This window comes from Tatumella sp. JGM130, from assembly GCF_018257525.1.
Classification (GTDB): domain Bacteria; phylum Pseudomonadota; class Gammaproteobacteria; order Enterobacterales; family Enterobacteriaceae; genus Tatumella; species Tatumella punctata.
On record NZ_JAERJS010000025.1, the window covers coordinates 1 to 51765 of the forward strand.

A 51765-nucleotide genomic window follows, 5' to 3' on the forward strand; every position below is an offset into this window, starting at 1 on the left:
CAACGCACAGAAATGGAAGCCACAAAAGTACCTCAAAAACACCATCATACACTAATCAATAAGTTGGTAGCATTACCTACCTTCGGGGACAGTATCAGTGATGGTGGTTTTGCCGGGCCTATTACCCGTTTTCTGTCGGGATATGACAGTAAACTGTATAACGAGCTGATCTCAGAGGCTTACACAGGTGAAACTTCACCACCTTATACCCAGGGCGGAACCAATTATGCACAGTCAGGAGCCACAGCCAGCCAGACACCGTTTCTGATTTATAAAACCAGTCAGCAAATTGATATGTATCTGCAAGACAATAATCAGCAGGGAAATCCTGATGGCTTATATATTCTCTGGGTCGGAGCTAATGACCTGTCAGTTGATGTGGAAACCAGCTTACTGAGCTTTAATTTCAGTAAAATATTCAATCAGGGGGAGAACTACCTGCTATCCAGTGCCCCGCAGGATGTCGTCAGCCAGGCCCGACGGCTGCTGGATTCGGGGGCAGGGATGGTGGTAGTACCTAACCTTCCTGATGCCGGAATGAGCCCATGGACGGGGACCGCGTTATTTGGTTTTGCTCAGGCTTTCCTTGGCGGAAATCTGCTGGATCTCCCGCGTCTGTATGCATTACAGGACGCCTATCTACGCTCACTGGGCAGTGTTAATGGCGAAGAAGCACGCCAGGCGGCGGTTACCGCTTCTGTTGAACGGGTACTGGAAAGTTATGGGCTGAATGTGCCGATTGAGATCACCTCTGCCATTTTTCGTACATTCCTTAGCATGGAAAACAAACTGACTGAGCAGTTCAATAATGATGTGGAAAAGGGGCTGAGCGGGTTGCAGGGAAATATTGTTCTTGCTGATGTTAACCGGCTTTTCGCCGAAATCATTGATTCTCCTGCCGCCTATGGTTTCGATAATATTTTAGTCCCGATGTGCCAGATTGGTATCGGAGCTCCTTTCTGTAAAGAAGATACCCCGGGATTTTATAATGATCAGGTATATTTATTTTCAGACTGGTTTCACCCCAGCCCGGTCGCCCATGGGGTGATTGCTGAATATATGATGTCGATTATTGATGCGCCGTTTCAGGTGGCCGGGCTGAATCAGGGGATCAATAATATTCAGTCTGACAGGCGTTTATACCTTGATTCGCAATTACAAAAACAACGGATGATGTCCTCCGATGACAAAGTCAGTATTTTCGGAGGATACAGCGGTAAATACGCAAGGGCTAAAGAAAATACGCTATTGACTGGCGGACACGGGCTTGCCAGTAACGGCCATATCGGTTTTTCCCTGCAACCAGTGAAAGGGTTCAGCCTCGGTGGTATGGTCAGTGCCGGAAATACACATTTTAAATCTTCAGATCTCTTCAAATACCAGTACAACAGCACCACTATGAGCCTGTTTAGTCAGCTGGTGATGGAAAACGGTGTATGGGGTAACCTGGAACTCAGCAGCGGCAGTGCTGATTTTAATAAAATCAGACGCAGTGTTTCGCTGGGGAAAGCGGTCAGAACAGAACAGGCTGCAACCCGCGCCCGCTTCAGCGGGTTAAGTGTTAATCTCGGATTTGATATGGCATTACATCGTAATGTTACCACTGGCCCTCTGCTGGGTTTTAGCTACGATCGTTCGCTGCTCAATGGGTATGCCGAAAAAGGCAATAGCAGTACCTCAATGAAGTTTGGTGATCAGCGACTGAATCGCCGCAATATTACAGCAGGCTGGCGGATAGATACCCGCAACCTGCCGGTAAACCCCTATCTTCACCTCAGCTATCGTAATGAATCTGTGACTGCGCCGGGCAAAATAACCGCCTCGTTAAAAAGTACCGGAACGGAATTTTACCGGCTGACAGAGGGGGGGAAATCACGGCAATGGCGGGAAGTGAAACTGGGGATGTACTCTTCTCTAAGTAAAAATCTGAGTACCTACGCAGCAGTTCAGTTAAGTAACAGCAACGACAGTAATACTGTGGTTAATTATGCCACCGGTCTGAACTATTCATTCTGACCGGCAGCCGACATGCTTTGGGATATGTAAATAAAGACAGATGGCTTGCGGTCAGCCCGCAGGCATCTGTTTATTCACCAGCACCATTAGTATCAGATAAAGAGACATCTCTATGACCAGTGAACGTCAACATATCGATATTATTCAGGTTTATCGGGCTATTGCTGCATTAGCGGTTATTTTCTATCACTACAGCTGGTTTGTTTCACCTTTGGAACAAACCCTGTTACGCCGCGGATATCTGGGGGTAGATATTTTCTTTATGGTCAGCGGTTTTCTGGTATGGATAACCACCAGACAGTTGCAGTCCGGATGGAAAAACAGCTTGAAATATATTATCCGGCGCAGTTTTAGAATATTTCCTGCCTATGCAATCCTGACGTCAGGGTATGCCATTTATTACTGGTTCACCCGCCCGGCGAGCGGATTATTTAACCAGACGATAAAATCATTATTCTTTATTCCGCTGAATGGCGGAGAGTCACCTGCTTACGGCTTTCCGTTGCTGGAAAATGGCTGGACGCTGAATTATGAGTTTTTTTTTACCTGATGGTTGCAGTTATGCTGTTATGTGGCCGTTCTCGTTACCTTTTTCTGGTCATACTTTTTTTATCATTAATGTTACTGGTGCCCCGTGATGCTCTGTTACAGCGTCAGGCCAGTGATCCGCATTTCTATCAGCAATATATCCTTATGATCAGTGATTCAATTAATATTGATTTTCTGGCCGGATTGCTGGCAGCGATGCTTTACAGCAGGATGTCATCTTCTGCAGGCATCGGCTGCTGGCTGCTGATGGCAGGATCTGTGGTTTTCTTTTTATTTGCCGTCGGCGGATTATATGCCCCGTTTGGTGAACGCTGGAATTTACATACCAATGTTATGACACTGCCTTGCTTTATTCTTTTCCTGTCCGGACTTAAATTAAGCAAGATAACATCCCGGCGGGTTCCCGGATGGCTGATGTTTACCGGGAAAATATCTTACTCACTTTATTTGTTACATATGGCCGTTATCTTTACGGTGATTTCTGCCGCGCAGAGATATCTGGGTGAGGACTATTTCGATTCATTTTCAAACCGGTTTAATCTGTTATGGGTAAGCCTGGTGCTGACCTACATATGTTCATGGGTGTTTTATTTATTTGTTGAGATAAAGCTTTCGGTTTTTTTAAGAGACAAATTACTAAAACGTCTCCCTTTGTAACCAGAAACTAATGGAATGGAATAATTATGTACAGTGAAAGAAAGTTACGAAAGAATAAAAAACGGGAAATCCTTCATGCATTAAACGAATTATGCCTGGATGTCTGTCCTGAACCATTGCAGGGGGGGATGTTACCTGAATTACAATACTGGCCGAAAACCCGTCAGGTAGCTGACCGTTGTGATGCCAGTATTTATGTTACCAGGGCGGTATTATTACAGCTGGCTGACGAAGGAAAAGTGATTAAGTCTCCGCAATTATATTTTAACTCGTTACGCTGGTACATTAAAAAGACAAGCCAGTGACCCGTTTCCCCGGCCTGATGGCAGGCCGGGGAAACTACCGGATTATTTGTTATTCGCCAGTGGCGGAGGCAAAGGGTCACTGTCTGCGGCAGGTGCCGGCCGGAGATCACATTGTGCCGGGAGTAATGCTGCAATAATGCCTGCGAGCACCAGTGAGGCTGCCAGCACCACGACGGCCGTATTCTGCCCGTAAAGATACATCATCAATCCTACCAGATAAGGCCCGCAGAACCCGCCGAGGTTACCTAATCCGTTAATGACGCCCCGTGCGCTGCCTGCCGCTTCGGCGGAAGCAATACGCCCCGGAATACTCCAGAACGGGCTGGTGGCTGCTTTAAGAAAAAATCCGCAACAGATCAATGCAATATAAGCCGCGATAATGTTCTGGCGCAATATTACCGACGCCAGCAGTGATGCAGCAAAACAAAACAGAGATATCATTACCCATTGGCGGCGTTTTCCGGTTTTATCGCTGAGGTATGAAATACTGTAGATCCCCAGCAGGGTAGCAATAAAAGGTAATACGGTCAGCATGCCGACATTACCGATACTGGCCCCGGTAAGATTCTTAATAATGGTTGGCAACCACAGGGTATAGCCATAGTCCCCGGTCTGATAGAAAAAGTTCAGTACTACCAGTTTCATCAGACCTTTATTACGGAATACCTCTTTCAGCGGCGCATTGCTGACCGGATTCAGTTTCCGACGCTCGGCCTGTTCCCTGGCGAGCTCGCGTAACAGATATTCTCGTTCAGCCGCAGGTAACCAGCGGGCTTCCCCGGGCCTGTCGCTTATCATAAACCACCAGAAGACCAGAACCACGACAGACAGTAATCCCTCGATAATGAATAACCAGCGCCAGTCCAGTATCGCAATAATAGCCCCTGAAACGGGCGCGGTGACCATACCGCCCAGCGGGGCAAACATCATCACAAATGCATTAGCCCGGCCCAGTTCTTTTTCCGGAAACCAGTTACTGACCATGGTCAGCACCACCGGCAGCATTCCGCCTTCGGAAATACCAAGAATAAAACGCAAAATCAGCAGCTGATAATGGTTAGTCACAAACCCGGTGGCGACGGACACCACAGCCCACGCAATCAGCGAATAAGCAATAAAGCGTTTTCCGCTGCCACGTACAGCAATGTGTCCTCCGGGGACCTGTAAAAAAAGATATCCGATAAAGAAGATGCCACTGACAACGCCGGCCATCTGGCTGGACATGGCCAGGTCAGTTTCCATACCGCCAGGCAGAGCGAAACTGATATTGACCCGATCCATAAACGACATAATGCAGGCAATCAGGATCGGCACAATAACGCGAAACCAGCGGGTGCCGGGGATAGTGTTCTGCATAATAAAACCCCTTTATCATTCTTCAGGACGATGAAAACAGGGTCAGCAAAGTCAGTGCTCTGTGACTGTCTGCAACGCTTATCAGGGGGTATAAAACGCGATTTCAGAAGGATGTTATGGGATCCCGGTCACGTATAATCATGTTAGAAAACCCTGTTACAAGGTTCGTGAGCCAGACGGCGGGATAAGCGGAGTGAAACCGGGAAAGGATCAAAGCGTTTCCCCGCAAGAGAGCTGGTAATGGAGGTCAACATGGGCAGGTGTTTCCTGTCCGGCAATGCTTCTGAGCATAATTTCGGTCACAGTTTTACCGATGGCAAAACGCGGGGTAATAACGCTGGCCAGTTTTAACGGAGTAACCTGACCTATCTCCAGTCCGTGAAAACCGGCAATACTCAGCTGCGCGGGGACCTGAATACCAGCCTGCAAACATTCCTGTAAAACGCCGACGGCCAAATCATCGTTAGTACAGAGTATGCCATCGACCTGCGGGTATTTCTGTCTGGCAACCCCCATCATACCGTTACCGACCGAAACCGATGATATTTTATTCGGGGTGATCTGACCCGGCCGGAGTCCGGCTTGCTGCATGGCTTCGCAATAGCCGGAATAGCGTAATCTGTCTCTGTGATCAGACATCGCCCCGAAATAGATAATCTGTTTTTTACCCCGCGCCAGTAACAGCCGGGTCATATCAAATCCGGCCTGTTGATTATCAAACCCGACACAGATCCTGCCTGGCTGACATTGATTACCCATCACTTCTGCGACCGGGATCCCCGAAGCTTTAAGATATTTTTCGGCACGTAGTGTATGCACCGACTCGGTCAGAATAATGCCTTTAATCTGCATTGCCAGCAGAGCCGCTATCTGTTCTTCTTCGCGTAACGGATCATAGTCGTAACTGACGACAACCGTTTTATACCCCGTATTGCTGATCGCTGCCTCAATTCCCGCCAGCAGGCTGGGAAAAATCTGGTTGTGAAAGGAAGGGATCAGCACCCCGATACGCGCAGTTGCCTGGCCGGATATTTGCGGATTATCTGTATCGGGCTGATAGCCGATTTCGTTAATAACGGCAGCGATTCGCTGTGATGTCTGCGGGGTGACTTTTTCCGGTGTTCGCAGGTAACGGCTGACAGTCATCGGAGTAACCCCGGCCAGAGAGGCTATATCATGCAACGTGATACGCTGGTTTTTCATGCCTGATATCCAAAATATCCTCAAAGGAAATGACCGGTCCGGAGTTACCGGTACAGGTAATAATGGAACAGACTACTGTAAAAACCGCGCAGATGTCACTGATTGTTGTTCTGAAGCCGGAACAAACCGGCTGGCAGCAGCCGGTATTTGCAAAGAGATTATGCCTGCGTCAGGCAGGGACAGCGCATTATGGATTAATCAGGCGGCCGATAGAACGGAAGAAATTACGCTGCCCGCTTCCTTTTTTGATTGCGCCTTCACGATAGAAATAGACTTTTCGCAGGTTACAGTTCAGTAATTCTGCGATGTTTTTGGTATTCAGGTTATAGAGATAGGCGCGTAATAAGGAGACTTGCTCTTTGTTCAGATTCAGGCGATTTTTCAGGATAACACTATAATTTCTTTTACATTTTTCGTTCGTTTCCCGGCAAAGGATACGAATGAAAAAGCTAAAATCGTCGAGGGACAGACGTTTATCCAGTTCAAAATCTGCATTTTTTATACTCATAAACTGATGCAAAACCGAGAGCAGGCAAACTTTACATTCCGGATTCATTTTTTTCATCCGAATAATATCGTTTTCCGGATCGATGACAATCGAACGTGTCGTCAGGGTATCATAAAATATGAAATCAAAGCTGTTGGCTGAAGGGTGATTAAGCAGTTCTTCAACGGATGAAAATTTATGAATAGATATATTATCTGAAATGTAACGGCATATGGATTTAATCGCAATGCAGGTATAATTACAGGTATCTATAATTGCAATGGAACGAATGACTTCCTTGTTATTCATATAGCACCACATTTAATTTATCAGGTTGAATTTAAGTGAGTTTTATATTTTACTTTCCATGGTGAAGGTCACCTGACAGGGCAGCAGGGAAAGGGCATTATTATGCCAGTGAGACTCACTGTATGTTGTGTTAATTGATATTAACTCTTCGGTTGAGAATAATATCGACAGATTATGTCAGTTATTTATGCTCTGTTCCATAGAGCTATTGTCAATTATCAAAAAATAAGAATATTACAGTTTTAGTGAGCAGTTATGAAAATAAACTTTCCGGTTTTTTAAATAGAAGGGGGGACAAATAAACAGTAGTTTCCCCGGGAATATTTGTCATTTTACAGATTCATCTTTGTCATTCTCTGGCCAGAGGGCACAGGTGCATAGGTTCAGGCTCCAACGGATTCCGGCCGGATCTCTCTGCCGGATAAAAAGGCTGACGGTTAAATGTTTAGTGGCAGAGAAGGCCGTAAACCGGAGTCGCGAATAAATCCGACAAAGATCACAGATTACAAATAAAGCCCGATAAAGGTCTGGCAGACTCTTTTACCCTGACAAAGGTCGAAGGTAAAGTTACGCGTAACAGTTCATAAAATGAGGTCATCTGATGAATAATTTATTCGATTTAACCGGTAAGCGTGCTCTGATCACCGGCTCAACTCAGGGGCTGGGGCTGCTGATGGCCCGCGGACTGGGTGAACACGGTGCCTCGGTTATTATTAACGGCCGCGACCCGCAGCGCTGTGAAAAGGCGGTAGCAGATTTACGGGCTGACGGGATCCGGGCCAGTGCCTGTGCTTTTGATGTGACTGATCCTGCTGCTGTGGCGCAAGCTATTGCCACTATTGAAACAGAAACCGGGCCGCTGGATATCCTGGTAAATAATGCCGGAATCCAGCATCGGGCACCTTTTACTGAATTTCCGGTTGAAGAATGGAATCGGATTATTGAAGTTAATCAGAAGTCTGTTTTCATTGTTTCTCAGCAAGTTGCAAGGAAAATGATCGAACGGAAACGCGGTAAAATTATTAATATCTGTTCGATGCAGAGTGAATTAGGCCGTGATAATATTACGCCTTATGCGGCCTCTAAAGGGGCGGTGAAAATGCTGACTAAAGGAATGTGTGTTGAACTCGCCCGGCATAATATTCAGGTCAATGGGATTGCCCCCGGCTATTTTGATTCGGAGATGACGGCAGCGCTGGTCAATGATAAGCAGTTCTCTGACTGGTTGTGTCACCGTACACCCGCAGCGCGCTGGGGTAAACCGGAAGAGCTGAAAGGGGCGGTGGTATTCCTGTCAGCACCTGCTTCTGATTTTGTTAACGGTCATATTTTATTTGTGGATGGCGGAATGCTCGCTTCCGTATAGCGTACTGACCGGGCAGATAATTATTTGGCCTGCCCGGCATGTTATTTGCCCTGTCCCCGCCAGTACACAGGATCCTCTCCGATGAATACACCCCGCCAATTGCCGGTAAAACGGTGGTGGTATTTAATGCCGGTTATTTTTATAACCTACAGTCTGGCCTGTCTTGATCGGGCAAATTACGGATTCGCGGCAGCCTCCGGGATCGAAAGGGACTTAGGTATCAGCCCCGGTACATCTTCTCTGATTGGCGCATTGTTTTTCCTCGGGTATCTTTTTTTTCAGGTGCCGGGGACGATTTACGCTGTCAGGCGCAGTGCCCGAAAACTGGTATTTGCCAGTCTGTTGCTGTGGGGGCTGTGTGCGACAGCCTCCGGGCTGGTGAGTGATATACCGGCGCTGATGATTATCCGGTTTATTCTGGGAGGGGCAGAGGCAGCAGTTATGCCTGCAATGCTGATTTATATCAGCAACTGGTTTACCCGCAGAGAGCGTTCACGGGCGAATACGCTGCTGGTACTGGGTAACCCGGTGACGGTGTTATGGATGTCGATAGTTTCCGGATATCTGATCAATGCTTTTGGCTGGCGACAGATGTTTATTCTGGAGGGAGTTCCGGCACTGGTCTGGGCCGTCGTCTGGTGGCAGATAGTTCGCGACAAACCTGAACAGGTCTGCTGGCTGAATGACGATGAAAAACAGGCATTGAACCGGGCACTGGCCGAAGAGCAGCAACAGATCCAGCCGATGCGCAATCTCTCGCGGGCACTGAGATCGCGTAATGTAGTGATACTTTGTCTGTTGCATGCTTTCTGGAGTATCGGTGTGTATGGTTTTATGATGTGGATGCCTTCCATTCTGCGGATGGTCGCGGTTATTGATATTGTACAGACCGGCTGGCTGTCAGCAGCCCCTTATCTGGCGGCGATTATTACTATGCTGGTGGTTTCCTGGTTATCGGATAAGTCAGGATTACGCCGGCGATTTATCTGGCCATTATTACTGATTGCCTCTGTAACGTTTTTTGGTTCCTGGTGGCTGGGCAGTTATTCTTTCCGGCTATCTTATAGTCTGCTGGTGCTGGCAGCGGCCTGCATGTATGCCCCTTACGGTCCCTTTTTTGCCTTGATCCCCGAGTTATTGCCGAAAAATGTTGCCGGAATATCCATCGGTCTGATCAACTGCTGCGGGGCGGCAGGGGCTTTTCTTGGCGCATGGCTGGTGGGATATCTGAACGGTATCAGCGGCGGGCCGGGAGCATCATATACTTTTATGGCAATCACTTTGCTGGTGGCCGTCGGACTGGTTTTTTTACTGCGGATACCATCAGGCACACTGATACTGGCTGATAATTCGGACTAAACAGGAACAGGAATGAAGAAAAGCAGGATGTCGTTACAGGATATCGCCAGCCTTGCAGGGCTGACGAAAATGACTGTCAGTCGTTATATGCGTGACCCGGAAATGGTCTCAGAACGCAGCAGGCAGGCCATTGATGCTGTGATGCGCCGGCATGACTATATCCCTAACCGCTTACCTGATATTTTATCCGGGGCCCGCAGCCGGACACTCGGGGTTATTATTCCCTCATTCCGTAATCAACTCTTTTCCGATGTGCTGGATGGTATTCAGCAGGTTGCCGCGCAGTATAACTATCAGACCATCATTGCCAGTGATAATTATGATCCGCTGATCGGCCAGCAAAAAATCATTACACTGCTGTCATACCATATTGATGCCCTCATCCTGACCGGCAGGCAGCATACTCAGTCGGCGATAAACAGTATCAGGACATCGGGAGTCCCTGTGGCTGAGTTAATGGAAATCAGTCATGACGCTCTGGATATACAGGTGGGGTTTGATAACCTTCAGGCTGCCAGAGAAATGACCCGTCACCTGATTGCCCGAGGCCGGCGACAGATTGTTTTTCTCGGCGCGATGGATGATCCCCGCGATATTTGCCGCTACCGGGGAGTAGAGATGGAGTTAACGGGGGCCGGGCTGACCGGCAGGCATATTGTGCCGAAAGAAATATCGTCGATGGCTCTCGGCCAGCGAATGTTCCGCAAAATTATGCAGCAGTATCCGCAGACAGACACCATTTTCTGTACCAATGATGATCTGGCTATGGGGGTATTACTGGAATGTCAGGCCCGTCAGATAGCGGTTCCCCGACAGATGGCGGTGGCCGGGTTTCACGGGCTGGATATCGGACAGGCTAACCAGCAAAAACTGGCCAGTGTTATTACACCACGTTTCCGGATGGGCCAGCTGGCGACGGAATTACTGATGGACAGACTGGCGGGTAAGCAGGGCCGTTTAGCGGAACAGACAAGCGGCATTGACCTGGGATACCAGTTATTTTTTGGTGATACAGTATAAATTATCTGCAAGGGCAGCGGCAGAAGATGCCGCTGCCATCATTTTCAGCGGCGTGAACGAACCAGCTGATAGCGGCGGGTAATATATTCGACCGGCGCACTCCAGATATGTACCAACCGGGTAAAGGGGAACAGTAAAAACAGTGTCATCCCCAGTACCAGGTGTACCCGGTAAATCATATCCACACCTTCCAGTAAGGCGGCTGAATTGCCCCTGAAAGTCACAACAGACTGGGCCCAGCCAACCAGTTTCATCATCTCTGAACCATCGGGGTGACGGGCAGAAAACAGGATGGTAATCAGACCGAGGCAGGCCTGAATCAGCAGTAAACTGAGGATCAGAATATCGGCCCGTGTAGAAGTGGCGCGGATCCGCGGATTATACAACCGTCGTTTCAGCAGTAATGCCCCCCCGGCAACGGTCATAATACCGAAAATGCCCCCGGCCATCATGGCTATTTTTTGTTTAGCGGCAATGGATAAAAATGGTTCATATACCCAGTGCGGGGTCAGTAAACCAAACAGGTGACCGAAGAAAATGCCGAGAATGCCGATATGAAACAAGTTTGATGCCAGCGTCATGCCTTTTTTATCCAGCATCTGGCTGGAAGACGCCCGCCAGCTATATTGGCCGTAGTCGTAGCGTAACCAACTACCGGCTAAGAAAACGGCACCACACAGGTACGGATAGAGATCAAATAAAAAAGTATTCAGCCAGCTGATCATTTGCCACCTCCTGCAGAGAGATCCAGATATTGTGGTGTGACCTGCTGGCGAAAGCGTTGCCGGTATTGTTGTTCCGCTGCATTTTTACATGCCGGATCTGCTATAAATTTCACCTGTTCTTCCTCCCAGATTGCATCCATTGCCTGTGGCGTATCATCGCGTGACTCTCCGGCGATTTTGTCCAGCACGCTGTGGCTGCGTAACGGGCTGTCTGCCAGCATTAACAGCTGGTCAAACAACAACCGGTAGTCACTGCCACGTTGTGCCAGACGGCCGCCGAGTAATGCCAGAATTTCGGCGACATCCAGTAATCCCTGACGGCTGTCTTCTGCGGAACAGAGTGACAGATATTCCAGATACACCGGCAGATAGTCGGGCAGCTCACGGCAACCGGCTTCCAGCCCGGCTGCCTGATACTGTGCCAGCAAATCGACCATTGCCTGGCCACGATCGCGGGATTCGGCATGCACATGTTCAAACATCAGCATTGAGGTGGCACGACCGCGATCAAAGGTTTCGCACCATTCCTGCTGCCGGTCCAACAGGGGGGCCTGCAGGTAACAAGCGGCGAAGGCCAGTAACTGCGGACATTCAGCTTCGATCAGCGGCAAAATTTCGTCTGCAGCATCCCATAATTCCTGAGAAGGATACTCGAGCATGACTGCGATCAGTTTCAGAGGTGACATTACTGATCTCCTGTTTTACCCGACACATTGATGGCATCAATCCGGCGGCTATTAAACAAATTAAAACGGCTGTCGCTGCCATGACAGCCATCACCAAAGCTGAAACCACAGCCGTTACGTTCAGGGAAAGCATCACCGGCCAGCTCACGGTGTCCGGAAGGCACCACAAACCGGTCTTCGTAGTTGGCAATTGCCAGATAACGGTACATATCTTCGGCCTGTTCAGCGGTCAGCCCCACGGCATCCAGTGCGCTGGTATCTGTTTTACCTTCTACGGTTTGTGCGCGTTTGAAATGACGCATTGCCATCATCCGTTTCAGTGCCGACAGTACCGGCCCGGTATCGCCTGCGGTCAGCATATTAGCGAGATACTGCAGCGGGATATGCAGCTCTTCAACAGCAGGTAAGACTGCTTCTGAACTGAGAGCAGCGGCCTCGACAGCGGACTGAATCGGGGATAATGGCGGCACATACCAGACCATTGGCAGGGTGCGATATTCAGGATGCAGAGGTAACGCCAGCTTCCAGTCCATTGCCAGTTTCCAGACCGGTGAGTGGCGGGCAGCATCCAGTACATTCTGCGGGATCCCCTGTTGCAGGGCTTCGCGGATCACCTGTGGATCATTGGGGTCGAGGAAAACCTCTGTTTGTCGCTGATAAAGATCCTGATCGCTCTCTGTGCTGGCGGCGTCGAGGATCTTGTCGGCATCATAGAGTAATACACCCAGATAACGGATCCGTCCGACACAGGTTTCCGAGCATACGGTTGGCATACCGGCTTCGATACGCGGATAGCAGAAAATACATTTTTCAGACTTGCCACTTTTCCAGTTAAAGTAGATTTTTTTATACGGGCAGCCACTGATACATAAACGCCAGCCACGACAGCGGTCCTGATCGATAAGAACAATGCCGTCTTCTTCACGTTTATAAATTGCACCGCTCGGACAGGTCGCCACACAGGCAGGGTTCAGACAGTGCTCGCACAGCCGGGGCATATACATCATAAAGGTATGTTCAAACTGGCCGTAAATCTGTTTTTCCATCCGCGCGAAGTTCTGATCCGCTGAACGTTTTTCAAATTCCCCGCCAAGGATCTCTTCCCAGTTAGGCCCGGAAGTGATCTTATCCATACGCTCTCCGCTGATCAGCGAGCGGGGACGGGCGGTCGGCTGATGTTTGCCGGAAGGCGCGTTGTGCAGGTGCTGATAATCAAAGGTAAAAGGTTCGTAGTAATCATCAATACCCGGCACCACCGGGTTAGCAAAAATCTTGCTCAGTACCCCGGCTTTATTACCCAGCCGCGGCACCAGTCGTCCGCTGATTTTACGTATCCAGCCGCCCTGCCACTTTTCCTGGTCTTCCCAGGCCGCGGGGTAACCGATCCCCGGTTTACTTTCGACATTATTAAACCAGGCATATTCCATGCCTTCACGGCTGGTCCAGACATTTTTACAGGTCACAGAACAGGTATGACAGCCAATACATTTATCGAGGTTAAGCACCATGCCTACCTGGGAACGTATTTTCATTTTTGAGCCTCCTGGACCTGATCCCGGCCTTCGTCATCCAGCCAGAGAATATTTTTCATTTTGCGGACAATGATAAATTCATCACGGTTAGAACCGACGGTACCGTAATAATTGAATCCGTAGCTTTGATGCACATAGCCACCAATCATATGGGTGGGTTTGGGACTGATACGGGTCACTGAGTTATGGATCCCGCCACGCATACCGGTGACTTCAGAGCCGGGAATATTGGTGATACGTTCCTGGGCGTGATACATCATGGTCATACCCGCAGGTACCCGCTGACTGACGACCGCCCTTGCAGTCAGTGCACCGTTGCTGTTAAACGCCTCAATCCAGTCGTTATCAGCGATACCCATTTCTCTGGCATCATCTTCACTCATCCAGACAATTGGCCCGCCACGCGACAGTGTCAGCATCAGCAGGTTTTCGCTATAAGTTGAGTGAATGCCCCATTTCTGGTGTGGCGTCAGGAAATTGAGTATTTTCTCCGGGTAACCATTGGACGGAATATGACTCATTTGCTCGACGCTGCGGGTATTGACCGGTGGCCGGTAACTGACCAGGCTTTCACCGAAGCCCCGCATCCACGGATGGTCCTGGTAAAGCTGCTGACGTCCGGTCAGCGTCCGCCACGGAATTAACTCATGAACATTGGTATAACAGGCGTTGTAGGAAACATGTTCATCTTCCAGTCCTGACCATGTCGGGCTGGAAATAATTTTACGGGGCTGTGCCTGAATGTCGCGGAAGCGGATTTTTTCTTCCTGTTTTGGCAGGGCAAGGTGGGTATGGTCCCGGCCGGTAATTTCACCGAGGGCCTGCCATGCTTTTACTGCCACCTGCCCATTGGTTTCCGGGGCCAGAGTCAGGATCATTTCGGCAGCATCAATCGCCGAATTCAGCTGTGGCTGACCTTTGCCTGCTCCGCGGGTATGAGTATGGTTAAGCTGACGCAGCAGATGGATCTCTTTATCGGTGTTCCAGCTGATGCCTTTGCCTCCGTTGCCCAGTTTTTCCATCAACGGCCCGATTGACATAAAACGTTCGCTGAGGGCAGGGTAATCACGTTCAACCAGCATGATATGCGGGGCTGTTTTGCCCGGTTGCAGTTCACATTCCCCTTTATGCCATTGTTTCACGTCATAAGGCTGAGCAATTTCTGCCGGAGAGTCATGCTGAACAGGCAATAGCACCACATCATTTTCCACGCCGAGGTGACCCGGACAAAGGGCTGAAAAGGTTTTGGCGATATCTTTATAAATTTCCCAGTCACTGCGTGACTCCCAGACGGGGTCAATGGCAGCAGATAACGGATGAATAAACGGATGCATATCCGAGGTATTCATATCGTCTTTTTCATACCAGGTCGCGGTAGGTAATACGATATCTGAGAACAGACAGGTGCTGGACATTCTGAAATCGAGAGTGACCAGCAGGTCCAGTTTCCCTTCCCGTGCCGGTGTCTGCCAGTCGACTTCTTGCGGGGACATCTCCGGATCTGCAACGGTTTCACTTCCCTGAATACCGCTCTCGATCCCCAGCAGATAGCGCAGCATATATTCATGGCCTTTCGCCGAAGAACCCAGCAGATTTGAGCGCCAGACAAACAGGTTGCGCGGGTGGTTGTTACCGTTATCCGGTTGTTCGCTGGCAAAGCGTAATTCCCCTTGCTGTAACGCTTTGGCCGTGTAATCCGCCGGGGAAAGTCCGGACTCTTTTGCCTTAGCGGCAATCGTCAGCGGGTTAGTATTAAGTTGTGGCGAAGAAGGCAGCCAGCCCATACGTTCGGCACGGACGTTGAAATCGATCAGCTGACCAGCGAAATCCTGAGGGTTTGCCAGCGGAGACAGCAACTCTTTGACCGATAATTTTTCGTAACGCCACTGAGAAGAGTGATTATAGAAAAATGAAGTACTGTTCATATGGCGTGGCGGACGAGCCCAGTCCAGGGCGAATGCCAGCGGCTGCCAGCCGGTTTGCGGCCGCAGTTTTTCCTGACCGACATAATGGGCCCAGCCGCCACCGGTTTGTCCGACACAGCCGCAGAAAATCAGCATATTGATTAAACCACGGTAATTCATATCCATGTGATACCAGTGGTTCATTCCTGCGCCGACGATAATCATCGAACGCCCATGGGTTTTGTGAGCAGTATCGGCAAACTCGCGGGCAATACGAATAATCTGCTGACGGGGCACCCCGCAAATTTGCTCTGCCCAGGCCGGTGAGTAGGCTTTTACTTCATCATAACTGCCCGCGGTATTACTATCGTCGAACCCCCGGCCGACACCGTAATTGGCCAGCGTCAGGTCATAAACACTGACCACTTTGGCACGGCGGCCGTCCGCCAGACTAATCTCTCTGACCGGCAGTTTATGCACCAGTACCGGTGACTGTTCGACATGGCGGAAATAAGGGGATGGCTGACCGCCAAAATAGGGGAAGGCCACCTCTGCCAGTTGATCGTAACCCTCGGCCAGGCTGAGACGTAATTCTGTTTGCTGGCCTGCCGCGCGGGCTTCCAGGTTCCATTTCCCCTTTTGCCCCCAGCGGAAACCGGCAGAGCCGTTCGGCACCACCAGCTGACCATCGCTGTCAAAAGCCACGGTTTTCCAGTCCGGATTATTACTTTCGCCGAGATTATCCACCAGATCGGCTGCACGCAGCAGGCGTCCGGCGCTGTAATAACCTTTATCGGTCTCTTCCAGCATCACCAGCATCGGCATATCTGTATAACGGCGGCAGTAATTAATAAAGTAATCGCTGGGGTTATCGAGGTGGAATTCTTTAAGGATCACATGGCCCATAGCCATTGCCAGTGCGGCATCAGTACCCTGCTTAGGTGCCAGCCAGTGGTCACTGAGTTTAGCCACTTCTGCATAATCAGGGGTTATAGCAACAGTTTTAGTGCCTTTATACCGGACCTCGGTAAAAAAGTGTGCGTCCGGGGTTCTGGTCTGAGGCACGTTGGACCCCCAGGCGATAATATACGCCGAGTTGTACCAGTCAGCAGATTCCGGAACATCTGTCTGCTCTCCCCAGGTCATCGGGGATGCCGGAGGCAGATCACAATACCAGTCATAAAAACTCAGGCAGGTTCCGCCCATCAGTGACAGATAACGGGTACCCGCCGCATAGGAGACCATCGACATAGCCGGAATAGGCGAAAATCCGGCAACCCGGTCAGGGCCATAGTTTTTTACTGTCCAGATATTCGCGGCGGCAATCAACTGGTTCAGTTCGTTCCAGTCAGAACGGACAAAGCCGCCTTTACCGCGGGCTTGTTTATAGCTGGTTGCTTTCTTCTCATCACGGACAATACTGTCCCAGGCTTCTACCGGGTCACTGAATTGCTGCAGTGCTTCCCGCCATAACCGGATAAGCTGTTTACGCACCAGCGGGTATTTTAGCCGGTTGGCGCTGTAGATATACCATGAGTAACTGGCACCCCGCGGACATCCGCGGGGTTCATGGTTAGGTAAATCAGGGCGTGTCCGCGGATAGTCTGTTTGCTGGGTTTCCCAGGTGACCAGCCCGTTTTTGACATAAATTTTCCAGCTACAGGAACCGGTACAGTTTACGCCGTGGGTGGAACGGACAATTTTGTCATGCTGCCAGCGCTGGCGATAGCCGTCTTCCCAGTCACGGTTGCTGTCCATTTCCTGTCCGTGGCCGTCGGAAAAGGTGCTGCCCTTTTGCTTAAAATAGCGGAGTTTATCCAGTAATTTACTCATTTTTTTCTCCGTGCAGAAACCGTATTTCTGCCATCACTCTGTCAGGTATTCGGTGGTTGATCTGGCGGCAGGCCGGAGCTCCGCAATTATCCTTTCGCCGGTTTTTTACGGCCGTATACCAGTCCGGTAACCAGCAGACAGATAATGTAAAAGACCAGAAAGATTTTCATTGCCCCTACCGGAGAGCCAGTCAGGTCCAGGGAGGTGCCGAACGCCTTGGGAATAAAGAACCCGCCAAAGGCACCAATCGCAGAGATAAAGCCCAGCGCGGAGGCAGTTTCAGTCACGGCCATCTGTTGTGCTTCTGGCTGACTGGCACCTTCTTTGAGCGATTTGCTGATAGTCAGCTGACGGAAGATCACCGCAATCATCTGGAAAGTGGAACCACTGCCTAGTCCGGCGGTCAGGAACAACCCCATAAATACAGCGTAGAAAGCCGTGAAATTGCCTGAGCCCGGGGTAGTGTCTGGCAGGGTAAGGAACAGTAAGCCGCAGAATATAACCATAAAAACATAATTGATCAGTGTTACCCGTACACCACCAAACTTATCGGAAATCATCCCGCCGAAGGAACGGGCCAGGGCACCGATAAAGGGGCCAAAAAATGCCAGTTTCAGGATATCAATCCCCGGGAACTGGGTTTTTGCCAGCATGGCAAACCCCGCAGAGAAGCCAATAAAAGAACCAAAGGTGGTCAGATATAACAGGCTGAGCAACCACATATGACCGCGTTTCAGTACCGGTAATTGCTGCCGTACCGACATCTGAGTACCCGGAACATCATTCATCCCGAACCATGCGGCGAGGGTTGCGAGGATCAACAGCGGGACCCAGAACAGGGCCGCATTCGCCAGAAAAAGGACACTACCGTCAGTCTGCTGTACTCCGTGGGTACCGAGCAGGCTGAATAACGGTACAACCAGAACCAGCGGCGCGACCAGCTGCATAACACTGACACCCAGGTTACCAAGCCCGCCATTAATCCCCAGCGCGCTGCCCTGACGGGTTTTCGGGAAGAAAAAACTGATGTTGCCCATGCTCGACGCAAAGTTAGCCCCGGCAAAGCCGCACAGCAGAGAGATAACAATAAAGGTTGAATAACCGGTGGTCGTATCCTGCACAGCCAATCCTAACCAGATGCAGGGGATCACCAGGATGATGGTGGAAATTGCGGTCCATTTACGTCCACCGATTAATGGCACCATAAAAGAGTAGGGTACCCGCAGAATGGCCCCGGATAATGCAGGCAGTGCTGTTAACATGAAAAGCTGGTCAGTAGTAAAATTAAAACCGGCTTTATTCAGATTAATGGATACCGCACTGAATAACATCCAGACACAGAAAGAAAGTAATAAGGCAAAGACCGAAATCCACAGGTTACGTTGCGCTATTTTCTTTCCGTACTGCTCCCAGAACTGAGGGTTTTCAGGTTCCCATTGCTGTAAAAGCCCGGAACGTTGGTTGGTTAACGACATAGCCAGGTCCAGTGTTGAAGGTGGATGAAATTACCGGTTTCAGGTAATGACCGAGTTAATTAATGGTTTAAATATAAGTAGTTAATAATTATCATTGTTATCTGAGGATATATTTTGTTATCGCTTTTATTACATGACGGATTTTATCCTGACTTTCAGCAGGTACTGATTGATCCCGGACAGGTTTTGTTCAGGAACCATCAGTGAATAAATATATTTTTTTACGACTTTATTCACTATTCACTATTTACTGTTCACTATTGAGTAACGTATTGGCAGGAAATAAATTTAAAGAGTAAATGTTTAATTAAATTAATATGTTATTTTGTTTGTTAATTTAAATTAAATTCTGCCCGGCAGAAAACCAGTTAAGTGAATGCTGTAAACGGACAACCTCGCCGACAATAATAAGTGCCGGGCTGGCTGCATCTTTACATAATTGTTGTAACTCATGGAGGATCCCGACACTGACCTTTTGCTCTCTGCGGGTGCCCTTCCCGATGACGGCAACCGGCGTCTGATCACTGACTCCGGCTGCGGTCAGTTGCTGATAAATATCACCGGCCTGTTGTAATCCCATATAAAAAACAGTGGTCTGCGACGGCGAAATACCCGACAGGAACGGCGGACTGGCGGCATGTTTTGTATGGCCGGTAATCAGGCGGAGGCTGTCAGCATAATCACGATGGGTTAGGGGAATCCCGGCATATGCGGCGCATCCGCTGGCTGCGGTGATGCCGGGGACTACCGAAAAACGGATCCCCGCAGCAGCCAGAGCCTCGAGTTCTTCTCCGCCACGGCCAAAAATCAGCGGGTCACCGCCTTTTAACCGCACGACGCGCTTTCCTGACTGCGCCTGCGAGATCAGTAACTGATTGATCTGTTGCTGGGTAGTGGAATGCCGGCCACACTGTTTTCCGACACTGATATATTCTGTCGCCGGGCAGATTAATGCCCGGATATCGTCAGAAACCAGGCGGTCAGCCAGTACCACATCAGCCTGTTGCAGACAGGACAGGGCTTTAAGTGTCAGTAATCCGGCATCTCCGGGGCCGGCACCGACCAGGGCAACTTCTCCGGCCCCCGGTGACGGTATATTCATTTCCGGCGGAAGTACCGTTGCCGTTGTCTGCAGGACGGCGGATGATCCCTGTTGCTGGCTGATTTCGCAGAATATCTGCGCGCTATTGGTTTCGCGGCTGATTTGGTTATTCAGTGTTTGATCGCTGGTGGTCGCGACCACCAGCCAGCAGCCCTTAAGCAGACCGGAGTGATAACGGCCCTGATTCCAGCGGATCTGCTGTTGCTCTGCCAGAGCCGACAGCCCGGGAGTAAGCTCAGAGGCACAGACTAAAATATCCGCACCGGCCTGCAGTAACTGATGCACTCTGGTTTCTGCGAGGTGATTTCCTCCGGCGACCAGGCAGAGACGCTGGCGGAGATGGCATACCAGGGAAAGGTGCATCGCCCGTTACCCGGCCAGTACTCCGTGGCCGGCTGCCACGGTGCCACAAGGCTGTAACTGGACGACCCCCTGTTCAACTCTGACAGGGTAGGCTGCCACTGAGTAATTTTCATCTTCCAGACACCAGCCATCCCGCAGACGAAAATGCTGTTTTTTCAGCGGACTGGCGACCCATAACTCCCTTTCATGCTCTGCGATAATCCCTCTGCTCAGTACACTGGCCCCGAAAAAAGGGTCGATATTACTGATAGCAAAGACCTGCGGGTCTGCTGAGGGACGGAACAGGGCAATTTGCTGGTCATTTAACAGTGCACAGACTCCGGTCGCCGGCAGGATATCATCCAGCTGACATATGTTAGTCCAGCAACTCATGGCTGTTCCTCCTGAATAACAACGGGAATACGTTCACTGACGGTCGCTGGCCGATGCTGTTGTCCCTCCGGCACCATTTGTACCAGCATGTCCCGCCGGGCACTGTTGACGAAGTGATGGAAACGTAGCTGTGCCTCTGGCCGGCGCAGTGTTTCTTTCCATTCACAGTTGAAACGGTCTCTCAGTAACTGCAGATCCGCCTCAGACTGCTCAGCAATATTCAGTTCATCATTAATAATTACTTTTTTCAGATAGCCGATCCCGCCCTGCAGGTTTTCCAGCCAGACCGAGGTACGTTGCAATTTATCGGCAGTACGCAGATAGAACATCATAAACCGGTCGATATAGCGGACCAGTGTCTGTTGATCCAGGTCGGCGGCCAGTAAATCGGCATGGCGTGGTTTCATCCCGCCATTACCGCACACATACAGGTTCCATCCTTTTTCGGTGGCAATAACGCCGACATCTTTACTCTGGGCCTCTGCACATTCACGGGTACAGCCAGATACCCCGAATTTCATTTTATGCGGGGTACGGATGCCTTTATAACGGTTCTCCAGCATCACACCGAGCGAGGTACTGTCACCGACACCGAAACGGCACCAGCGGCTACCGACACAGGTTTTCGCCATACGCAGCGCTTTGGCATAAGCATGGCCACTTTCGAAGCCTGCGGCGATCAGCTGTGTCCAGATCGCCGGCAAATCGTCTTGCTGCACCCCGAACAGGGCGATACGCTGTGAACCGGTAATTTTGGTATATAACCTGAACTCACTGGCAATATCGCCCAGAACCTGTAATTGCCGTGGTGTGATTTCTCCGCCTGCAGTCCGCGGGATAACCGAATAAGTGCCATCTTTCTGTATATTTGCGAGGAAATTATCGTTGGAGTCCTGTAACGGAACTAACTCTGGTTGCAGAATATAGTCATTCCAGGCGGAAGCCAGCAGGCTGGCAATCACGGGTTTACATACCTCACAGCCGTAACCGCGACCATACTTGCTCAGCAAGCCGTCAAAAGTGGTTATCTGACCGACCCGAATCAAATGAAATAACTCCTGGCGGGAGTAGGGGAAGTGTTCGCACAGGTGATTATTAATTTCAATACCCTGGCGTGACAGTTCGCTATTCAATACCCGGGTTAGCAGCGGGACACAGCCTCCGCAGCCGGTACCTGCTTTGGTGGCGGCTTTCAGCGCCGCGACCGTATGGCAACCCTGTTCAATGGCTTTAATCAGGGCACCTTTGGTAACATCGAAACAGGAGCAGATTTGTGCGCTGTCGGGCAATTTATCAACGCCCATCGCCGGAGTATCTCCGCCAGTGGCCGGCGGAAGGATCAACTGACCGGGGTTCTCCGGCAGTTCGATATCATTCAGCATCAGTTGTAACAAATTACTGTAGTCGGAGGTATCTCCGACCAGCACAGCACCCAGTAAATGGCGGCAGTCTTCGCTGACAATCAGCCGTTTATAGACTTCTTTTATCTCATCAAGATAGACAAAACTCTGGCTGCCCACTGTTCTGCCGTGCGCATCGCCGATCCCGCCAACATCCACGCCGAGTAATTTCAGTTTGGCACTCATATCCGCACCACTGAAGACCGCCGGATGACCGGTTAAATGCTCAGCAGCCACCCGTGCCATTTTATAACCGGGGGCTACCAGCCCGTAGACATGTGTATTCCAGCAGGCACATTCGCCGATGGCATAAATATCAGGATCACTGGTCTGGCAGTGGTCATTAATCAGGATACCGCCTTTTTCGGCGACAGCCAGCCCGCATTGTCTGGCAAGACTGTCCTGAGGACGGATGCCGGTAGAAAATACAATAAAATCGACTTCCAGCTGAGTGTCATCAGCAAACAACAGGGTTTTTCGTGCCTGCTCTCCCTGCTGGACAATCTGTCGGGTATTTTTACCCGTATGCACTGTCACGCCGAGCCGTTCTATCTTTTTACGTAACAGCTCGCCGCCCATAGGATCAATCTGTTCCGCCATCAGTACTGGCGCGAATTCTATAACATGTGTTTCGGTCCCGAGGTTTTTTAAGGCCCCGGCGGCCTCAAGGCCAAGCAGCCCGCCACCGATAACGGCACCACGCTTGCTGCGTAATGCACAGGCTTCGATGGCGTTAAGATCTTCTATGGTCCGGTAAACAAAACAATCAGGGGTATCACTGCCTTTAATCGGCGGGATCCATGGTCGTGAGCCGGTGGCGATAATCAGTTTGTCATAACCGACAATACGCCCCTGACCGGAACTGACTTCTCTGCGCTGCCGGTCGACAGTTAAGGCCCTCTCTCCGATCAGTACTCTGATCTGGTATTTCTGATAAAAGCCTTCACGAACCAGTGATAAATCTTCTGCTGTGTGGTGTGAGAAATAAGAGGAGAGGTGAACACGGTCATAAGCTACGCGGGGTTCTTCACAGAAAACCGTTATCTCAAAATTACCGGCGGGATTTTTGTCGATTAACTCTTCAATAAACCGATGGCCCACCATCCCGTTACCAATCACACAGAGTCTGATATTACTCATTATGGCCTCACCGCAATTATTGAACGCTGACTCTACGACGGCACCGCAAACAGCACATTGATGCAAATCAAATGCATCTTTTGTTGGTACGGCAAAAATTCTCCTCAGGACGGATAAAGATAAGTTGATGTTATTAGTTATCGGGGATTCGCGGCATCGCGGGTCGCCAGTTTATCCGTCAGTGCCTGTCGGTATCTGTGGAGAACAATTGACTGTTTTTGACAAAAATTGATAAAAAGCCAGATTAATAGCTATTTATCGGCTTAATGTGTAAGAGAATTCCGTATTGTAAGTGGATGCCTTGCCAGAGAGATTATTGGCTGCTAGGTTTAATTCACAAGCAAAAACAAGGAAAACCATGATGAAAAAGACATTAACTGCTGTAGCAATTTCTATGACTTTCTTCACAGCGCATGTATTTGCAGAAACAACCAGCCAGCAACTGCAGGAGCAGACGCAGCAACTGAAGAACAAAACGTCTGAGACGGCAGAGCAGGCAACCAACCGTACCACTGAAGCTGCCCACAAAGCAGAACACCGCCTGCAGGAAAAAAACCAGCAGACGGTTAATAAACTGAAAAATGGCGGCAACAGCAAAAGCGATGCCCTGAAAGAAAAATCTCAAAAGGCCTGGAATCACACTAAAGAAGGTACTGAGAAAGGCTGGAATAAAACCAAAGAGACGACTCATAAAGCCGTCAATAGTACCGAAGAAGGCGCAACCAAAGCATGGAATAAAACCAAAGATGCTGCGGCAGATGCCAAAAAATCAATCGCAGAGAAAACCGGCAATTAATTCGCCTGTCAGAGACAGAGACTGAATATTGCGATGAAACCCCGCCCTGCTGATACAGGGCGGTTTTTTTTGAGGGTGGTGGTTATTTCAGGGTGTCGCTAATGGTCTGCCGGAAAGGCGTGGCAGGACGGCCAATCAGCGTGCTCAGTGTATGACTGTCATCAAACAGACCACCCTGCGCGGCCCCGGCATCAGAATCAGCCAGCAGATCAGCCAGTGCATCCGGCAGGCCGGCTTGTTTCAGTGCCGCCGCAAACGCATCCGCCGTCAGGTTCACATACTCTACGGCCACACCACTCTGACGGGCAATTTCTGCACTGAACTGTTGCAGCGTCCAGCTCTCATCACCGGCCAGCTCATAGACTTTTCCTGCCTGATTATCGTCAGTAATAACCTTCGCGGCAGCCTCGGCATAATCCTGGCGTGAAGCTGAAGATATTTTTCCTTCACCGGCAGCACCAATAAAGGCGTGATGGCTGAGGGCGGGGGCAATACTGGCTGCATAGTTCTCGCTATACCAGCCGTTGCGTAGCAGGGCGTAATCGATCCCCGAGCGGGCGAGAAGCGCTTCTGTCGCCCGGTGCTCTGCCGCCAGCCCCAGAGGAGAACTATCGGCATGCAGCAGGCTGGTATAGGCGATAAATTTTACTCCGGCCTGTTTTGCTGCATCAATCACCGCTCCGTGCTGAACTTCACGCTGACCTATTTCGCTGGAAGAGATAAACAGCAGTTTTTCCGCGCCTTTTAATGCCGGTGCCAGAGTTTCCGCGCGGTTGTAATCTGCTTCACGCAGGGTGATACCGGCCGGTAACTGTGGCGCAGCGGCCGCAGGATCCCGTACCAGGGCAATCAGTTCACTGGCAGGCAGTGTTTTCAGTAGCTGGTGGATAATTTTCCGGCCCAGCTGGCCGGTAGCTCCGGTAATAGCGATCATAATAGCCTCTCTTTTTAATAAATACGGCGACATATGGGTACTATAAAAGCTAAGCTTACTTTTAGTAAGTACTTACAAAAAGGTTAGTCTGGAAAATGTCAAACAACCTGCATCAGAAATATATGCGTGGTGAATTACTGAATTCGAATTGCCCTTCCCGGGATATGCTGAAAAGGATAACCAGCCGCTGGAGTGTGCTGGTATTGCTGGCACTTAAACAGGATGTATTACGTTTTAGTGAATTGCGCAGAAAAATTGGCGGGGTCAGTGAACGTATGCTGGCGCAGACTTTACGTAATATGGAGCAGGATGGTTTTATTACCCGTAAAGCTTATGATGTGGTCCCCCCGCATGTTGAGTACTGGCTGACGCCGCTCGGACATGAAGCGGAACAGAAGGTGGTTGGTCTTGCTGACTGGCTGGAAGACAATGTTCAGCGAATACAGCAAAACCGCGACAATTTTGAACGCCAGACGCCGGATGATACGCCCTGATCAACGGCCTGCGGGAAAAAAGACATAAAATGCGATCTGTTGCCGGGGTGTTTGTTTATTACGCATTAATTTTAAAAGAATATTTAATTTATTTATCCCCCGAAGGGCCGTGGCTTTCCTGACTGAAGGGTATTTTCCTTGCGCTTAAGATATATCATAGATAGATTATATAATCTCAAATGAGAATCATTAACCATGCCGTTGCCGGAAAGGCACCAACGGAAAATAGCTACGCGGGGATCTTTTATGTCTGCATTATTATCTTCAGGGCGCGCTCTGCCAAAACGGGTCAGAAATGAACTGCGTTTTCGTCAGATAGCCGTACAGAGTAAACAACTGATTGCCGGAAAGTTCTGGCGTATTACATTTTGCGGCCAGCAACTGGCCGGTTATCATTCGCCAGGCTTTGATGACCATAGCAAAATTTTCTTCCCCGACCCGCAAACCGGAGCGCTGTTATTACCGGAGGTCAGTGATGAAGGGATAGTCTGGCCAGACGGAGAACGTCCGGTCTCCCGTGACTATACCCCGCTGTATTTCGACGGGAAATCCAGCCTGACCCTCGATTTTTATCGTCACGAAAGCGGTGTCGCCAGCCAGTGGGCTGAGCAGGCAACCGCAGGTGACCAGCTGGCAATCGGCGGACCTCGCGGGTCGATGATTATTCCCGTGGATTACCGGGTACAGGTACTGGTATTTGATGAAACCGGAATGCCGGCAGTGCAGCGGCGCTTAGCCGAAACCACGGCTGAACAACTCTTTCTGCTGGCCTTTGCCGATCAGCAGCTGGTAAACAGTTATCTGCCGGAACTACCAGCCAGTAGTGAACTGACCTGTTTTGGCGGTCCGGCGATCAGCCCCCGGACTCTTGAACTTTGCCGGCAGAAACTGGGGTCATTGCCGCTGCCGGAAGATGATTATTTTATCTGGCTGACCGGTGAAGGTGAGTCGGTAAAACAACTCAGTGACTATCTGACTGAACAACGCCAGTGCCATCCTGGCCTGGTACGGGCTGTGGCTTACTGGCACCGCAAAAGCTGATAATAGCCTCTGCTGACAGCCGGCAGGGGAAAAGGATACCGTTACCATGAATATTGCTAAATCCGGTTTACTCCAGCGTCGCCGGCGTGAAAAAATTCTGGATGCTGCAGATATCCGGTTACTGATACTCAGTTTTTTACAGCAGCAACCGGCCCATGGATATGAACTGATTAAAGCCGTCGAAAATCTGGCCCGCGGAGAATATACCCCCAGCCCGGGGATTATTTATCCGGCACTGATGTTGCTGGAAGAAATGGATGCCATCGTCCCGCAACATCCCGGCGCGGGGCGTAAAAGTTACCAGCTGACAGGTTACGGGCAGCAGTTACTGACCGATGGTGCAGCACAATTAGAAGAAATCTCGGCCCGTCTGAAAATGCTGGCAATTGTCGGCAGGAACCGCAACATTCCGCAAATCGAGCGGGCAGTCCATAACCTGAAAATGGCTCTGCACACACGGCTTGCGGAACCGTCTTTATCCACGGAAACGCTGTATGCAATAATCGATGCTCTGGATGATGCTGCCAGACGAATAGAGCGCAGTTAAACAACGTGATATTCACCGGCTGTCAGTGCGGACACTGATTATCCCGCCTTTTGCGGCCAGTTATTCATTTATTCTGAACCTGACTGCCGCGTTTCCGGCCGGCAGTCGACGACCAGCCGGCCACGGACCCGGCCATAAAGTAGGTCATCGGCCCCGCCGATAGCGGCCGCCAGCGGGATGATTCGGGTCATTTTCTCGAAACTGTTATGGTCATAGACGGCCGCCAGCCGTTGCCATGCTTGTTGCCGTACCGCCAGCGGGCACATAACACTGTCGACACCCGTCAGAGTTATCCCCCGCAAAATAAAGGGGGCAACACTGGCAGGAAGGTCAAGGCCCTGGGCCATGCCACAGGCCGCGACTACACCGTTTCTGGCGGTGGCGGCCAGAACATTACTTAACGTATAGCTGCCAACCGTATCGATCGCTGCAACCCATTGCTCTTTTGCCAGAGGTTTACCCTGTGTATTCAGAGTATCCCGCATAATAATCCGCCCGGCACCGAGTGTATTGATCAGATAGTCGCTTTCTTCCGCCCGGCCGCTGCTGGCAATAACCCGGTAACCGGCCCGCGACAGCAGCCAGACGGCAATACTGCCGACGCCACCGCAGGCACCGGTGACCAGTACCTCTCCCTGTTGCGGGGTGATGCCGTGCTTTTCCAGTGCCATCACACACAGCATAGCCGTCAGCCCCGCAGTACCGATCGCCATAGCACTGACAGGATCCAGAGGAGCGGGTAGCGGCACCAGCCAGTCACCATTGACGGCGGCCTTTTCTGCCAGACCGCCCCAGTGATGTTCACCCGCTCCCCAGCCTGTCAGTATCGCTACATCGCCGGGTTGCCAGCGGGGATGCTGGCTGGAGATGACTTCACCGGTAAAATCGATACCCGGGACCATCGGAAACTGACGGACAATCGGTGCCCGGTTAACTATCGCCAGAGCATCTTTGTAATTAAGGCCGGAAAATAAAACCTTCAGCAACACCGTCTCCGGTGGTAATTGTGCTTCCTGTAACTGACTCAGGGTCGTCCGATACCCTTGCTCATCCTTATCGATCACTATTGCCTGAAACATATTTCCCCCGGATAACGGTATACGCCCTGGCAAAGAAAGCCTGGCGGATAAGCTGTGAAATACATAATGCAGCATATCAGTCCCGCTGATCGATAGAAATCAGGCCATTTACAGGAAAACGAAATCCTTTTATGAATATCTGTTCAGTGCCGGGAGCGGATGCCATTGAGGAGATACTGTTACCCTGGCAAACAGGTTGCTGATTCTATTCGGTGTGATCACTATTGCTATCGACTATACGATCAGGAATGGTGTGATTATCGGTCTCAGTTTTATAGCAGTGACTCACTGTGCAGGACGATTGTACGGGTCTGAGTCTGCGAAGAGTGAGGAGCAGACCTTCAGATATCTCCCCGTATCAAAACAACGTCCTTACCGGACGGTATAGCCCATTTTTACCGCAATATATGGTTTACAGGCACAAGGTTCAGGATACGGATACCTGCTACCAGAGGTATCATCAGGCTTTTTAGCCGGTACTGAGGAAATCAGCTGTCAGTGAATATAAAGTCAAAAAATATGTCTTTTTATTTCCTGTTGTTTATTTTACTTCTTTATTATCAATATTTTGTGTTTTTATTGTCTGGTGATGTTGAATATTGTTGCTTGCCTGGGCCGGGGAAAGGTGACATGATAATCGCCGTTTATTTTATGCCACCATCGACTGCCCCGTGAGGATATTACGGTGAACATTACTGCCTGTTCTGCTCGTAATCTTATCACCCGCACACACTGTGTTGCCGGGATAAAGGGTGCCTGCCGGAAACCTCTGTTCTTTACCATTCGGTGACGCCTGCCAGTGGCTGCCTGCTGGATATGAGTAAAAACAGAAACGGTTCTGATTTTACTGATGTCTATCACCCTGAACTGAACCCTGTTCTCAGCCCGATATCTGACATTATTCGCCGGGGATATGTCCCCATGCTGTGCCTTTGTGCACCCACTCATCCTTGACCTTTGGGGATTTGTGTTATGACTCCTATGAAAATTGCGGCCAGTGCCGCGCTGATTCCGGTAATTGTTTCCGCTCGTCCGCTGGTGGCACTGGAAGATACTGACTTTACTGATGTTGCTGCGGTAGTGCTGAGCAGCACGGATGCCAGTAAGGCACTGCTTTCGTTGCTGGAACGCAGCGGGTTTAACTTACCGGTATTTGTCGGTGGTGAATTAGCGCCGCAGATCAGCGACCGGACAGAATACAGGGAATATCAGCCCGATGAAGAAGGGCATATGGCCCTGGAGCAGGCTGCCAGCGAATACCAGCAGACTTTACTGCCGCCTTTCTTCGATACCCTGACCCGTTATGTTGAGATGAAGAACAGTACTTTTGCCTGTCCCGGCCATCAGGGCGGTGAATTTTTCCGTAAGCACCCTGCCGGGCGGCAGTTTTATGATTTTTTCGGAGAAAATATTTTCCGCTCAGATATGTGTAATGCGGATGTCCGGCTGGGGGATCTGTTAATCCATGAAGGGTCGGCCAAAGATGCCCAGAAGTTTGCCGCCAGGGTGTTTAATGCAGATAAAACCTACTTTGTACTGAACGGTACTTCCAGCGCCAATAAAGTGGTCACTAATGCGTTACTGACGCCCGGTGATTTAGTGTTATTCGATCGTAATAACCATAAATCCAACCATCACGGGGCACTGATTCAGGCCGGAGCAACTCCCGTCTATCTGGAAGCGGCGCGCAACCCGTTTGGTTTTATTGGCGGAATTGATGCCCGCTGTTTCGATGAAGATTACCTGCGTAAGCAATTGCAGCAGGTGGCACCACAGCGGGCGCAGGCGGAGAGACCTTTCCGGCTGGCGATTATTCAGCTGGGCACCTATGACGGTACTGTCTATAACGCCCGTCAGGTGGTGGATAAAATTGGTCATTTATGTGATTACATCCTGTTTGATTCTGCCTGGCTGGGCTATGAACAGTTTATTCCGATGATGGCCGACGTTTCGCCTTTACTGCTGGAACTGAATGAAAATGATCCGGGGATCTTTGTCACCCAGTCGGTACATAAACAGCTGGCAGGGTTTTCACAGACATCACAGATCCATAAAAAGGATAACCATATCCGTGGTCAGCGACGCTTCTGTCCTCATAAGCGGTTAAATAATGCGTTTATGCTGCATGCGTCGACCAGCCCGTTTTATCCGCTGTTCGCGGCACTGGATGTCAACGCCAGAATGCATCAGGGTCAGGCCGGGCGCCGGCTATGGCAGGAATGTGTCAGGCTGGGGATTGAGGCACGTAAAGAGATCCTGTCACGCTGCCGGATGATCAAACCTTTTCTGCCGGAAAAGGTCGACGGCCAGCGCTGGGAAACGATTGCCACTGAAACACTGGCTGCTGATCGTCGCTATTTCAGTTTTGAACCTGAGGCCAGCTGGCATGGTTTTGCCGGTTATGCTGAAGGGCAGTATCTGGTCGATCCTTGTAAATTGCTGCTGACGACACCGGGCATTAATGCTGCCAGCGGGGAATACAGTGATTTCGGTATTCCGGCCACTATCCTGGCCCATTATCTGCGGGAAAACGGCATTGTGCCGGAAAAATGTGACCTGAACTCGATACTGTTTCTGCTGACTCCGGCAGAAAGTGCCGGGAAAATGGCTCACCTGACAGAGATGCTGGTGCAGTTTGAGCAACATGTTCAGCAGGATGCCTTACTGGAAGATGTCCTGCCGACGGTTTATCGTAAATATCAGCAGCGTTATCAGGGATATACTCTGCGGCAATTATGCCAGGAAATGCATGATCTCTGTGTCAGCTGGCAGGTTAAAGATTTACAGAAAGCGATGTTCCGTCAGCAAAGCCTGCCGGTTGTCAGAATGAATGCACAGCATGCCCATCATCGGTATTTGCGTGGTGAAGCGGAACTGGTCGCACTGGCCGACGCTGAAGGCAGGATTGCCGCAGAAGGGGCATTACCTTACCCGCCAGGGGTACTCTGTGTTGTCCCCGGAGAGCAGTGGGGCGGGGCGGTGCAACGCTATTTCCTGGCACTGGAGGCCGGGATAAACCTGTTACCGGGATTCTCACCTGAATTACAGGGGGTATATATGCGTGAGGATGCAGACAATATTCAGCGTCTGTATGGCTGGGTGCTGTTGGCTGAAAATAGCTGAAAACAGCCTGAGACTGCCGGTGGCGGCGAATCTGCCACCGGCAACCCGCTTAATAACGGTAGTAACCGCGCTGGGCGTTATTCACTTTATACAGATAGCGGCGTGACTCCATCGCCGGGTGATTAGTGACCAGAGTCTGGTAAACCTGATCCGGCGACATTCCATTGATAATCGTGAAAGCACGATCTTTACTGGCCGAAAAGATCCGTAACACACTGCCTGCACCGCCATTATAAGCGGTGATTACGGCGTAACGCCGTGATACCGGGTTATTAATCCCTGACAGATAAGTATTTTGCAGTAACGATAAATAGGCAGTCCCGGCATCAATATTATTTGCCGGGTCCAGCAGATACCCCCGGCTCGGCTTGCCCCATTTACCTTTCATACGGAACACATCGACCCCGGCGGTATGCTGCACTACCTGCATCAGCCCCAGGGCATCAGAGTTACTGACGGCATAAGGGTTAAAACTGGACTCGATCTGCATAATCGCCAGAATCAGTGATGAATCGACACCGTATTGTTCAGAAGCCTTACGCACCAGCGGCAGATATTTATGCGCCCGCTTGTTCAGGTGGTTAGGCACCATCGGGATGGTGACAGACCAGATAACATGCAGTCCGGACATCCGGCGCTGTAGTTTATTCTTCAGCAAATAGTCAGCAAAACTGGCGGCCCTGCCTTCCCAGCGGATAGAGCGACCGGTGTTATCCAGCACTTCGCCATATAACAGAGGTTGCTGGCTGAGCTTAATATCGTTGGCGTCCGAGTAAAGATCGACATTTCCCGGATTCTCGCCCACCAGTAACGTGGTGATAATTGCCTGCCGCAGGCTGGCCATCGGATCGGTACCGGCAATGGTCTCGATAGTAATGTTACCGCTTTCAAAGTTGATATGACTGCGGGTATAGTAATTATCGCTATATTTTACATAGTCCTTGGGCCCGGCAATCAGTACCTCATTGATCCCCCAGATATTCTCAATATTGTGGGCAAACTGCCCCATCAGAATGTCAAAACCATTGGTGTCTTTGACCCAGTCCTCATTAAAAGCCGGAGGCTTATGGCCGGAGCAGGACACCAGTAACGGAGCAATCAACAGTAGCGGGTACAGTTTTTTCATTTTTTCTGTTTAGCTGATTGTGGGTCGGGGAGGTTTCGCCGGAAACCGCTGTCAGGGGGCCGGAGGCGTATAGCCTTCAATATGTACATCTTTGCCTTCGAACAGGAAGCTGACCATTTCCTGTTCCAGCACTTTACGATCTTCCGGATTCATCATGCTGAGTTTTTTCTCATTAATCAGCATCGTCTGTTTGGTCATCCACTCCTGCCAGGCGGGTTTGGAGATTTGCTGGAAAATACGTTTGCCCAGCTCGCCGGGATATAACTGAAAATCCTGCCCTTCAGCTTCGCGTTGCAGATAAGTACAAAAAATTGTGCGGCTCATTATTCTTCCTCGTTTGGCTTACGCGAGTGTAAAACCAGTTGTTGCGGGTGTTTCAGTTCGTTTAGCAGACGCTCAACCGGGGCGGCCAGTCCGACCTCGGGAGCACGGGTTAAGTTATACCAGAGACTGTTGCTTTCATCCATCAGAGAGCCGAAGCGGGGCTGGTTAAGATAGCAGGGCACAATATCCAGATGAAAGTGGCTGAAGGTATGACGAAATGCGGTCATCTGCTGTACGGTGCCTGAAATCCGCTGTTCAGCAAGCCAGTGCTGTAACCCTTCTTCATTATCAAACTGCGGGAAACAGTACAATCCGCCCCAGATCCCCACCGGAGGCCGTTGCTGTAACAGCACATTTTCACCCTTTTGCAGCAATAAAAACCAGGCTGTTTTTACCGGCAGTGTCTTTTTCGGTTTTTTCCCGGGATATTTTTCCCACGAATGATGGGCATGGGCGATACAACCGGACTGTAACGGACACAGCTCACACTTAGGCCGTGAACGGGTACATACCATGGCACCGAGATCCATCATTGCCTGATTAAACTGGCTTACCCCGCAGGCCGGAGTAACCTGCTCACTTAGCTGCCACAGACGTTTCTCGACCTCACTCTTGCCGGGCCAGCCGTCTACGGCATAACAGCGTGCCAGTACCCGTTTTACATTGCCATCAAGAATGGGATAATGCTGGCCCAGCGACAAGGACAGGATCGCCCCGGCTGTTGAGCGGCCAACGCCAGGTAAATCTGCGACATCGTCGAAGTTTTGTGGGAAAATCCCGTGGTGTTTTTCGACCACCTGACAGGCCGCTTTATGTAAGTTTCGGGCGCGGGCATAGTACCCCAGCCCTGTCCACAGGTGCAGAACTTCATCCAGCGGGGCCGCCGCCAGATCGCTGACCGTCGGGAAACGGGCCATAAAACGCTCAAAGTAAGGGATTACCGTGGCAACCTGGGTCTGTTGTAACATGACCTCGGATAACCAGACTTTATAAGGCGTTTTTTGCTGTTGCCAGGGCAGGGTCTTGCGGCCGAATTTCTGGTACCAGTCGAGAGTATATTGCGCAAATTGCGATGATTGCATCATGATCGCGATTAATTTCCACCAAAAGCTGACAAGGGGCAGGAATTCCAGCACAGACCTGCCACACTGTAAACATGAACATTGCAAAGGCTTGCTTCCGGCAGCGAAGTTTGCATAATTCCCGTCTTTGTTAAAATATCAACCTACAGGCATTACTATGATCAATGATGTCATCACGCCGGAATTTGATGAGAACGGTCGCCCGTTACGTCGGATTCGCAGCTTTGTCCGTCGCCAGGGGCGACTGACCAACGGCCAGCAGCATGCGCTGGACCACTACTGGCCGGAGATGGGGGTTGAATTTACACCACAACCGGTCAGTTTTTCCGAACTGTTTGGCCGTGAAGCCCCGGTGGTTTTAGAAATCGGTTTTGGGATGGGGGCATCGCTGGTCAGTATGGCGCAGCACAACCCTCATCAGGATTTTTTCGGTATTGAGGTACATGCACCTGGCGTCGGTGCCTGTCTGGCCTCGGCCCATGAGGCCGGCATCAGTAACCTGCGCGTAATGTGCCACGATGCGATGGAAGTTCTGGAAACCATGATTCCGGATAATTCACTGCGGATGGTGCAACTGTTTTTCCCGGACCCGTGGCATAAAGCCCGTCATAATAAACGTCGTATTGTTCAGGTACCCTTTGCTGAGCTGGTATTACGCAAGCTGAAACTGGGCGGTGTATTCCATATGGCGACAGACTGGGAGAACTATGCAGAGCATATGCTGGAAGTGATGCAAAACATTCCCGGCTATCGTAACCAGTCAGCGGCAGGCAATTATGTGCCACGTCCGGAAAGCCGTCCGTTAACTAAGTTTGAACAACGCGGCCAGCGCCTTGGTCACGGAGTTTGGGATTTGATGTTTGAGAGGATTAAATAATGGCAGTACAACGTAGTCGTCGTTTACGCAAAAAAATGCATCTGGCGGAATTCCAGGAACTGGGTTTTTCTGTCAGCTGGACCTTTGCGGCAGGAACTTCAGAGCAGGAACTGGATTCCACTCTTGATGCTTTCGTTAATGAAGTGATCGAACCAAACGGACTGGCCTATGACGGCAGCGGTTATCTGCAGTGGGAAGGGCTGGTTTGTCTGCAGGAAACCGGTAAATGTACCGAACAGCACCGCGAAACCGTGCGTCAGTGGCTGGAAGCGCGTGGATTGTCTGATGTAAAAGTGACGGAACTGTTTGACGTCTGGTGGGACTAAGTTGTAGCGGTTAACCGACCGTCTTTAATCAGTCAGTCATCAGTCAGTCATCAGTCAGTCAATAGCGCCCGACAGCAAACGATGCTTTGCCGGGACAGAAAGGAGTATACATGTTACGTAAAGCGATCGCTGTCGGGCTGTTACTGGCCGCAGCCCAGGCCAGGGCAGATTATCAATGTCCGGTTACACCGCAGGATGATATTGCCATCACCGGGCAACAGGTCGAAATCACCGGCAGCAATGGACAGATGATAATTACCCCGCGCGGAGAGATCACTTTTAACGGTCAGCCGGTCCGGACTGATAACGCACTGCGTCAGCAGGCGATCTCTTATCAGAACGCATTGCGTAATGACCTGCCGTGGATTGACTCGGGTGCCCGTCAGCGGCTGGAAAACAGCAGAGCTGCGCTGGATAAAGTGATCGTCGAAAAACTGGGGGCTGACAGCCATGTGCGTACGCGGCTGGCGACGCTGGATACTCAGCTGAAAGAGCAGATGAATCGTATTATTGAACAGCGCAGCGACGGGGTAATGTTCCACCATCAGGCCATCGACCAGGTGAGGTCAGAAGGCCAGAAGCTGGTACAGAGTGCGCTGGGCGGAATTCTGCAGGACAGCCTGAATGAACTGGGGAGCGCTAAAACGTCCGGAGATAACCCGCTGCAGGCGCTGATGGGTAACCTCGGCGGGCTTCAGCAGTCGATCCGCAGTGAAGCCGATAAGCAGGAAAAAGATTTCCAGGCCTTCGGTAAACAGGTGTGTGGCAAAGTGGTGGCGCTGGAAAAACAACGCACATCCCTCTGGCAGCAAGTCAGCCACTGATATCCCGCGGTCTGTAAGCAGTATCAGGTTCGCCTGATACTGCTGTTTATTACTATTCCGGGCCGAGAAATAACTCCAGCAGGCTGTTAAGAAACAGCCGGCCTTTCTCTGTCACCTGCCAGTGTCCGGCGGACTCCTGCAAATATCCGGCGGCAATCGCTTTATCCAGTGCCGGACGAATCTGCTGCACGGGCAGTCCTGTAAAACGACTAAATTCCTCCTGCGGGCAGGGTTCAGCTAACCGGAAACGGTTCATAAAGTATTCGAACGGTTTTTCCTGGTCTGCGACCGTATAGCGTTTATCCAGATACTCTCCGCGCATAAAACCACGGGGATGACGGGTTTTAACTGTACGGATAATCTGACCATCCGGCTGAGTCAGTTTTCCGTGAGCACCACAGCCAATGCCCAGATAATCACCAAACCGCCAGTAGTTCAGATTGTGCTGACATTGCATACCGGGGCGTGCATAGGCAGACGTTTCATATTGCTGGTACCCGGCGGCTGTCAGTAACTGATGTCCCTGCTCGAAAATATCCCACAGATCATCATCATCCGGCAAAACCGGAGGCCGGGAGGCAAACAGTGTGTTCGGTTCAATTGTCAGCTGATACCAGGACAAATGGGGCAGCGAGAGCTCAATTGCCTGACGCAGGTCATCCAGCGCTTCTTCCAGGGACTGGTCAGGTAAGCCATGCATCAGGTCGAGATTAAAACTGCGCAGCCCCAGACCGGCAGCCAGCTTTGCCGCACGTCGGGCTTCGTCCGGACCGTGAATCCGTCCCAGGCGCTGCAGTTTACTGCTGCTGAAACTCTGAACCCCGATAGAAATACGGTTAACACCGGCCTGCTGATAACCACTGAAACGATCCGCTTCCACCGTGCCCGGGTTAGCTTCCATGGTAATTTCTGCAGTGGCAGACACCGGCAAACGCTGGCGAACTCCGTCGAGTAATGCCTGCATCGCTTCACTGCTTAACAGGCTCGGGGTCCCGCCGCCGATAAAGATCGTGGAGACTTCCCTGCCGGACGTCAGCGCAATATCCGTATCCAGATCGGCCAGCAGATGATCCACATATTCCATATGCGGGACATCGCCTTTCAGGGCATGTGAATTAAAATCACAGTAGGGACATTTCTGTACACACCAGGGAATATGAATATACAGACTCAGTGGCGGCAGATTACCCATTACCCAGTGCATCCAGTAACATTTTAAGGGCCTGTCCGCGGTGAGAGATCGCCAGCTTTTCTGCTTTGGTCATCTCTGCCGCAGTTTTCCGGAGCGCCGGCAGATAAAACACCGGGTCATAACCAAATCCGCCTTCACCATGACTTTCACGGGCGATCATTCCCGGCCAGCAGCCATGGAATACCAGCGGGGTCGGGTCATCCCAGTGACGCAGATAGACCAGTACACAATGAAATGCGGCCTGGCGTTTATCGTCCGGGACATCCTGCATTGCATCAAGCAGTTTTTCCAGGTTCTGCTGATCACTGGCATCGCTGCCGGCATAGCGGGCAGACCAGATACCCGGTGCGCCGCCCAGCGCATCGGTCGCCAGCCCGGAGTCATCAGCAATTGCCGGCAGCCCGGTGAGCCGCGAAGCGTGGCGGGCTTTTAACAGAGCATTTTCGATAAAGGTCAGGCCGGTCTCTTCTGCAGACTCCACGCCGAGGTCGGTCTGGGCGACGATCTCCATCCCGAACTCTGCCAGCGGGGCGGCCAGTTCACGCACTTTTCCGGGGTTACCGGTCGCCAGTACAACTTTTTGCATAATCAATTCAATCCTCAGAATTACAGCAGATACCAGAGTCCCGGAAACAGATCCATTCCGAGAAAATTCAGTCCGTAGAGGATCAACACCACGACCATAGCGGAAAAATCGATCCCGCCCATCGCCGGCAGAATACGGCGCACAGGGGACATCAGAGGTTCCGTCAGCTGCACCAGTACATAATCAATCGGGCTGCGGCCCTGGCTGACCCAGCTCATCAGAGAACGGATCAGGATCACCCAAAAAATCAGGTTACCGGCAGCTTTCAGCAGAGATAGCACGCCAATCAGTACATTATCCAGCCCGATAGCGAAGCTGCCTGACTGAACCAGCATCAGCAGCGGGAATTTAATAATAGTCAGCACCAGAGCCAGTAATAAGGAGGCGGTATCGACAGGGCCGATAGCGGGGATCACCCGGCGCAGAGGGCGGATCACTGGCTGAGTCAGTTTAACGATAAACTGTGCCAGCGGATTATAAAAATCACAGCGTGCCCACTGCATCCAGATGCGCAGCAGCAGTACCATGACGTAAAGATCGATAACCGTTTTGACCAGAAAAGTCAGAGTGTACATGAGTGTCCTCAGTTATTGGGGTGAAGATGGCGGGTACTGGCGGGCACCAAAAATGGCGGAGCCGATACGTACCATCGTACTGCCGGCTTCAATGGCAGCATCCATATCATCGCTCATACCCAGCGATAGTGTATCAATACCCGCGTGTTCGCTCTGTAAGGCAGCGAAGGCTTCGGCCATACGCAGGCAAACTGCCAGCCGGGACTGATAATCGTCTGAAGGCGCAGGGATGGCCATCAGACCGCGTAATTTCAGACGGGGTAATGCCGCAATCTGGCGGGCAAGCTGAGGAATTTCGGCAACGCTGATCCCCGATTTGCTCGCTTCGTCACTGATATTCACCTGGATAAGAACATTCAGCGGGTCAGACTGTGGCGGACGCTGATCATTCAGTCGCTGTGCCAGTTTCTGACGATCCAGGGTATGGCACCAGTCAAAATGTCCGGCAACCAGACGGCTTTTATTAGATTGCAGCGGCCCGATAAAGTGCCATTCTAGACCGTCTAAATCTGTTGTCAGGGCAATTTTATCGACCCCCTCCTGTACATAGTTTTCACCAAAGCAACGCTGCCCCGCCAGCCAGGCCTCACGGATAGCGCTCACAGGTTTGGTTTTACTGACTGCCAGCAGAGTGATCTGCTGTGGATCTCTGCCGCAACCTTCGGCAGCCGCGGTAATACGCTCACGGACTTGCTGTAAATTATGCTGAATGGAAGTCATAACCGGACTATTTTATGGAGTTAGATGAAATTATTGAGCGTAGTGTAAAACATAATGCCTCTGATCTGCACCTCTGCTGTGGACATTTACCCTGGTGGCGTTGTCAGGGGCGTCTGGTATCGCCTCCGGACCTGCCGGTAATCAGTGAAAAACAACTCGCAATATTTTGTCAGCGCTGGCTGAACAGTAGTCAGCAGCAACTGCTGCACAGAGAAGGGCACTGTGATGCCGGGCTGACGTTAGCCAGTGGCCTGCGGCTGCGTGTCTGTGTTTTTCGCCAGCAGAGCGGACTGTCTCTGGCATTACGTCTGTTACGACCGCAAATCCCGTCAATGGAAAGCCTCGGATTACCGCCAGTCAGTTACCGGCTTATCGAAAAACAGGCCGGACTGATTTTAGTGTGCGGGGCGACCGGTTGCGGGAAATCGACCTCCATGGCGGCAATGATTGCAGAAATTAACCGCCGCCGCGGGCTGCATATCATTACCCTCGAAGATCCGGTTGAGTATCTGCATCACAGCACCGGATGCCTGATCCAGCAGCGGCAAGCCGGCGCTGATTTCTCATCATTTCATCAGGGGTTAATCGCCGCCTTAAGGCAGGATCCGGATATTATTATGATCGGTGAATTACGCGACCACCAGACCATCCGCCATGCTCTGATGGCGGCAGAAACCGGCCATCTGGTGTTGTCCACCTTACATACCGTGACAGCAGCGCAGGCACCAGAACGCCTGACAGACAGCTTTCCGGCGGCTGAAAAGAACCAGGTCAGGGCGCAACTTGCCGGGTGTTTATCTGCGGTGATTGCCCAGCGGCTGACAGAAAGCGACACCCGGCCCGGACAGTTACGGGCAGTTTTCGAAGTTTTAATCAACACACCGGCGGTGGCCAGTGTTATCCGTGAAGGGCGAATGCATCAGTTGCCGGGGATCATACAGACCGGTGCGGAAGCCGGTATGCAGAGTTTTCCGCCACCGCAGGGCAGGGGCTTCTCTGATACCGGTGGACTACTCAGCGGGGACAGACAGGCGATAACAGGGGATTGATTAGCTATCGCCGGTCACCGGCTTATCCGTTATGGGAAGGTTTAATCACCACCCGGATACTTTTTTCCTGCCAGCCGGATTTATCAAAAGTTCTGCCATAGATCATCTTCAGTGTTGAAGTGCCGGCTTTGCGGCCAATCAGATAAAATGTCTGCTGACCGGAGCAGCCGGTCATACCGGGCTTGCATTCTGCTGACTGCTGATAATCACCGGGGATCAGCAGCAACCCGGCAGGAAGCTGGCTGACCATCCACTGGTAACCGGTAGTCGGATTAGCATCCAGCGATAAGGTGATCTCTTTTCCGGCAACGCCATCCAGCTGTGCCGGAATCCCGGCGGCTCCGGCTGAAGCGGCAATACAGCTTAATGTGCCACCGATCAGACAGTTAAACAGGTTTTTCATGGGTAAAACTCCATTTTTATGCTGCACAAAAACAATATTGTAGCACTAAATACTGAATATTTTTCTGAATATAAAATAAACCCATAAGGACAGCCGCAATCGGTGACAGGTTTTTAATGATGATCCAGCCAGCTTTCGACAATAATCACGGCAGAGCCGGAATCGACGTTACCTTTCGTCAGTGCGCGGTAGCCTCCCGTTTCAAACAATCCGGCACGGGCTTCCACGGTACTTAATCTTTCGTCCTGTAATTCGACGGCAACGCCGAAACGGCCATGGATACGGTTGGCAAACTTACGGGCCCGGGTGGTCAGTGGTTGTTCGGTGCCGTCCATATTCAGGGGCAGTCCGACCACGACCAGGTCTGGCTGCCACTCTTTCAGCAGTTTTTCCAGCAGGTTCCAGTCAGGCACACCGTCGCGGGCTTTTATGGCCGCCAGAGGCCTGGCGGTACCGGTAAGTTGCTGGCCAACGGCCACCCCGATACTTTTGGTACCGAAGTCAAATCCGAGTAAGGTTTTACCTGACATCAGGCATGCCCCGCATCACTGGTCATCTGAACAATATCCACCCCGATAGGTCTGGCTGCATTACGCCAGCGATCGGCCACCGGTGTCCGGAACAGTAACTGTTCACTGGCAGGCAAGGTCAGCCAGGCATTTTCCAGAATTTCATCTTCCAGCTGTTGCTTTTCCCAGCTGCAATAGCCGAGTGCCACTATAATATTTTCGGGTTGCTGATCACTGCCCAAAGACTCAAGTACGTCTTTTGAGGTTGTCAGCACCGTATCTTCGGAAATAGTAATACTGGAGGCAAAACTGTGCTGTGGTGAGTGCAGAATAAAACCACGATCATCGGCCACCGGTCCGCCGTTATACACCGGGTGCTCCAGAGTACCGGCAGCAGCGGGGTGTTCGGGAGTAATATCTAATTTTTCCAGAACGCCCTCAATGGTAAGGTTTTCCATCGGCTTATTGACAATTAATCCCATGGCACCTTCATCATTATGTTCGCAAATATAGATGACAGAACGTTTAAATACCGGGTCCTGTAATGAAGGCATGGCGATCAGAAAATGGTGCTGTAAATTCATACTCACTCTGTCGGTTTATTTTTAAGGTCTATCCGGCAGCCGCAGGCTGCCGGTCAAAGGGATCTCCGCAGTTTAGCGGTCAAGACGCTTTTCGATAGCATCCATCAGCATCCCGGTCACAGAAATCGGGAAAGCTGCTTCTATTTCACGGACACAGGTCGGGCTGGTCACATTAATTTCTGTCAGCCGGTCGCCGATAATGTCCAGTCCGACAAAAATTAATCCTTTTTGTTTCAGTACCGGTGCAACTTTGCGGGCTATTTCCCAGTCGCTTTCACTTAACGGCCGGGCTTCACCACGGCCACCGGCGGCCAGATTACCGCGGGTTTCTCCTGATTTAGGGATCCGCGCCAGGCAGTAGGGTACCGGCTCGCCGTCCACCACCAGAACACGCTTATCACCTTCTTTAATTGCCGGCAGGTAGTTCTGGGCCATACAGTATGTGGTGCTGTTGTGTGTCAGGGATTCACAGATCACCGAAAAGTTAGGGTCATCCTGTTTCACCCGGAAAATAGAGGTGCCACCCATACCGTCCAGGGGTTTCATAATAATATCGCCGTGTTCTTTCCAGAACTCCTGCAATTTTTGCTGGCTGCGGGTGACGAGTGTGTCGGGGGTCAGTCCGGCAAACCAGGCGGTAAACAGTTTTTCATTACAGTCACGCAGGCTTTGCGGTTTATTAACCACCAGCGTACCTTGCTCTTCTGCACGTTCCAGAATATAGGTGGCATAGATAAATTCTGTATCGAAAGGCGGATCTTTACGCATCAGGATCACATCCAGATCGGCCAGCGGTATTTCCTGCTCACTGTCAAACCGGTACCAGTCCTGAGCATTCTGCTCAACGCTTAATACACGGCTGCGTGCGCTGGCAACGCCGCCCCGTAAATGCAGATCATTCATCTCCATATAATGGATTTCATAACCCCGGCGCTGTGCTTCCAGCAGCATTGCAAAACTGGTGTCTTTCTTAATATTGATGTCCGCAATCGGGTCCATCACTATGCCAAGCTTAATCATTCGTCTCTCCTCGGAAGGCAGTAATGACTACCTTATCATTAACGGATTTTACCGGTTCAGGATATCAGGGGCTTTACCGCAGGTGCCGGGCTGTTTAGCCTAAATCGCCAAATCTGACCTGTAAGGCGGTAAGCACAGTCAGTGCTGCAGTTTCGGTACGCAGTACCCGCGGACCGAGCAGAATATCAGTAAAACCCTGTTCTGAACCCATGGCAATTTCTTCTGCGGTCAGTCCGCCTTCCGGGCCTATCAGCATCCGGATACGGCTGACAGGCAGCGGCAGTGTATTTATGCTCTGGCTGGCCCGCGGATGCAGATTAAGTTTCAGCCCCGGTTCCGGCTCTGTACACCAGTCATGCAGGGACATCACCGGACGTATTTCCGGTACGATATTTCTGCCCGATTGCTCACAGGCAGCAATGGCGATTTTTTGCCATTGCAGACGTTTTTTTTCCAGACGCTCAGTGTCCAGTTTGACGCCACAGCGTTCAGAAAGCAGCGGGGTAATCAGGTTCACACCCAGTTCGATAGATTTCTGGATAGTAAACTCCATTTTTTCTCCGCGTGACATCACCTGTCCGAGGTGTAAAAACAGCGGCGATTCACGGTCATCTGTGACACCTTCGGTCACCTGTACCGTGACACTCTTTTTGTCAGCATGGACAATCGTGGCACTGAAAACCTGATTACTGCCATCAAAGATCTCCAGGGCCTGGCCGCTGGTCATTCTCAGCACACGACCCACATGATTGGCCGCCTCTTCGCTTAAGCGAAATTCACTATTATTTGCTACGGTTTCAGGGTGATAAATGCGGGGTACGCGCATGAAAAATCTGCCAGTTATGGGCTGACGTCTCGCCGTCAGCCATTAAAAATAAATGAATAATCAGTGTCTCTGGCTGTGATGATAACGTCAACTGCCGGATAGACTTTTTTACCGCAGCGCAGACCGCTATTATGCCATATCTGTAGCACGGAACGTGAAACCGCAGGCTTACTGCGGATATTCGCCCCTGAGCAGTTCACCGCCACACCCGGTACAGCGATAACGGGTTTCACCGCGCAGCACACGGTTATGCCGGCGGACTGTCAGCAGATGCTGACGGCACTGGCAGTGGTAAGCAAAGGTCTTTTGCAGCGAGTCGGTACTGAAACGGTGCGTCCGGCGGGCACTGACCCCCAGCACGGTTTCCATCATCCATTTCCATTCTTTACCGTGAGGCGCTACTTTTCCGAACTGTTTCCAGACCAGCAGATGAGCCAGCTCATGGGGTACCACTTCATCAATAAACGGTTGTTTATTTTCCAGCAGCAATACCGGGTTAAGGCGTATTTCCCACTGCTGTAACCAGGCGCTGCCGGCGGTAGTTCCCCGTTGCTGGTAGAGAATTGTCGGTTCGGCAAAAGTCTGTTTCAGGTGGCTGCCGGCACGCTGTAAATGCAGTCGCAGCGAATGCATAACGGCCTGCTGCAGGGCAATAGGGAGGCGGGGTGTTTTCATAGGTGCAGCATAAAGGCCGCGACAGAAGATTACAATTATTCCGCGGACGGATAAAAAAACAGGCGACGTTACCGTCGCCTGCCATAACTGATCGAAAAATCAGTTTCTCTCACCAATATTACGTAATTTTTTACCCTGCATCAGGTTACGTTCAATATGTTCCAGAGACACGTTTTTGGTTTCCGGAATCAGCACCAGCGTCAGGATAATAAACAACACATTCAGCGCAGCATAGAGTCCGAAGGTAGCCGCGTTCCCCAGGGTACCAAGCAGTGTCAGGAAGGTAGCACCGACAATCATATTGGCAATCCAGTTAGTGGCAGTCGAGACGGTGATCCCGAAATCGCGGCCTTTCAGCGGCTGAATTTCCGAACACAATACCCAAATCAGCGGACCGGCACTCATTGCAAAACCGATAATAAACATTAACAGCATCGCAATAGCAAAGTACTGCGCACCCTCTGTGTGTATTCCGGCATGCAGCATTGCGCCGAGAGTCCCCATACCGACGGCCATAACAATAAAGCCAAGGATCAGCGTGGGTTTACGTCCCCAGCGGTCAACCAGACCGATAGCGATAAAGGTTGCCAGCACGTTAATACCACCGACAATAACAGTCCCCCACATTTGCTGACTGGTATTAGTAAAGCCGGCAATTTCAAAAATCTTCGGCGCGTAATACATAATCACGTTCATCCCGGTAAACTGCTGCATAACCTGCAACAGAACACCCAGGTAAACCGCACGGCGGAAGTTGGGGTTAGAGGTGAAGAGTGCCCAGCCGGTCTGTTTAACTTTCAGGCTTTCACGAATTTCGTCCAGTTCGCGTTTCGCCTGCTCGCTGGTATCACGCAGACGATCAAGCACCCGCTGTGCATCTTTAAAATTACCTTTCGCCGCCAGCCAGCGCGGGCTGTTTGGCAGGAAGAAAACGCCCACCAGTAACAGCAGTGCAGGGATAGTGATAACGCCGAGCATCCAGCGCCATGAGCCGCTGTAGCTGAAAGCCGTATCCGACAGATAAGCCCCGACAATACCGATGGTGATCATCAGCTGGTACAGAGAAATCATACTGCCACGGATTTTTTCCGGGGCAATTTCGGACAGATACAGCGGGGCGGTATAAGATGCAATACCCACCGCCAGACCCAGTAATACCCTGGCCGCGATAAGGACTTCCGGATCAGTTGCCAGCGCTGAACAGAGTGAACCGGCAACAAACAAAATGGCACCCGCCATCAGGCTTTTTTTCCGGCCCAGCTGAGACGACATCCAGCCGCTGCCAATGGCACCGATAGCGGCACCAAACATCATTGAACTGACAATCCATTCCTGCTGGTGGGCAGTCACATTAAAATCTTTTGCGATGAAAGGCAGGGCCCCGGCAATCACACCGATATCCAGACCAAACAGTAAACCCGCAAGTGCAGCAAGAAAGCAGACAAACAACGTCATCATTTTGTTTGAGGTTCTGCTTTTGTGAGTGTTGCCAGGCATTTTAGCCTCCGCTGTTAACTATCATTCTTGTTGTAATGTTAAGAAATTCCTTCGGAATTATCAGTGAGCCAGATCACAATGATGTAATCGGTTACATATGATAACCCCCTGAAAGAGATATTTAATTCGAGAATTATCGTTTCAGGGCCTGACAGGAAAGAATATTTTCCTGACAGTCAGAATAAAGATTATAGCTCCGCATTGATAGCGCAAAGCAACCCATTTTTAACGATTGAATTGATTTGTTATACCCTGAAAAGTCTGAGAATTCTTTACTCATTGCTATGTAATCGTTACCACAGGTTCTGGTTCACATTTTTTGTGAAATTTTATTAAGAAAATGCATGGATAAAAGATCAGCAACCGGCAAGGGTATCATTTTACGAAAGGCAACGGGGCAGAGGAAAACAGGGCAGAAGACTCTGCCCTGAAAAGAGTATTACAGACCGGCAGCGTCGCGTAAGGCGGCAGCTTTGTCGGTTTTTTCCCACGGGAAGTGCTCACGGCCAAAGTGACCATAGGCAGCAGTTTCACGGTAGATTGGGTGTAACAGGTCCAGCATCTGAATCAGACCATATGGACGCAGGTCGAAGAACTCACGTACCAGCAGGGTCAGAGTTTCGGTTGGTACTTTTCCGGTACCAAAGGTTTCGACCATGATTGATGTTGGTTCAGCCACACCGATGGCATAAGACACCTGGATTTCACAGCGATCCGCCAGGCCAGCCGCAACGATATTTTTCGCGACATAGCGCGCAGCGTAGGCTGCAGAACGGTCAACTTTTGATGGGTCTTTACCAGAGAATGCACCGCCACCGTGACGAGCCATACCGCCGTAGGTATCGACGATAATTTTACGGCCGGTTAAGCCACAGTCGCCCATTGGTCCGCCGATTACAAAACGGCCGGTCGGGTTAATAAAGTATTTGGTCGAACTGTTCAGCCATTCTTCCGGCAGTACAGGTTTGATGATCGTTTCCATCACCGCTTCCTGCAGTTCTTTCTGGCCAATCTCTTCCGCATGCTGAGTTGACAGCACCACAGCATCGATACCGACGATTTTACCGTCGTCATACTGGAAGGTGACCTGGCTTTTTGCATCAGGGCGCAACCATGGCAGAGAGCCGTCTTTACGGACTTCAGCCTGACGCTGTACCAGACGGTGTGCATAAGTCACCGGGGCTGGCATCAGAACATCGGTTTCGTTGGTTGCATAACCAAACATCAGTCCCTGATCTCCGGCACCCTGCTCCAGAGGATCTTTACGGTCCACACCCTGATTAATATCCGGCGATTGTTTACCGATAGCGCTGAGTACTGCGCAGGAATTCGCGTCGAAGCCCATATCGGAGTGGATATAGCCGATATCACGTACGGTCTGACGGGTAATGTCTTCAATGTCTACCCATGCGCTGGTGGTGACTTCACCGCCAACCAGAACCATGCCGGTTTTTACGTAGGTTTCACAGGCGACGCGTGCTTTCGGATCCTGTTCGAGAATGGCGTCCAGTACTGCATCAGAGATCTGATCAGCAATTTTATCGGGATGCCCTTCTGATACGGACTCAGATGTAAATAGGTGTTTAGCCATTTGTTCCTTACCTTACTCTCTGGTTTCAATTCAATCGGCCTGGCGAACATCAGTCATGCTCACTTTCGCTTCTTCAGACAACGCCGTGAGCGGTACAAGGTGTGCTTTACGGCACAGACTGGAAAGACACTGCCTGGTTATTAATCATTTAGATGGACAACCATCCGGACGTCCATTTTAGGGCAGTCACCGGCCTGAATTCCAGCCTTTTTTATGATTAAGGGATTGCTAAATGTAAATTAGTGGAACACTGTACTGGTTTCAGCCAGTAATTCTTTGCTTTTTCAGGCAATGGGCGTTATAAACAGCCGCTGCTGCCATACAGGACAGCAGGTTGCGGGGCGCGCAGCAGATGCGTGGTCCTGAGATCAGGCCATGGCGGTCTGATTTCCATTCTCTGAACGTTTTCCGTATGCCGGTGGCATAAGCGGAGGTGATGAAACTGATGAACCAGGCTTGCTTATTTTCCGGGGGTTCTTTGCCCTGTGGCGATGCACCCGGCTGCCTCTCTGTGATTCCTGTTGTCTCCTTATATGCTGTCCTGCAAACTTTTCCCCGACGACGTTACCCCGGCTGCGGTAATTTTTCCGACACCTGTGCGGGTTAAATTATCGGCTACCGGTCCGGTATGACTTCGCCGTATAAGTTGCGGGTTGTACCCTCAGACTGTTCCGTCCCCGGTTTTACCCTGAAGCTGCCCCGGTTACCGGTGTACTATGCTATACCTGGTGAATGAAGCAGGCTTTCGGTCAGGAGAAATTTCTCCATGAGAGAAAACAGCTGTTTCACATTTCAATCTACGATAGAGGTTCGCGATGTCTGACGACATGAAGACTATTAAGGGTTCGTCAGCAGGCGAACATGGGGTTCTGCGTTCTATGCAGGAAGTGGCAATCAATGACCAGCAAGCCAGCCGGATGTTGAAAACCTATAACATCGCCTGGTGGGGGAACAACTATTATGACGTCAATGAACTGGGTCATATCAGTGTCTGCCCCGATCCGGATAAACCAGACGTCCGGGTTGACCTGGCAAAACTGGTAAAAGAGCGCGAAGCTCAGGGACAGCGCCTGCCGGCACTGTTTTGCTTTCCGCAAATCCTGCAGCACCGTCTGCGTTCCATCAACGCCGCGTTTAAACGGGCGCGTGAGTCTTTTGGCTATCGCGGAGATTACTTCCTGGTTTATCCGATCAAGGTTAACCAGCATAAACGCGTCATTGAATCACTGATTAACTCCGGCGAACCGCTGGGACTGGAAGCAGGTTCAAAAGCTGAACTGATGGCAGTACTGGCCCATGCCGGACAAACTCGCTCGGTTATTGTCTGTAACGGCTATAAAGACCGTGAGTACATTCGTCTGGCGCTGATTGGCGAAAAGCTGGGACATAAAGTCTACCTGGTGATCGAGAAAATGACCGAGGTACGGCTGGTGCTGGAAGAAGCCGAACGTCTGAACGTCACCCCGCGGCTCGGTATCCGCGCGCGGCTTGCTTCTCAGGGCTCAGGTAAGTGGCAGTCAAGCGGGGGGGAAAAATCGAAATTTGGTCTGTCAGCCACCCAGGTACTGCAACTGGTTGAGATCATGCGTAATGCCGGCCGTCTGGACAGTCTGCAGTTGCTGCATTTCCACCTCGGTTCACAGATGGCGAACATCCGTGATATTTCTACCGGAGTGCGCGAGTCAGCACGTTTTTATGTAGAGCTGGCAAAACTAGGTGTCAATATCAAATGCTTTGATGTCGGCGGCGGTCTGGGTGTTGACTATGAAGGTACCCGCTCCCAGTCTGACTGCTCGGTAAACTATGGCCTGAATGAGTACGCCAATAATGTTATCTGGGCGATTGGCGGGGCCTGTGACGAACACGGTCTGGAACATCCGACGGTGATCACCGAATCCGGACGGGCGGTCACGGCGCACCACACGGTGCTGGTATCGAATATTATCGGGGTAGAGCGTAACGAATTCACCACCCCGCAGGCACCGGCAGAAGATGCACCACGGCCGATTCTCAGTCTCTGGGACACCTGGCAGGAAATGCATGAGCCGGATGTCCGTCGTTCGCTGCGTGAATGGCTGCATGACAGCCAGATGGATCTGTCGGATATCCATACGGGGTATTCTGCGGGCACCTATGATCTGACGCAGCGTGCCTGGGCGGAACAGCTGTATCTCAGCATCTGTCATTATACCCGTCAGCACCTTGACCCGAGTAACCGCGCGCACCGGCCGATTATTGACGAACTGCAGGAGCGGATGGCGGATAAAATCTATGTCAACTTCTCACTGTTCCAGTCCATGCCGGATGCCTGGGGGATCGACCAGTTATTCCCGGTATTGCCTCTGGAAGGGCTGAATAAATCGCCGGAGCGTCGTGCTGTGCTGCTGGATATTACCTGTGACTCTGACGGTACGATTGACCACTATGTGGACGGTGATGGGATTGCCACCACAATGCCGATGCCGGAATACGATGTGGAAAATCCGCCGATGCTGGGCTTCTTTATGGTCGGTGCATACCAGGAAATTCTGGGCAATATGCATAATCTGTTTGGTGATACAGAAGCGGTAAATGTGTATGCCTATGATGATGGTTCGGTGGATGTGGAACTGTCGGATGAGGGCGACACGGTGGCCGACATGCTGGAATATGTGCAGCTTGATCCGCGCGAACTGCTTGAATTATTCCATAAACAGGTCAGTGCCAGCGTGATTGAGGAACAACTGCGGGATCAGTTCCTGTCTGAATTTGAAAGTGGTTTATACGGTTATACCTATCTGGAAGATGAGTGATAACCGCCGGCTGCCGCGACAAAGCATAATGCGCACCAATAATGTTTGCAGTTGCTGCAGCGGGGTACCATAATCTGTTATCCCCCTTGTGCGTCGGGTTTAACGACACACAAGGGTTTTTTTTCGCCATCATCAAGCCGGGTAACAGAATTTCTGCTGCCTGAACCGGTAAACGGGAATATAGAGGAAGAGATATGTACCACACCCTGGGTAATGAATATGACAACTCGCTGGTGTCTAATGCCTTTGGTTTTATGCGGTTTCCGCTTAACTTCCAGCCGTATAACAGTGATGCTGACTGGGTGATCACCGGTGTACCTTTTGATGCGGCCACCTCTGGCCGTCCCGGCAGCCGTTTAGGCCCGGGGGCAATCCGGCAGATATCGACTAACCTCGCATGGGAAGGCTGTCGCTGGCCATGGGATTTCGATTTACGTCAGCGCCTGAATGTCATTGATTGTGGTGACCTGGTGTATGCATTCGGTGACTCTCAGGATATGTCCAGTAAACTGCAGGCTCATGCGGAAAAACTGCTGGCCAGCGGCAAGCGTATGCTGACTTTTGGCGGTGACCACTATATTTCACTGCCCCTGTTACGCGCCCACGCTAAACACTTCGGTAAAATGGCACTGGTGCACTTTGATGCGCATACGGATACTTACTCCAACGGGCCGACCTTTGACCATGGCACCATGTTCTGGCATGCGCCAAATGAAGGGCTGATCGATCCGCAACACTCGGTTCAGATCGGTATCCGTACCGAGTATGACAAACAGCTGGGCTTTAATGTGCTGGATGCGGCGCGGGTCAATGACCAGCCGGTCGATGCGATTGTGGCCGAAATTAAAAAAACGGTCGGTGACCTGCCGGTTTATCTGACCTTTGATATCGACTGTCTTGACCCGGCACATGCCCCGGGCACAGGCACCCCGGTCACCGGCGGCCTGACCTCCGACAAAGCCGGTAAACTGGTACGTGCTCTGCAAGGGCTGAACATCGTCGGTATGGATCTGGTGGAAGTCGCGCCGGGTTATGATCATGCGGATATCACCTCTCTGGTAGCGGCAACCCTGGCACTGGATATGTTACATGTTCAGGCTGCCAGCAAAGCCTGATGTCTTGTATTCGTCTGTATAACAGCGTTAACTTACCGGCTACAGAAAAACGGGGGAGAATAGCATGGGATTACTGGATGAGCTGGTCGGCTCACTGACCGGCGGGCAGCAAAATAATTTGTCTCAGTTGCAGGCAGTCTGGAACTGGGTTCAGGAACAGGGCGGTGTTGAAGTACTGATCAGTAAATTTCAGCAGGGCGGTCTGGGAGAAATTCTCGCCTCCTGGCTGAGTAAAGGTTCAAACCAGCAGCTCACCAGTGGTGACATTCAGTCGGCTTTCAGTAGTCAGGACCTGCAGTCACTGGCTGATAAGCTGGGGACAGATATCAGTGGTGCGTCAGGGACTTTGTCGGAACTGTTACCTCACCTGATTGATCAGATCTCTCCGCAGGGTGAAGTGCACCCTGAAGCTACTGGCAGCAATAGCCAGCTGGATCTGGGCTCACTGGTCGACAGTCTTTTTAAACGTTAATTATTGTCGGCTAAAAAACCGGTTTTCTGTAAAGAGGCCGGTTTTTTTTGTCTGCCGTATCACTGCCGGTGGCGGGAGGTATTCAGCGTCACAGGGATGATACGCAGACATACCCGCGGGCAGCGGATAGCGGCAGAGAATACCGGGACTGAAAACTCAGGCACCGGCAGTGGATATGCCGCCAGTCTTACGCCTGTCGCACAATTCGCATCCCGTGGCATATACTTTTGCCCTGTTTTTCATGTACATTGAAGGACTAACGTTTTTCTGCCTTGCCCGATAATTGTTAAATTTCAATGAAATAGATAATATTATCCAGGGGAAGGTTACTTGCCGATCCGGAGTTAATATATGCCCTCACATAAAGAACTCGCCAATGCGATCCGTGCCCTCAGTATGGACGCTGTGCAAAAAGCCAAATCCGGTC

47 protein-coding genes and 1 pseudogene are annotated in these 51765 nt (G+C 51.0%); 19 read left to right on the top strand and 29 right to left on the bottom strand.

Annotated elements, in window-relative coordinates; genetic code table 11:
- The 3 genes and pseudogenes from JK211_RS11985 to JK211_RS12000 all read left to right on the top strand — a co-directional run.
- A partial coding sequence (locus tag JK211_RS11985; protein WP_212708916.1) for an autotransporter domain-containing protein occupies positions 1-2016 on the top strand: 2016 nt, incomplete at its 5' end.
- Positions 2017-2128: 112 nt separating this feature from the next.
- Positions 2129-3222, top strand: a pseudogene (locus JK211_RS17105) (acyltransferase family protein).
- A gap of 26 nt (positions 3223-3248) precedes the next feature.
- Entirely contained in the window at positions 3249-3527 is a 279-nt protein-coding gene (locus JK211_RS12000; protein ID WP_212708919.1) for a FaeA/PapI family transcriptional regulator, read from the top strand.
- A gap of 42 nt (positions 3528-3569) precedes the next feature.
- Here JK211_RS12000 and JK211_RS12005 read toward each other — a convergent pair whose 3' ends face one another.
- From JK211_RS12005 to JK211_RS12015, 3 genes are all read right to left on the bottom strand, one after another.
- The gene (locus JK211_RS12005) at positions 3570-4883 is read right to left on the bottom strand and encodes an MFS transporter (protein WP_212708920.1); all 1314 of its coding nucleotides are present in this window, start codon (positions 4881-4883) and stop codon (positions 3570-3572) included.
- A gap of 210 nt (positions 4884-5093) precedes the next feature.
- On the bottom strand, positions 5094-6086 hold the full coding sequence (locus tag JK211_RS12010; RefSeq protein WP_212708921.1) for a LacI family DNA-binding transcriptional regulator: 993 nt from the start codon (positions 6084-6086) through the stop codon (positions 5094-5096).
- Between the two features lie 187 nt (positions 6087-6273).
- Positions 6274-6882, bottom strand: coding sequence for a hypothetical protein (locus JK211_RS12015; protein WP_212708922.1), 609 nt, complete (start codon positions 6880-6882; stop codon positions 6274-6276).
- Positions 6883-7483: 601 nt separating this feature from the next.
- Between JK211_RS12015 and idnO the strand changes: the two genes are divergently transcribed.
- The 3 genes from idnO to JK211_RS12030 all read left to right on the top strand — a co-directional run bounded on the left by idnO (position 7484) and on the right by JK211_RS12030 (position 10627).
- A complete protein-coding gene (gene idnO, locus JK211_RS12020; RefSeq protein ID WP_212708923.1) occupies positions 7484-8248 on the top strand; it encodes a gluconate 5-dehydrogenase in 765 nt (254 codons plus the stop codon).
- An 81-nt stretch (positions 8249-8329) separates the two neighbouring features.
- On the top strand, positions 8330-9607 hold the full coding sequence (locus tag JK211_RS12025) for an MFS transporter (protein ID WP_212708924.1): 1278 nt from the start codon (positions 8330-8332) through the stop codon (positions 9605-9607).
- 12 nt (positions 9608-9619) lie between these two features.
- Entirely contained in the window at positions 9620-10627 is a 1008-nt protein-coding gene (locus JK211_RS12030) for a substrate-binding domain-containing protein (protein ID WP_212708925.1), read from the top strand.
- A gap of 44 nt (positions 10628-10671) precedes the next feature.
- On the opposite strand, the gene narI is transcribed toward JK211_RS12030, so the two are convergent.
- The 8 genes from narI to nirB form a co-directional block, all read right to left on the bottom strand.
- Positions 10672-11352, bottom strand: coding sequence for a respiratory nitrate reductase subunit gamma (gene narI / locus JK211_RS12035; RefSeq protein WP_212708926.1), 681 nt, complete (start codon positions 11350-11352; stop codon positions 10672-10674).
- Positions 11349-12038: a nitrate reductase molybdenum cofactor assembly chaperone gene (gene narJ, locus JK211_RS12040; RefSeq protein ID WP_212708927.1), complete on the bottom strand. Its 690-nt coding sequence runs from the start codon at positions 12036-12038 to the stop codon at positions 11349-11351. The genes narI and narJ overlap by 4 nt, the downstream gene beginning before the upstream one ends.
- Positions 12038-13570 (bottom strand): nitrate reductase subunit beta, encoded by a 1533-nt coding sequence (narH, locus tag JK211_RS12045; RefSeq protein WP_212708928.1) that lies wholly within the window; start codon positions 13568-13570, stop codon positions 12038-12040. Before narH ends, narJ begins: the two co-directional genes overlap by 1 nt.
- A complete protein-coding gene (locus JK211_RS12050; RefSeq protein ID WP_212708929.1) occupies positions 13567-17307 on the bottom strand; it encodes a nitrate reductase subunit alpha in 3741 nt (1246 codons plus the stop codon). The genes narH and JK211_RS12050 overlap by 4 nt, the downstream gene beginning before the upstream one ends.
- Before the next feature lie 86 nt (positions 17308-17393).
- Entirely contained in the window at positions 17394-18782 is a 1389-nt protein-coding gene (locus tag JK211_RS12055) for a NarK family nitrate/nitrite MFS transporter (RefSeq protein WP_212708930.1), read from the bottom strand.
- Positions 18783-19119: 337 nt separating this feature from the next.
- Positions 19120-20247, bottom strand: coding sequence for a uroporphyrinogen-III C-methyltransferase (cobA, locus tag JK211_RS12060; RefSeq protein ID WP_212708931.1), 1128 nt, complete (start codon positions 20245-20247; stop codon positions 19120-19122).
- A gap of 6 nt (positions 20248-20253) precedes the next feature.
- On the bottom strand, positions 20254-20619 hold the full coding sequence (gene nirD / locus JK211_RS12065) for a nitrite reductase small subunit NirD (protein ID WP_212708932.1): 366 nt from the start codon (positions 20617-20619) through the stop codon (positions 20254-20256).
- The gene (nirB, locus tag JK211_RS12070) at positions 20616-23159 is read right to left on the bottom strand and encodes a nitrite reductase large subunit NirB (RefSeq protein WP_212708933.1); all 2544 of its coding nucleotides are present in this window, start codon (positions 23157-23159) and stop codon (positions 20616-20618) included. Before nirB ends, nirD begins: the two co-directional genes overlap by 4 nt.
- Positions 23160-23451: 292 nt before the next feature.
- Between nirB and JK211_RS12075 the strand changes: the two genes are divergently transcribed.
- Positions 23452-23955 carry a hypothetical protein gene (locus JK211_RS12075; RefSeq protein WP_212708934.1) on the top strand — a complete coding sequence of 168 codons (504 nt, stop codon included), beginning with the start codon at positions 23452-23454 and terminating at the stop codon, positions 23953-23955.
- Positions 23956-24037: 82 nt separating this feature from the next.
- Here JK211_RS12075 and JK211_RS12080 read toward each other — a convergent pair whose 3' ends face one another.
- Positions 24038-24889, bottom strand: coding sequence for an SDR family oxidoreductase (locus tag JK211_RS12080; protein WP_212708935.1), 852 nt, complete (start codon positions 24887-24889; stop codon positions 24038-24040).
- A gap of 95 nt (positions 24890-24984) precedes the next feature.
- Between JK211_RS12080 and JK211_RS12085 the strand changes: the two genes are divergently transcribed.
- From JK211_RS12085 to JK211_RS12095, 3 genes are all read left to right on the top strand, one after another.
- Positions 24985-25383: a helix-turn-helix domain-containing protein gene (locus JK211_RS12085; protein ID WP_212708936.1), complete on the top strand. Its 399-nt coding sequence runs from the start codon at positions 24985-24987 to the stop codon at positions 25381-25383.
- A 246-nt stretch (positions 25384-25629) separates the two neighbouring features.
- Positions 25630-26424, top strand: coding sequence for a siderophore-interacting protein (locus tag JK211_RS12090; RefSeq protein ID WP_212708937.1), 795 nt, complete (start codon positions 25630-25632; stop codon positions 26422-26424).
- A 46-nt stretch (positions 26425-26470) separates the two neighbouring features.
- On the top strand, positions 26471-26971 hold the full coding sequence (locus tag JK211_RS12095; protein ID WP_212708938.1) for a PadR family transcriptional regulator: 501 nt from the start codon (positions 26471-26473) through the stop codon (positions 26969-26971).
- A gap of 68 nt (positions 26972-27039) precedes the next feature.
- Here JK211_RS12095 and JK211_RS12100 read toward each other — a convergent pair whose 3' ends face one another.
- On the bottom strand, positions 27040-28050 hold the full coding sequence (locus tag JK211_RS12100; RefSeq protein WP_212708939.1) for an MDR family oxidoreductase: 1011 nt from the start codon (positions 28048-28050) through the stop codon (positions 27040-27042).
- A 981-nt stretch (positions 28051-29031) separates the two neighbouring features.
- Here JK211_RS12100 and JK211_RS12105 point away from each other — a divergent pair.
- A complete protein-coding gene (locus tag JK211_RS12105) occupies positions 29032-31173 on the top strand; it encodes an ornithine decarboxylase (protein ID WP_371734631.1) in 2142 nt (713 codons plus the stop codon).
- A gap of 49 nt (positions 31174-31222) precedes the next feature.
- Here the strand turns inward: JK211_RS12105 and mltC are convergent, their stop codons facing one another.
- From mltC to mutY, 3 genes are read right to left on the bottom strand one after another with little or no spacing between them, the layout of a single operon-like run.
- Positions 31223-32299, bottom strand: a complete 1077-nt coding sequence (mltC, locus tag JK211_RS12110) for a membrane-bound lytic murein transglycosylase MltC (protein ID WP_212708941.1) — start codon at positions 32297-32299, stop codon at positions 31223-31225.
- Positions 32300-32350: 51 nt separating this feature from the next.
- Positions 32351-32623 carry an oxidative damage protection protein gene (locus JK211_RS12115; protein ID WP_212708942.1) on the bottom strand — a complete coding sequence of 91 codons (273 nt, stop codon included), beginning with the start codon at positions 32621-32623 and terminating at the stop codon, positions 32351-32353.
- Positions 32623-33708 carry an A/G-specific adenine glycosylase gene (mutY, locus tag JK211_RS12120; protein ID WP_212708943.1) on the bottom strand — a complete coding sequence of 362 codons (1086 nt, stop codon included), beginning with the start codon at positions 33706-33708 and terminating at the stop codon, positions 32623-32625. Before mutY ends, JK211_RS12115 begins: the two co-directional genes overlap by 1 nt.
- Positions 33709-33862: 154 nt before the next feature.
- Here mutY and trmB point away from each other — a divergent pair, with 154 nt between their 5' ends.
- The 3 genes from trmB to JK211_RS12135 all read left to right on the top strand — a co-directional run bounded on the left by trmB (position 33863) and on the right by JK211_RS12135 (position 35732).
- The gene (trmB, locus tag JK211_RS12125; RefSeq protein ID WP_212708944.1) at positions 33863-34582 is read left to right on the top strand and encodes a tRNA (guanosine(46)-N7)-methyltransferase TrmB; all 720 of its coding nucleotides are present in this window, start codon (positions 33863-33865) and stop codon (positions 34580-34582) included.
- The gene (locus tag JK211_RS12130) at positions 34582-34908 is read left to right on the top strand and encodes a YggL family protein (RefSeq protein WP_212708945.1); all 327 of its coding nucleotides are present in this window, start codon (positions 34582-34584) and stop codon (positions 34906-34908) included. Before trmB ends, JK211_RS12130 begins: the two co-directional genes overlap by 1 nt.
- A 110-nt stretch (positions 34909-35018) precedes the next feature.
- Positions 35019-35732 (top strand): DUF2884 family protein, encoded by a 714-nt coding sequence (locus JK211_RS12135; RefSeq protein WP_212708946.1) that lies wholly within the window; start codon positions 35019-35021, stop codon positions 35730-35732.
- Between the two features lie 52 nt (positions 35733-35784).
- Here the strand turns inward: JK211_RS12135 and hemW are convergent, their stop codons facing one another.
- The 4 genes from hemW to JK211_RS12155 are packed head-to-tail and all read right to left on the bottom strand — an operon-like array spanning position 35785 to position 38805.
- Positions 35785-36924, bottom strand: coding sequence for a radical SAM family heme chaperone HemW (gene hemW / locus JK211_RS12140; protein WP_212708947.1), 1140 nt, complete (start codon positions 36922-36924; stop codon positions 35785-35787).
- On the bottom strand, positions 36917-37510 hold the full coding sequence (rdgB, locus tag JK211_RS12145) for an RdgB/HAM1 family non-canonical purine NTP pyrophosphatase (RefSeq protein ID WP_212708948.1): 594 nt from the start codon (positions 37508-37510) through the stop codon (positions 36917-36919). The genes hemW and rdgB overlap by 8 nt, the downstream gene beginning before the upstream one ends.
- Before the next feature lie 20 nt (positions 37511-37530).
- Positions 37531-38085, bottom strand: a complete 555-nt coding sequence (locus tag JK211_RS12150; RefSeq protein ID WP_212708949.1) for a YggT family protein — start codon at positions 38083-38085, stop codon at positions 37531-37533.
- Positions 38086-38097: 12 nt separating this feature from the next.
- Complete coding sequence (locus JK211_RS12155) at positions 38098-38805, bottom strand: YggS family pyridoxal phosphate-dependent enzyme (RefSeq protein ID WP_212708950.1); 708 nt, start codon at positions 38803-38805, stop codon at positions 38098-38100.
- A 14-nt stretch (positions 38806-38819) separates the two neighbouring features.
- Between JK211_RS12155 and JK211_RS12160 the strand changes: the two genes are divergently transcribed.
- Entirely contained in the window at positions 38820-39854 is a 1035-nt protein-coding gene (locus JK211_RS12160) for a type IV pilus twitching motility protein PilT (RefSeq protein ID WP_212708951.1), read from the top strand.
- 22 nt (positions 39855-39876) lie between these two features.
- On the opposite strand, the gene JK211_RS12165 is transcribed toward JK211_RS12160, so the two are convergent.
- The 8 genes from JK211_RS12165 to metK form a co-directional block, all read right to left on the bottom strand.
- The gene (locus JK211_RS12165) at positions 39877-40257 is read right to left on the bottom strand and encodes a protease inhibitor I42 family protein (protein WP_212708952.1); all 381 of its coding nucleotides are present in this window, start codon (positions 40255-40257) and stop codon (positions 39877-39879) included.
- A 113-nt stretch (positions 40258-40370) separates the two neighbouring features.
- A complete protein-coding gene (gene ruvX / locus JK211_RS12170) occupies positions 40371-40787 on the bottom strand; it encodes a Holliday junction resolvase RuvX (RefSeq protein WP_212708953.1) in 417 nt (138 codons plus the stop codon).
- Positions 40787-41350, bottom strand: a complete 564-nt coding sequence (locus JK211_RS12175; RefSeq protein ID WP_212708954.1) for a YqgE/AlgH family protein — start codon at positions 41348-41350, stop codon at positions 40787-40789. The genes ruvX and JK211_RS12175 overlap by 1 nt, the downstream gene beginning before the upstream one ends.
- A gap of 72 nt (positions 41351-41422) precedes the next feature.
- On the bottom strand, positions 41423-42370 hold the full coding sequence (gshB, locus tag JK211_RS12180) for a glutathione synthase (protein WP_212708955.1): 948 nt from the start codon (positions 42368-42370) through the stop codon (positions 41423-41425).
- Positions 42371-42464: 94 nt separating this feature from the next.
- The gene (rsmE, locus tag JK211_RS12185) at positions 42465-43196 is read right to left on the bottom strand and encodes a 16S rRNA (uracil(1498)-N(3))-methyltransferase (protein WP_212708956.1); all 732 of its coding nucleotides are present in this window, start codon (positions 43194-43196) and stop codon (positions 42465-42467) included.
- A gap of 168 nt (positions 43197-43364) precedes the next feature.
- Positions 43365-43871, bottom strand: coding sequence for a SprT family zinc-dependent metalloprotease (locus JK211_RS12190; RefSeq protein ID WP_212708957.1), 507 nt, complete (start codon positions 43869-43871; stop codon positions 43365-43367).
- Positions 43872-43970: 99 nt separating this feature from the next.
- Positions 43971-45368, bottom strand: coding sequence for a sugar porter family MFS transporter (locus tag JK211_RS12195; RefSeq protein ID WP_212708958.1), 1398 nt, complete (start codon positions 45366-45368; stop codon positions 43971-43973).
- Between the two features lie 439 nt (positions 45369-45807).
- Positions 45808-46959: a methionine adenosyltransferase gene (gene metK / locus JK211_RS12200; RefSeq protein WP_212708959.1), complete on the bottom strand. Its 1152-nt coding sequence runs from the start codon at positions 46957-46959 to the stop codon at positions 45808-45810.
- A gap of 815 nt (positions 46960-47774) precedes the next feature.
- Here metK and speA point away from each other — a divergent pair.
- The 3 genes from speA to JK211_RS12215 all read left to right on the top strand — a co-directional run bounded on the left by speA (position 47775) and on the right by JK211_RS12215 (position 51338).
- Positions 47775-49751, top strand: coding sequence for a biosynthetic arginine decarboxylase (speA, locus tag JK211_RS12205; RefSeq protein WP_212708960.1), 1977 nt, complete (start codon positions 47775-47777; stop codon positions 49749-49751).
- Positions 49752-49945: 194 nt separating this feature from the next.
- Positions 49946-50866, top strand: coding sequence for an agmatinase (gene speB, locus JK211_RS12210; protein WP_212708961.1), 921 nt, complete (start codon positions 49946-49948; stop codon positions 50864-50866).
- Positions 50867-50930: 64 nt separating this feature from the next.
- On the top strand, positions 50931-51338 hold the full coding sequence (locus tag JK211_RS12215; RefSeq protein ID WP_212708962.1) for a YidB family protein: 408 nt from the start codon (positions 50931-50933) through the stop codon (positions 51336-51338).
- Positions 51339-51397: 59 nt separating this feature from the next.
- On the opposite strand, the gene JK211_RS12220 is transcribed toward JK211_RS12215, so the two are convergent.
- The gene (locus JK211_RS12220) at positions 51398-51559 is read right to left on the bottom strand and encodes a hypothetical protein (protein WP_212708963.1); all 162 of its coding nucleotides are present in this window, start codon (positions 51557-51559) and stop codon (positions 51398-51400) included.
- 130 nt (positions 51560-51689) lie between these two features.
- On the opposite strand from JK211_RS12220, the gene JK211_RS17110 reads away from it, so the two are divergent.
- The coding region (locus JK211_RS17110) for a hypothetical protein (RefSeq protein ID WP_371734613.1) at positions 51690-51765 on the top strand (76 nt) is incomplete at its 3' end.

Coding starts and splice junctions, on each gene's coding strand:
- JK211_RS12000 (WP_212708919.1), top strand. CDS start 3,249: ATGTACAGTGAAAGAAAGTTACGAAAGAATAAAAAACGGGAAATCCTT.
- JK211_RS12005 (WP_212708920.1), bottom strand. CDS start 4,883: ATGCAGAACACTATCCCCGGCACCCGCTGGTTTCGCGTTATTGTGCCG.
- JK211_RS12010 (WP_212708921.1), bottom strand. CDS start 6,086: ATGAAAAACCAGCGTATCACGTTGCATGATATAGCCTCTCTGGCCGGG.
- JK211_RS12015 (WP_212708922.1), bottom strand. CDS start 6,882: ATGAATAACAAGGAAGTCATTCGTTCCATTGCAATTATAGATACCTGT.
- idnO (WP_212708923.1), top strand. CDS start 7,484: ATGAATAATTTATTCGATTTAACCGGTAAGCGTGCTCTGATCACCGGC.
- JK211_RS12025 (WP_212708924.1), top strand. CDS start 8,330: ATGAATACACCCCGCCAATTGCCGGTAAAACGGTGGTGGTATTTAATG.
- JK211_RS12030 (WP_212708925.1), top strand. CDS start 9,620: ATGAAGAAAAGCAGGATGTCGTTACAGGATATCGCCAGCCTTGCAGGG.
- narI (WP_212708926.1), bottom strand. CDS start 11,352: ATGATCAGCTGGCTGAATACTTTTTTATTTGATCTCTATCCGTACCTG.
- narJ (WP_212708927.1), bottom strand. CDS start 12,038: ATGTCACCTCTGAAACTGATCGCAGTCATGCTCGAGTATCCTTCTCAG.
- narH (WP_212708928.1), bottom strand. CDS start 13,570: ATGAAAATACGTTCCCAGGTAGGCATGGTGCTTAACCTCGATAAATGT.
- JK211_RS12050 (WP_212708929.1), bottom strand. CDS start 17,307: ATGAGTAAATTACTGGATAAACTCCGCTATTTTAAGCAAAAGGGCAGC.
- JK211_RS12055 (WP_212708930.1), bottom strand. CDS start 18,782: ATGTCGTTAACCAACCAACGTTCCGGGCTTTTACAGCAATGGGAACCT.
- cobA (WP_212708931.1), bottom strand. CDS start 20,247: ATGCACCTTTCCCTGGTATGCCATCTCCGCCAGCGTCTCTGCCTGGTC.
- nirD (WP_212708932.1), bottom strand. CDS start 20,619: ATGAGTTGCTGGACTAACATATGTCAGCTGGATGATATCCTGCCGGCG.
- nirB (WP_212708933.1), bottom strand. CDS start 23,159: ATGAGTAATATCAGACTCTGTGTGATTGGTAACGGGATGGTGGGCCAT.
- JK211_RS12080 (WP_212708935.1), bottom strand. CDS start 24,889: ATGATCGCTATTACCGGAGCTACCGGCCAGCTGGGCCGGAAAATTATC.
- JK211_RS12085 (WP_212708936.1), top strand. CDS start 24,985: ATGTCAAACAACCTGCATCAGAAATATATGCGTGGTGAATTACTGAAT.
- JK211_RS12090 (WP_212708937.1), top strand. CDS start 25,630: ATGTCTGCATTATTATCTTCAGGGCGCGCTCTGCCAAAACGGGTCAGA.
- JK211_RS12095 (WP_212708938.1), top strand. CDS start 26,471: ATGAATATTGCTAAATCCGGTTTACTCCAGCGTCGCCGGCGTGAAAAA.
- JK211_RS12100 (WP_212708939.1), bottom strand. CDS start 28,050: ATGTTTCAGGCAATAGTGATCGATAAGGATGAGCAAGGGTATCGGACG.
- JK211_RS12105 (WP_371734631.1), top strand. CDS start 29,032: ATGAAAATTGCGGCCAGTGCCGCGCTGATTCCGGTAATTGTTTCCGCT.
- mltC (WP_212708941.1), bottom strand. CDS start 32,299: ATGAAAAAACTGTACCCGCTACTGTTGATTGCTCCGTTACTGGTGTCC.
- JK211_RS12115 (WP_212708942.1), bottom strand. CDS start 32,623: ATGAGCCGCACAATTTTTTGTACTTATCTGCAACGCGAAGCTGAAGGG.
- mutY (WP_212708943.1), bottom strand. CDS start 33,708: ATGATGCAATCATCGCAATTTGCGCAATATACTCTCGACTGGTACCAG.
- trmB (WP_212708944.1), top strand. CDS start 33,863: ATGATCAATGATGTCATCACGCCGGAATTTGATGAGAACGGTCGCCCG.
- JK211_RS12130 (WP_212708945.1), top strand. CDS start 34,582: ATGGCAGTACAACGTAGTCGTCGTTTACGCAAAAAAATGCATCTGGCG.
- JK211_RS12135 (WP_212708946.1), top strand. CDS start 35,019: ATGTTACGTAAAGCGATCGCTGTCGGGCTGTTACTGGCCGCAGCCCAG.
- hemW (WP_212708947.1), bottom strand. CDS start 36,924: ATGGGTAATCTGCCGCCACTGAGTCTGTATATTCATATTCCCTGGTGT.
- rdgB (WP_212708948.1), bottom strand. CDS start 37,510: ATGCAAAAAGTTGTACTGGCGACCGGTAACCCCGGAAAAGTGCGTGAA.
- JK211_RS12150 (WP_212708949.1), bottom strand. CDS start 38,085: ATGTACACTCTGACTTTTCTGGTCAAAACGGTTATCGATCTTTACGTC.
- JK211_RS12155 (WP_212708950.1), bottom strand. CDS start 38,805: ATGACTTCCATTCAGCATAATTTACAGCAAGTCCGTGAGCGTATTACC.
- JK211_RS12160 (WP_212708951.1), top strand. CDS start 38,820: ATGGAGTTAGATGAAATTATTGAGCGTAGTGTAAAACATAATGCCTCT.
- JK211_RS12165 (WP_212708952.1), bottom strand. CDS start 40,257: ATGAAAAACCTGTTTAACTGTCTGATCGGTGGCACATTAAGCTGTATT.
- ruvX (WP_212708953.1), bottom strand. CDS start 40,787: ATGTCAGGTAAAACCTTACTCGGATTTGACTTCGGTACCAAAAGTATC.
- JK211_RS12175 (WP_212708954.1), bottom strand. CDS start 41,350: ATGAATTTACAGCACCATTTTCTGATCGCCATGCCTTCATTACAGGAC.
- gshB (WP_212708955.1), bottom strand. CDS start 42,370: ATGATTAAGCTTGGCATAGTGATGGACCCGATTGCGGACATCAATATT.
- rsmE (WP_212708956.1), bottom strand. CDS start 43,196: ATGCGCGTACCCCGCATTTATCACCCTGAAACCGTAGCAAATAATAGT.
- JK211_RS12190 (WP_212708957.1), bottom strand. CDS start 43,871: ATGAAAACACCCCGCCTCCCTATTGCCCTGCAGCAGGCCGTTATGCAT.
- JK211_RS12195 (WP_212708958.1), bottom strand. CDS start 45,368: ATGCCTGGCAACACTCACAAAAGCAGAACCTCAAACAAAATGATGACG.
- metK (WP_212708959.1), bottom strand. CDS start 46,959: ATGGCTAAACACCTATTTACATCTGAGTCCGTATCAGAAGGGCATCCC.
- speA (WP_212708960.1), top strand. CDS start 47,775: ATGTCTGACGACATGAAGACTATTAAGGGTTCGTCAGCAGGCGAACAT.
- speB (WP_212708961.1), top strand. CDS start 49,946: ATGTACCACACCCTGGGTAATGAATATGACAACTCGCTGGTGTCTAAT.
- JK211_RS12215 (WP_212708962.1), top strand. CDS start 50,931: ATGGGATTACTGGATGAGCTGGTCGGCTCACTGACCGGCGGGCAGCAA.
- JK211_RS12220 (WP_212708963.1), bottom strand. CDS start 51,559: ATGCCACGGGATGCGAATTGTGCGACAGGCGTAAGACTGGCGGCATAT.